The following is a 51,721-nucleotide window of genomic DNA, read 5'->3' as shown; positions in this document are numbered from 1 at the left end:
GTCCCGCGGCGGCGCCTGCCGTGCGCAGCCGGGCGGCGAATTCCTCCGCCGCCGTCATTGCCGCGTCCTGCGGGCGGGGGCCGGTGGTGACGGCGGGATCATAGCGGGCGGAGTTCAATGCCAGGGGGTATACGGGAGCGACTTCACCGGCGGCCACGTCCCCTGGCCCCCACGCCGGGTTCAGGGCGGGGCCCGAGAAGAGGGAATCGTCCACCAGGACCTTGATCTCCCCTGTGGCACCGCCCTTTTGCAGGGCCTCCACGGCCTGGTCCGCCAGCGTTCCCAGGCCTGCGTGGCCCATCACCCGCTCCGGGGCGGACCCTCCGGGTCCAAGAAGGACGTCGCCGGCGCCAACCAGCACCACCTGGCCGGGCGCCGGCCCGGCGACAATTCGGGTGGCGAACGTGTGCTCCGGGCCCAGGACCCGCAGGGCGGCGACGGCCGCCAGCAGCTTCATGTTGGACGCCGGCACCCGGCCTTCCGAACCGCCGCGGTCAAACAGGACCTGGCCGGTGAGCGCATCCTGCACCACGGCGGTGAAAGTTCCGCCGCCGTCGGCCGTCAGCAGCGGTTCCAGCTGGGCACTGACGGCGGACGGGAGCGGGACGGGAGCGGAGCCGTCCGGCGGTGCGAGCCCCGGCACGGGTGAAAGTGCTGTTGGAACCTGCTGCCAGGCGGGCGCAGGCGGAGCGGGGGCTGGTGGTTCGGGACCGAGGAAGCCCGGCGCCACCAGCAGTGCGGCCGGGACGGCGAGGGCCACCAGAAGCGCCGAGAGCAAGACCAACTGCCAGGACCTCCGCACGCCACCGGCGCCGCCCCGCACCGCCTGCCGGGCACGGCCAAGCCACTGATCCGTACTGCTTGTTTTGGTCATGCCCGCGCCGGTCCTCAAGTCCTGAAATTTCCCCACAAGTTCCTGATTCCAGGGCCTCTCGCTATATCCTCGATAATAGTCGGCGGCACTGACAGTCCTTTTTGTTGCCCGTCAGAAGTGCCGCGAACCCCCTGACTTGCCGAGGAGCATTCCATGAAGCATGACGTGACCATCGAGATCCCCAAGGGATCGCGCGTCAAGTACGAAGTCGACCACGAGACCGGCCGCGTCCGCCTGGACCGCGTCCTCTTCACCTCCATGCAGTACCCCACGCACTACGGATACTTCGAGAACACCCTCGGCGAAGACGGCGACCCGTTGGACGCGCTGGTGCTCCTCCAGGACTTCGACCTGCACCCCGGCGTCATCGTTGAATCCCGCCCCATCGGCGTTTTCAACATGACCGACGACGGCGGCGGAGATGCCAAGATCCTCTGCGTCCCCGTGGATGCCCGCTTTGACCACATCCAGGAAGTCACCGACGTCAGCGACTTCCTGATCAAGGAAATCGAGCACTTCTTCACCCGCTACAAGGACCTGGAGCCGGGCAAGTGGGTCAAGGCCGAGGGCTGGGGCGACCGCGCCGCCGCCGAGGCCGAACTGGAAGCCTCCATCAAGCGCTACGTCCCCACGGGCCACTAGGGCGTGTCTCCCTTACCTCGCTTCGCTCGGTCAGGGAACCCTGCCGGCGTGGGCCCACCCACGGGCTAACGCGCGACGGCGGGTGGTGCGGTTCTTCAGGAACCGCACCACCCGCCGTCGTCATTCCTGGAGTTTTTGTCCACTTATGCAGGCTTCACCGCCGTTAAAGCCTGCATAAGTGGACAAAAACTCCCAGGAACTTGTGGAATCGTTGCCCTGTGAGTTCCGAGCCCCTGTTTAGTCCCCCCTGCGGTCCCGTCACAGGCTGGCGGGACCGCGACGTCCTCCGCGCCACCGGGATTCCGTACGCCACCGCCGGACGTTTCCAGCCACCGGCTCCGGCCCCTGACTGGACCGCGCCGTACGCCGCAACCTCGCCCGCCCCTGCCTGCCCGCAAGGGCCCGTGCCCTTCCTGGACGTCATCCTGGGTACCAGGTACGGCGAACTTCCAGGGAGCGAGGACTGCCAGAACCTGTCCATCACCATGCCCGCGGACATTGACCTGTCCAGCCCGGAAAGCGCGCGGCTGCCCGTGCTGGTGTGGATCCATGGCGGTTCCTACACCACCGGCTCCGGTGACCTCGCCATCTTCGATCCTGCGGTGCTGGTGGCCGAGAACCGCGTGGTGGTGGTCTCGGTGACCTACCGGCTGGGGCTGTTCGGCTTCCTGGCAACCCGCTCGGGCCGGCCTGCCAACCTGGGCCTGCTGGACCAGCTCGAGGCTTTCCGCTGGGTGCAGCGCAACATCTCCGCATTTGGCGGCGATCCCGGCCGGGTGACTGCTTTCGGCCAGTCCGCAGGTGGGGACGCGATCGCCCACTTAATGGCGACCCCCGACGCGCCGGCACTGTTCCAGCGCGCCATAATCCAGAGCGCCCCTTTGGGCATCTCCCGGGGCCGGGCAAAAATGAACCATGCCATGGGGATCGCGGCCGAGGCTGTGACCGAAGAGACTCCCGCCATGGAGGTGGTGGAGCGGGAGGACCATGTGGCGCAGGTGGCCCGGAAGTTCGGGATGCTGGCTGCGATGCCGTTCGGAACGCAGTATGGGCACGCGCCGCTGCCGGAGGAAACCGGGATCGAGGCCGCCTGGAACCGCTCCGCGCCCGGCGTCGAGATCCTGATCGGCCACACCTCGGAGGAAGCCAGGCTGTTCCTCCCCCGCAGCCCCTACCTCAGCCGCCTGGACAGTGTTCCCGTCGCCGGCCCCACCCTCCTCCGGGCCATCAACTGGGTGGTCACGGAGACCGTTTATGGCCGGGCAGCCCGTAAGTTCGCACGCCGTCATGTCCAGGCCGGCGGCAGCGCACACCGTTACGTTCTGCACTGGCATGCCCCGGGGAACGTCCTCGGCGCCGCGCACACCATCGATTTGCCGCTGCTCTTCGGAAACCGGAACACGTGGGAGGGAGCAGGACTGGTTGCCGGTGCCGGCTGGGAGGACGTGGACGCCGTGGGGCGGGAACTCCGGACACTGTGGTCACGTTTTGCGCGCGGTGACAGCCTTGGCGAAAAGGGCGGCATCCCGGGCGCCCTGGATTACACCTCGGAGCGGCCTCATCAGCCCCGCCGGCGTCCCCGGGTGGTGGAAACCGTGCTGCGCACAGCGTCCACCAGGATGTCCTGGCGCTGGAAGTAGGCATTATGGCCGGCATCCCCGACAACCAGGAGACGGGCGCCGGGCACCGTGGCGGCAACGTGCTCTGCCCCGCGGCGGATGCGTGGCCTTTCTTCCTCTCCGATCAGCACCACCAGCGGGCTGGTTACTGATTCCAGTCCCTGCTGGAAGGCTTCGACGTCCCGTGGGTCAGCGCTGAGAAACTCGCCCTGGCTTTGTTCGAGGCTCCGCGGGTACCTGGCCGCTTCAATGGCGGTGGCGGTTGAACGGACCCTGAGATAGCGGGCAAAGTCCTTCGGGTTGTCCGCGATCCACTGCTCCGTGAAGGAGTTTCCCACGCCAAGCCAGATCCGCTCGTCCTGGTCGAGGGAGCTGAAGACCTCGAACTTTTCCGGCTGGCCTTCCTGTCCCGGCGGCGGCACCACCAGCGGCCATCCCATCCCGCAGACCACCAGGGCAGCCGCGCTGCCGGGGTGGCGGACGGCCCAGCGCAGCGTGGTCATGCCGCCCATGGACTGCCCCACAATGACCGGGTCTTCCAGGCCCAGGGAGCCTATGAAGTGCTCCAGCTCCGCCTCCCGGTCAACCAGGGGTCCCTGCCGCGGAGAGTTCGATGACCAGCCATGATCGTAGGTGTCGTATGCCAGGACCCGGAAGTCCCGTTCGAGGTCCTGGATGATCGGTTCCCAGCACGCCGCCGCCGAGGCATGGCCATGCAGCAGCACCACCGGCCGGCCGCGGCCGGAGTCCGTGTAGTGGATGTCGTTGCCGAGAAGATCGAGCCAGGGCATGGGGATATTCCTTTCGGGCCTGGTCAGCCGGGGTGGCCCACCACGCCCCAGCCTTGCAGAACCCAGGCGGGGCGTCATCCGCTGTCCAGTACCGGCTGGCGCACGCCGGTACAGGCCAGGGCGGCCGGCGGTAGAGTCTGGTCACGTGAAGACGCTCGGAGTGGACCTGGCCGCGGCTGCCAAAAAGACGGCCGTGGCCGTCATCGAGTGGAGCCGCGGATCAGCCCGGCTGGTGCACCTCGGCCTGGACGTGCAGGACCAGGAGATCGTTTCCCTCTTCGGCGCCAGCGACATGACCGGCGTGGACTGCCCGGTTGGCTGGCCGGACGCCCTCATTCCATTCCTGGCCGGGCACCTGGCCTTCGACGCCGGACCCGTGCTGGAGCACGACGGGATAGAGGGACGGCGGCTGCTGGCCTACCGGGACACGGACCGCTTCGTCACGGGCCGGACGGGTCTGATTCCGCTCAGTGTTTCCGCTGACAGGCTGGCGCATCCCGCCATGCGGTGCGCCGTGATCCAGGCAAAGATCGCAGCGCTCCATGGGCCGCAGCTCAGGGACGGTTCCGGACGCCTTGCGGAGGTCTATCCGGCCGCGTCGCTGAAAATCTGGGGCCTGAACGCCCGGGGCTACAAGGGACGCGGCAGCTCCGAGGCGGAACGGCTTGCCGCGCTCCTCGGCATCCTGAAGGAGCAGGCTCCCTGGCTGGACCTGGACGGCTACGGGGACCGGTTGGCCGCCTCGGACGACATGTTCGACGCCGTCATCGCCTCGCTCACGGCCCGGGCCGTTGCCCTCGGGCTGACGGCCGGTCCTGACGACGCGCACGCCGCAGCCGCCCGCACCGAGGGCTGGATCCATCTGCCGTCCTGCGGCCTCGACGGACTGGTCGACTAGAGGAGTTTTTGTCCAGATATGCAGGCTTTGCCACTGCGGAACCCTGCATATCTGGACAAAAACTCCAAGGGGGGCTAGCCGAGGGTCCAGTTCCGGATCTCCTCCGGGTCCTCACCGTGCGTGCGGGTGTGTTCGCGCGCCCGCATCCGCCGGTCCTGGAGGCTCTGGCGGAGGGATGAATGCCGCTCGGCCAGCCCGGGCACGCGGTCGATGGCGTCGATGGCCAGCTGGAACCGGTCAATACCGTTCAGCATCGCCATGTCGAACGGCGTGGTGGTGGTTCCTTCTTCCTTGTAGCCCCGCACGTGCAGCCCGTCCTGGTTGTTGCGGCGGTAGGCAAGCCGGTGGATGAGCGCGGGATAGCCGTGGTAGGCGAAAATGATGGGCTTGTCCGCTGTGAAGATCCCGTCGAAGTCCCGCGCCGGAAGCCCGTGGGGGTGCTCGCTCTCGTCCTGGAGCCGCATCAGGTCCACCACGTTCACCACCCGGACTTTCAGCCCGGGCGCGCCCTCTTTCAGCAGTTCCGCCGCGGCTACGGTCTCCACGGTGGGGACGTCGCCCGCGCAGGCCATCACGACGTCGGGCTCCTCGCCGGGCACCTCGGACCCCGCGAAGTCCCAGATGCCCAGCCCCCTGCGGCAGTGGTTGGCGGCGTCGGCCGGGCCCAGCCATGTGGGCGAGGGCTGCTTGCCGCTGACCACGATGTTCACGTAGTCCGTGGAGGACAGGCAGTGGGCCATGACGCACAGCAGGGTGTTGGCGTCGGCCGGGAGGTAGACCCGGATGACCTCCGCCTTCTTGTTCACGGCGTGGTCAATGAATCCGGGGTCCTGGTGCGAGAACCCGTTATGGTCCTGCTGCCAGACGTGGGAGGACAGCAGGTAGTTCAGCGAGGGCACCGGCTGACGCCACGGCAGCTGCCGGTGCACCTTCAGCCACTTGGCGTGCTGGTTGAACATGGAGTCGACAATGTGGATGAAGGCCTCGTAGCAGCTGAAGACGCCGTGCCGGCCGGTCAGGAGGTAGCCCTCCAGCCAGCCCTGGCACAGGTGTTCACTGAGCACCTCCATCACCCTGCCGGACCGCGCGAGGTTCTCGTCGACGTCGTCAATCCGGTACTGCCACACCTTGTCGGTGACCTCGTAGACGTTCTGCAGGCGGTTGGACGCGGTCTCGTCCGGGCCAAAGAGCCGGAAATTTTCCATGTTCAGCGAGATGACGTCCCGCATCCACGAGCCGAGTGTGATCATCGGGCTGACGCGGTCCGTCCCGGGCTCCGGGACCTCGACGGCGTGGTCCCGGTACGCGGGCAGCTTCAGCGCCTTGCGGAGCAGGCCGCCGTTGGCATGCGGCGTGGCGCTCATCCTCAAGGAGCCGGTGGGGGCGGCCACGGCGACGTCGGGCCGGAGCCGGCCGTCGCCGTCGAACAATTCCGCAGGCCCATAGGACTGCAGCCACTCTTCCAGCTGCTTCAGATGCTCCCCGTTGGTGCGGACCTCAGAGAGCGGAACCTGGTGGCTCCGCCACGTCCCCTCCACCTGCAGCCCGTCCACCACGCGGGGTCCCGTCCACCCCTTCGGCGAGCGCAGGACGATCATGGGCCAGCGCGGGGCACCGTCCAGCTCGTCCGTTCCGGCCTCCGGCGCACGGCGGGACTCCTGGATGGCGCGGATGCCGGCAAGGCTGCGGTCCAGCGCTTCGGCGAAGTCCCTGTGCGCCTGTTCGGTGTTGTCCGAGTCCTTCACCGTGACGAAATACGGCTCATGGCCGTACCCGCGCAGGAGCTGTTCCAGCTGCCCTTCGGGCATGCGCGCCAAGATGGTGGGGTTGGCGATCTTGTAGCCGTTCAGGTGCAGGATGGGCAGCGCGGCACCGTCCGCGGCAGGGTCCAGGAAGTTGTGGGAGTGCCAGCTGGCGGCGAGCGGGCCGGTTTCGGCTTCCCCGTCGCCAATGACGACGGCGGTGACCAGCTGGGGATTGTCCAGCACCGATCCGTAGGCGTGGGCCAGGGAGTACCCGAGTTCACCACCTTCGCTGATGGAGCCGGGGGTCTCGGGGGCGGCGTGGCTGGGGATGCCGCCCGGGTAGGAAAACTGCCGGAAGAGCTCGGCCATGCCGTCGGCGTCGTTGCCCACGTGCCCATAGATCTCGGAGTAGGTGCCTTCCAGCCAGGCGTTTGCGACGACGGCGGGGCCGCCATGGCCGGGACCTGCCACGAAGAGCATCTCGGCGGAGTCGCGGCGGATGACGCGGTTCAGGTGGGCATAGACGAAATTCAGGCCGGGGGTGGTGCCCCAGTGGCCAAGCAGCCGGGACTTCGTGTGCTCGGCTTTCAGCGGTTCGCGCAGCAGCGGGTTGGAGCGGAGATAGATCTGCCCGACGGACAGGTAGTTGGCGGCGCGCCACCAGCGGTCCACAAGCTCAAGTTCGTCGTGCCCCATGCTGCTGGTCATAACCGTCCTCACGTAGCGTGTTTCCCCGCTGTCGCCATGAGGCAGGTGCGGCCGTTCCCCCATCGCACCAGATGGGCCGGCGCGAGGCAACCCCGCTTGCCCTGGGGCTGCTACCAACCGGTAGTCTTTGGATTCAGATGTTCACGCTGACAATCAACCAGACGGATAGCCGGCGCGATGGCGACCGGGTGCCGCAGCTCCTCAAGGACCTGCGGCATATTCCTGCGCGCCTCGACTTCGACCGGTCGGTGGAGGACGAGGTCCAGGGCATCGTGGACTGTCCGCACCAGGCGGTGGAGGCAGCGATGATCGCGCTGCGGTGCGGTTCCTGGTACGTGGGGATCGGCGTCGGGCCCGTCAACGAGCCGCTGCCCAACCAGATCAAGGACGCCTCAGGCCACGGGCTGGTGTACGCGCGGCGTGCCGTGGACCGGCTCCGCAACAGCAAGGAGCGGGTGCCCGTAGCGGTGGAGGGGCCGCTGGCGGACATAGCCCACGACGCCGAGGCCGTGCTGCGGCTGCTGGGCCATATCGTGCGGGACCGGTCCGGGGCCGAGTGGCGGGTGCTGGACCTGATGACCCCCGGCGTCCGCGGCCAGCAGAAGGCGGTGGCCCAGGAGCTGGGCATCACCACGCAGGCCGTCAGCAAGGCGGTGGCGCGGGCGCAGTGGAATGAGGAGCACGCGGCCCGGCCTGCGGCGGCACGGCTGCTGGCCCTGATCCTTGAGGTGCGCTAGCGGCGGCCTGCCTTAGCGCTGCGTTGCGGCCATCACCGGTTCGCCGTTGAAGTATTCCAGCTGCCAGCCGTCGATGGCATGGTGGTGCGCCAGGTTCAGGACCGCGTTGTCGATGCTGGTCAGGGTGCTCCCCACGGCGCGGCTGAGGCTGACCCGCAGGAGCGTCCCGTGCGCGACGACGAGGAGCCGGCTGCCGCGGAATTCCTCGGCGAGTGCCTCCAGCGCGGCCAGTCCCCGGTCCGCTGCCTCGTCCTCGCTTTCGGCGCCGCGGAAGCCGCCGGGAATGCGCAACGCCTCCAGTTCAGGACCCGCCTGCATGCCCTCGGCCGGGCCAAAGCTGCGCTCCGTCAGTTCCGGGACGCGGCGGACATCGCTGAGGCCCAGCCCGGCCGCGATCAGGTCCGCGGTTTCGGCGGCCCTGCTCAGGGGCGAGGACGCGATCGCGTCCCATTCGTAAGCGGACAGCACAGCGACGGCGTCGCGCGCCTGGGCCCGGCCGACGTCGTTCAAGGGAATGTCGGTGGATCCCTGCAACCGGCGCTGGGCGTTCCAGTCTGTCTGGCCGTGGCGGATGAGGGCGAACGTCGTGAGGGTCATGCTGTCCATTCTGCCTTGTACTGCGTTAGAGCAAGCTGCGCAGCACGTGGGCGGCACCGTCGTCGAACACTGAGTGGGTGACCTCGTCCGCAGCGGCGATGACTTCCTCGGGCGCCTGCCCCATGGCCACGCCCCGCCCGGCCCAGGTGAGCATCTCGATGTCGTTGCGGCCGTCGCCGATGGCCACCGTGAGGTGCTGTTCAATGCCGAGCCTCCCACGGAGGTTCTCCAGCGCACTCGCTTTGGTCACGCCGGCCGCAGCGATGTCCAGCCAGGCCGTCCAGCCCACGGAGTACGTGACTCCGGCGAGGCCGATGTGCTCGATCGCCTCGTTGAACTCTTCCGGGGTATTCTCCGTGCTGAAGACCACCACGCGCACGGCCGTGGCTTCGAGCATGGTGTGGAAATCGACGCCGACAGCCTCGACGCCAAAACTGGGATCCTGGAAGCGCTCGGTGGACAGGAAGTTCCCGTCAGCATCCTCCAACGCGTACTTGGCCGAGGGAAGCCGATCCCGGAGCGCCCGGAGGGCGGGTCCGGGATCGAAGGTGGCTTTGTGGATGACCTCGTAGCCGCCGTCCAGCCCGGGGTGCAGGCGGAGGGTGACACCGCCGTTGCAGCAGACAGCGTAGCCGCGCTCGATCCCGATCTTCTCGATGATGGGCAGTGTGGCGTTGAGGGACCGGCCGGTGGCGATCATGACCTCGTGCCCGGCAGCCACTACTGCCTGCGCCGATTCGCGGACGCCCGGGGACATGTGGCCGTCGTGGTCAACCAGCGTGCCGTCCACGTCCAAGGCGACCATCAGCTTCTGCCCGTTGATGTTTTCGTTGTCTCGCCGGTCATCGTTGCCGGCGACTGAGGTTTCAGTCAGCGTTGTCATTCACATAGTGAACCAGAGGACCCCCGGCGGCGCTAGGACGCAGGCCACAGATATGTTGAACTCCGCATTAACGTTTGTTGGTATGCCGCGACCATGCGCGGGCGCCGACCACTCCCAAGCTTGTTGGCAGATCATGGCTTTCAAGGTTCCGATCTGCGAACTAGCTTCTGATCCGAGGGCGCAGCCCGGCTGCGAGCAACCTACGTTTAAGTCGGCCGGGGTCTTCCAGATCGGCCCAGCTCCAGCGCACAAAGCCGAAGCCCAACCGCCGGATCCGATCCTCGCGGAGCTTTTCCCGGTACACGGCTTCCTCTGCTGAGGCCTTGCCCCGGACAGCGGCCTCGACATACTTGGCCTTTCCGTCGAATTCCCCCACCACCCGCTGCTTGGGCCACCAGCAATCTGCCCTGCCGATAAAGCCCTCCCCGTCATGAAAGGCGTGCTGCAACACGGGCTGTTCGAATCCAAGCAAGTCGAAAGCCGCCCGGCTGTAGGACTCACCAACGGACTCTGCCAGGGGGCTGGCCAGAACCGCCACCCTTTCCGCCCGGCGTCGAGCGGAAGCATAAGGGTGGGCCGCTATGCCATCCGCTATTGCCTGGATGGCAAGAAGACCCGCATCCGACGGCAGCCTTCCCTCGCGGCTAAGTATCCGAGCCAACCCGTCAGCCACCACCAGGGCCTCGGTGAAGCTGGCCGTGACCATAACGTCAACGGTTGTCCGGATCCGGCTTGTGCAGCGGTATTCCCCGTAAGCCACTGGTTCCACATCCGGCTTGAGGCAGTACCGCAGCGGGTACGAGCGCACTCCCCGCGCCTGTTGTGCTGCACTGTCCTCCCCCACGACCATCAGGGGCGACCTCCGCACCCCGCTCCGTCCCGGCAGGGTGGTGGCCAGCTCAACGCAGGGAGGCGTGCGAAGGGTGGGCAATCCACTGGCTAGCGCTGCCGTCTCCCCGCACAGCAGGGCGCCCTTGACGGATCTGGTAATTGCCGCCGTCGACCAGGCGAAACGCTCCGACGGCCGCGCCCTGAGCCAGTCGGCGGTCTGCACATAGAATCCCCGCCTGATACGGACAAGCCTTCCGGCCCGGAACTCGCGGTGGATAGCGTCCGTAGTCCCGCGCTCACGAAGGATGGCAGCGGAATCGATGAGCCCCGGCAAAATCTCCATGGGTCAAGGCTGGCCGGAACAGTATTGGGAGTCAGCAGTGTGGCCGGGCTATGTGGACAAAGCCGCGCGCGGCCCGACACGCCAGAACTTCTCGAACGCGCCAGGTCAGAAGCTTGTTCGCAGAACCTCATCTTGAAGGTTCGGATCCGCGAACGAGCTTAGGAACGGGCAGCCAGCTAGAGGACCGGGAGGACCTCAAGGCCGCCCAGGTACTTCTGCAGCGCCTTGGGCACGTTGACCGAACCGTCCGCGTTCTGGTGGTGCTCCAGCAGCGCAACAATCCAGCGGGTGGTGGCCAGCGTGCCGTTCAGGGTGGCCACAGCGCGCGTGCCCTTGGCTACCCCCTCCTGATTCACCGCTCGTTCGCGGATGTTCAGGCGGCGGGCCTGGAAGGTGGTGCAGTTGGAGGTGGAGGTCAGCTCGCGGTACGCGCCCTGGGTGGGGACCCAGGCCTCGCAGTCGTATTTCCGCGCCGCGGAGGTGCCAAGGTCGCCGGCAGCAGTGTCGATCACCCGGTAGGGCAGCTCGCACTTGGCCAGCATTTCTTCTTCCCACGCCAGCAGCCGCTGGTGCTCGGCGGCCGCTTCCTCAACCGTGGTGTAGATGAACATTTCCACCTTGTTGAACTGGTGGACCCGGATGATGCCGCGGGTGTCCTTGCCGTGCGAGCCGGCTTCGCGGCGGTAGCAGGAGCTCTGGCCCGCGTAGCGGATGGGGCCGGCGGAGAAGTCCAGGATCTCGTCCGCGTGGTACCCGGCCAGCGCAACTTCCGAGGTGCCCACCAGGTAAAGGTCGTCTTCGGCAAGCCGGTAGATCTCGGCGTCGTGCTTTACATCGAAGCCCGTGCCCTGCATGGTCTCCGGGCGCACCAGCGTTGGCGTGATCATGGGGACAAAACCGTTTTCGATGGCCTGGTCCATGGCCATCTGCAGCAGCGCCATTTCCAGCCGGGCACCAACGCCGCGGAGGAAGTAGAAGCGGGCGCCGGAAACCTTCGCGCCGCGCTCCATGTCGATGGCGCCGATCAGTTCGCCGATTTCCAGGTGGTCTTTGGGCTCAAAGTCGGGGAATTCACGCGGCGTGCCCACCGTCTTGACCACCACGTAGTCGTCCTCGCCGCCCTCGGGAACGCCGTTCTCAATGACGTTGGGGATGGTGCGCAGCAGCTCATCCTGCTTGGTCTGCGCGGCGTCGGCCTCGGCGGAGGCGGCCTTGACTGCGTTGGCCAGCTCCTTCACCTCGGCCAGCAGGGCCTTCTTCTCGTCGCCCTTCGCCTGGGCCACCTTCTTGCCGAACGCGTTCTGCTCGGCCCGGAGGTTCTCGAAGCGGATCAGCGCCGCACGGCGGGCGGCATCCGCGGAGATGATCGCGTCCACCACTGACTCGTCCGCGCGGCGGGCACGCTGGCTGGCACGGTATTTATCAGGGTTTTCGCTGAGGTCTTTTACGTCGATCACCACACAAGGGTATCCAATCCCGCGCACGACGGCGGGCGGCAGCGGACGTGCGGGGCCCGCCTGGCTTCCGCCGGGCTACTGTTGAGGCACCATGAGCGACTGGATCCTGTACCTGCTGACCGGGGTGGCCCTTGCGTTCGCCATCTCCAGCTGGTGGGGCGTCCGCAGGCTCAAGGCCCTGCATATCCGCAGTACCGTGGGCGGGGATGCCCAGGATCCGGGCCTCGCGGAACAGCGTGTCGCGGTGATCCTCAACCCCATCAAGGCACAGTCGGACGAAGCGAAACGCCTCATCCAGCGCGGCTGCCTGGCGGCAGGCTGGGAAGATCCCGTCTTTTTCGAGACCACGGCGGAGGACCCCGGCTACTCACAGGTGGCGGCCGCCCTCGCGTACAGGCCCGACGTCGTCCTGGTGGGCGGCGGCGACGGGACCGTCCGCGTGGTGGCCGAGTCCCTCGTGCACACCAACGTGGCTATGGGGCTGATTCCGCTGGGCACCGGCAACCTCCTGGCACGGAACGTGGACCTGGACCTCAACGACCTGCACGCCAACGTCAACACCGCCCTGTTCGGCCGTCAGCGCCATATCGACACCGCCCGGATGGGCATCGAAAACTCACGCACCGGCAGCTCCTCCGAGCACGTGTTCCTGGTGATCGCCGGCATAGGCATGGACGCAGAGATCCTCGCCGACACCAACGACGGCCTGAAAAAAGCGGTGGGCTGGCTGGCATATACCGAGGCAGGCATGCGGCACTTGCCCGGACGCCGGAAGAAGGTTTCGATCTCCCTGGACGGCAGCCCGGAGCAGGTCCGGAACATCCGCAGCGTCTTGTTCGCGAACTGCGGCCTGATCCCGGGCGGCATCGACTTCATTCCGCAGGCCATGATTGACGACGGCATGCTGGACGTGGTGGTCATGAGCCCCCGCAGCGCCATCGGCTGGCTGCTGATGTACGTCAAGATCATGTTCAAGCACAGCGGGAAACTGCCCGTCATGACCGTCTACCGGTCCGGGAGGGTGGTCATCAAATGCCCCGAACCGATGGCCATCCAGCTGGACGGAGACACGGCCGGTGAAGCCACCAGGCTCACCGTCCAGGTGGAGCCGCGGTCCCTGCTGATCCGGGTCAAGGGCCAGGATTAGAGGCTACTCGCTTTTGCGCTTCTTCTCCTCGGCCGCCTTCGCCGCAGCGTGGGCCTCGGACTGCTCACGGATCATGGCCTGCTCTTCTTCAAACCGCAGGCGGTCAGCACGGTCGGCGTCGTCCCCGTCCCAGTCCTGGTTGTCGGCAGTGGGCCGGGGGTTGACGATCATCCCCTGGCCGTCGTTTTCGGTGCCGCTGGCAGTCATGACGCGCTCCCTTCGTTAGGGGCCATCCCCCGTGTGGATCAAGTAAGCATACGCATTGTCCACAACCCGCGGAAGTACTTGGAACGGCATTCACCTACGCTTTGGGCGAAGCGGGGGAACCGCTTTCGGCGGGCTCAGCTGCGGGCGGGAGAATGCCAGCCACCCAGGCCCGTGCTGCCTGGAAGGCCTGGTCAGCAGTGTGCGGCTCTACCGGCGCTGCCTGCATGTCGGCCCGGGGATATGACCCCAGGAAGCGGGTGGCGGGACTGATGCGGTGGATCCCGGCCAGGGCGTCGGCCATCCGTTCGTCGCCCACGTGCCCGTCGGCGTCGATGCTGAAGAAGTAGTCTCCCAGGTACTGTCCGGTGGGCCGGGACTCAATGCGGCTGAGGTTCACCCCGCGGCTGGCGAACTGGTCGAGGATTTCCATCAGGGCGCCGGGCCGGTCTTCAGGGAGAGGGACCACCAGCGTGGTTTTGTCCGCACCTGTGCGTGGGGGCAGGACACCCGGCCGGCTGACCAGGATAAAGCGGGTCACGGCGTCCGGATTGTCACCGATATCCTCAGCCAGAACCGACAGTCCGGGCTGCTCCCGGGCCACCAGCGGAGCGCAGATGGCGGCGTCGTAAAGGCAGTCTTCCCCAAGGAGCCCCAGTGCCGAGGCAGCCGTGGATGGGCCAGGTACGTATTCGGCTGACGGAATGTTCGCATCCATCCACAGGCGGCACTGGGCCCAGGCATGGCCGTGGGTTGATACCCGCCGCACGTCGGCCAGGCGGACTCCGGGCCTTGCGACCAGCACGAAGCTGATGGGCACCAGGACTTCGCGGATGATCCGCAGCTCGCCACCCCCGGCGATCGCGTCGAGGGTGGCGGTGACGCCTCCTTCAACGGAGTTTTCGATCGGGACCATCGCGGCGTGGACTGATCCGTCGCGCACCCAGTCCAGTGCGGCGTTGACGTTCGACGCCGGGACCCGGGCGGCCTGCGCAGCGTCCGGCACCTGCAGCAGGGCTGCCTCGGTGAAGGTACCCTGTGGCCCCAGGAAGGCATAGGTGGAGGAGGACGCGGACATACACATTCCTTTATCGGTAAGCGCCGACGGGAGCCGGCGGCAGAAGCTGCAGCCGGGACATGCCCGGCTCCAGGCGTCCCTGCTAGAGCACCATCGGCTTCAGGCCGTTGTCCGAGACGAGCGGTTTGCCGGCTTCCAGCCACATGTCCATCCCGCCGGAAACGTTGATGGCGGTGTAGCCCTGGCCAGTGAGCCACTGGGCAGCGCGGAACGAGCGCCCGCCGGTGCGGCAGATGACGTAGACATCCTCGTCCGGATCGAGTTCATCCAGCCTCGCCGGGAGCTGGTCCATGGGAATGTGGCGGGCACCATCTGCATGGCCCGCCACCCACTCATAGTCCTCGCGGACGTCAAGGATGACGGCGTCATCGGGGATGTCGCCGACGGGGACGTTGTCGAAATCGCTCATGGAGGGTCCTGCCTTCGCGGATCGGTGTCGGATTAAAGCCTAGTGCTTTCGCCTCCACCTGGCGGCAGGCCAGGTCCACGTTAAGCTTCTGAGTGACCCTAGGAGGAACCGTTGTTCCCTGAGCAGCCCGCACTGGCCACCGCAGGAAGCCGAAGATTCCCGCCCCGGCACTGCCCTGAGCACTGCACCGGCATGGATCCGTGCGGCCTTGACTGAACTCCACGAACTGCCGGCCGTCGCCCTTCGGGACCTCCTGCGGGAGGGGCGCGTGTCAGCAGCGGAGGCCGCGGCGCATTTCCTCGCCCGGATCGAACAGCAGAACCCGCTGCTGGGCGCCTTCATTACGGTAACGGCGGAACAGGCGATGACTGACGCCCGCACCGCCGACTCAGTGCGTTCCAGCATCCCCTCCGGGGAACTGCCTATGCTCCACGGCATGCCCCTGGCGTTCAAGGACCTCACCGACGTGGCAGGCGTGGTGACCACCCACGGCAGCGCGGCCCTGGACCACAAGCCTGCGCCCGCGGACGGTCCATTGGTTGCCCTGCTTAGGGAAGCGGGCGTGACCCCGCTGGGCAAGACCCAGGTTCCCGAATTCGGACTGACGGCCTACAGCGAAAACCGGATCGCGCCGCCGTCGCGCAATCCCCATGCCCTGAGCAGGAGCTCAGGCGGCTCCTCCGGCGGCAGCGCTGCGGCCGTGGCCGCGGGACTGCTGCCTTTCGCCCCGGGCACCGACGGCGGCGGCTCGGTCCGGATCCCCGCAGCCGCCTGCGGGCTGCTGGGGCTCAAACCAGGCCGCGGCGTGGTTCCGGCCGGTGAAAGCGTTGGTGATCCGGCGCGTCTGGTGGTGGCCGGTCCGATTGCCCGGGACTCCGTGGATGCGGCGCTCATGATGGACGCCCTGGCGGCACCTGACGCGGCGGGCAGGCCGGACGGTGGCTACCTTGCAGCGGTGGGCCTGGAGCCCCCGCGGCTGCGGATCGGCATCAGCCTGGACAGCCCGTGGTCCGGCACCTTCCCGTTCGTCCCGGAGCAGGAGGCGCTGGATGCCCTCCGGGTGGGCGGGGACCTGCTGGAGCATGCCGGGCATGCCCTCAGCGAAGCTTCCATCCGGTACGACAACCGGTACCCGGACGCCTTCACCTCGGCATGGACGGCAGCCGTGGGCGCGGCCAGGATCAGCCCCCACCGGGAAGCCCTGCTGGCGCCCCTCACCCGCACCTTCCGGCGCCGCGCCCAGCAGCGGAGCCCGGCCAAGCTCGCCGAGTCCCTGGCGTTCCTGCGCCAGTTCCAGCATGACACCGCGGCGCAGTACGCGCAGTGGGACCTGATGCTCATGCCGTCACTCGCCCAGGCACCGCGCCCTGTGGGCTGGTTTACCGGCGCCATGCACGGCACTGACCGGTGGCCCTCGGCGCAGTGGCCGGGAGATGCTGACGGCGATTACCGCAAACAATGCGAATACGCGCCCTGGTCCTCCATGGTGAACGTCTGCGGACTGCCGGCCATTACGATCCCTGTGCATTGGACCGGCGGGGCCCCAGGTCAGGGGCTGCCGATGGGAATACAGCTTGTGGGACCTCCGGGATCAGAATCCCTCCTGCTGCAGGTGGCGCGCCAGCTGGGGTTCTGACCATGTTGCACGCGGCGCCACTATTGACCTCCTCCTAACGCCGGCTTAATGCGCCTGTAACCCGTGGGGAGCAAACTTGTGGACGTGCCAGGCCGCGGCACCCTTCCGCCAGCCACTGCTCGACGAGGAGTTCCCTTATGAAAGCTGAAAATCCCAGTACGGCTGCCGGCGAGGTGCGCCCTCTATCGGACGGAGCCAGGCCGGACCTCAGCAACGCCACTGTCAGGGAGGACCTGGCCGGGCAGGGCCGCTGCGCCCTGGTCCATCTCCCCACCGGACGGACCTGCCTCCTGCCGCTCCGGCACCATGGAGCGTGCGAGTTCCACCGCCCGCAGGAAGCCGACGACGTCGCCGCCGGCGGGTGACCGCGCTGGAGGGCACCAGCGCCGGAAGCCGGGCCAGGGCCTTGCGCAAAAGTGTCGACTCCACCGCGAATCAGGAGGACGATTAAAGGGCAGTCACTGTGAGGAGGTCTGTGATGTGCTATTCATCCAGCAAGGACTTCGGGTGGGGCATCAGGAAAGAAGCCGAGAGCAAGACCGAGGCAAAGCACGAAACCCCGGCGGAAACTCCGGAGAAGCCGGTCAAGGCGCAGGAATTCACATTCTGGGCATTTCCGGGCTGGCGGAAGACGCGGACGCCGGGCACCCCTTCAGCTGAACGGAGCAAGGAGAGGGTCTGAGGCCGCGCCAAGGTCAACGGAAGGGTCTTCACCGAAGGCCCTTCCGCTGTTCCCAGGCTGGCGGCGGGCCGGAGCGGCGCGCGCCCCGCATTGTGCTGCGGCAAACCCTCCCACTATGGTTGAACCATAAGCATGCTTATTATCCGCACGCGACGAAGGGAACCAGCATGAGTACCGGAAACTACCCATCCGCAGGACAGCCGGAACCGGGAACCGGGAACCATGCCGGCGTCCCCCCGGCACCGGCCCGCACGCCCTCCCCCGTGGACTCCACTGCGGACTCCGCACTGACCCGTCCGGATGAGCACCGGCCGGCCGGCACCGGCACGCCTGCACCACAGCCGCCGTCCGCTGCGGACCAGCCAGGGGTGACCCGGGCAGGGGTGGTGTGGGCAGCCGTCGTAGCGGCCCTGGTGCTCCTGATCCTGTTGATCATCTTCATCCTCCAGAACCAGGACCAGGTGGCAGTGCGGTACTTCGGCCTGGAAGGCCTTGTGCCGCTGGGCATGGCGCTGTTTATTGCCAGCGTGACCGGAGGGGTCCTGGTTGCCATGGCAGGTGGCGCCCGCATCCTCCAACTCCGCAGGAACGCCCACCGCGCACGGCTGCGGCAACGGAAGTAGCGGCGCGCCGCCGGAAGCAGTGCGGCGCCGCCCGGTCCAGTCCTGAAAAGCGAAGCCAGGGTGAGCAGCGGCAGCCGCAGCTCCTCCGCATCGCCGGTGCCATCCGGCGCCGGGACACCGAGGGGGCGGCGGAGGCCATGCCGGCCCACATCGAGCGGGTCTCGGACGCGGAGCTGCTCCGCTAACTGTATTGACCTGGCAGGCGGCAGCGCGGTCAACGGGCCAGGCCGCCAAAAAGCTGTTGACCGGGCCTTTCGGCGATCCTAAGATCTGGACATCGCATGAGCCTGCCCCCTGGTGTTCGCAGGCATTCCTTCCGTCGAGGTGCCCCCGGGCGCCTCTCACTTCCCCTCATATTGCACAGGGCTTAGACCCTTAGCGGAAGCACTGATGATGTCCACAGTCCATGACACCAACCGGGAACTGGAAATACAGCGGGCGCTGCACGGGGTGCGCGCCAGGCTGTCGGGATCCCTGATCGAGCCTGATGATCCGTTGTACGAAGAAGCCCGGCGGGTATGGAACGGCATGATCGATCTCCGGCCACGCGCCGTCGTCCGCGCCGGGGCGATAGCCGACATCGACGCCGTGCTGGACGCCGTCCGGCGAAGCGGCCTGGCGCTGGCCGTCCGTGGCGGCGGGCACAACATTGCCGGACACGGCAGTGTTGACGGCGGGCTGGTGCTGGACCTGGGACCGCTGAGGCACGTCCAGGTGGATGCCGGGAGCAGGCTGGTGACTGTGGAACCCGGAGCCACCCTTGCCGACGTCGACCACGCAACTGCCGCGCACAACCTTGCCGTCCCGCTGGGAGTGATCAGCGGAACAGGCGTGGCGGGGCTCACCCTCGGCGGCGGCGTGGGCTGGCTGACGCGCTCCAACGGCCTGACCCTCGACAACCTGGAATCCATGGAGGTGGTCACCGCTTCGGGAGAGCACCTGCACGCCAGCGGGCAGGAGAATCCGGAGCTGTTCTGGGGGCTGCGCGGCGGCGGCGGAAACTTCGGGGTGGCGTCCTCCTTTACCTTCCGTGCCCGCCCCCTGCCGCCCCAGCCGCTGGGAGGGAACCTGTTCTACCGCCCGGAACACTGGCGCAACGCCCTCCTGGCTTTTGCCGCCTGGACCCGGGACCTGCCGGACGGGATGAACCCGATCACCTCGTTCCTGGTCTTCCCGGCGGAGTTCGGGATGGGCAGCGACCCGTGGATGATCATCGGGTTCGTGTGGGTGGCGGAGGACCAGCAGGCAGGGCTTGCGCTGGTTGACCAGCTCCGGGCCGCCGCCCCTCCTGACGAAGAGGAAGTCGGCCCTACCTCCTGGCTTGACTGGCAGAGCGCCATGGACAGCGTGTTTCCCAAGGGTTCGCGCGGCTACTGGAAGAACGTCTCCTTTTCGCGGCTGGACGCGGAGTCGGTGGATGTCCTGCTGAGTTTCGCCTCCGAGCTGGCATGGGAGGGTACCGGCATTGACATCCACCACATGGAGGGGGCGTTCGGGCGGGTACCGGAGGATGCAACGGCGTTCCCCAACCGTTCTGCCCGCTACTGGCTCAATGTCTACGGCTTCTGGCGGGACCCCTCCGAGGACGAGCGGCTGACCGCGTTCGCCCGGAAAGCCTACGGGCTCATGCGGCCGTTCGCGGAGCACGGCGAGTACGTCAACTTCCTTGGCGCCGAGGTGGGGCCGAGGGGCGTGGACGCCGCCCGCGCAGCGTACGGACCAGAGAAGTTCCGGCGCCTGGCGGCCCTCAAGGACCGCTACGATCCGCACAACCTCTTCCGCCTCAACCACAACATCCCGCCAACGCAGGCGCCCATGTGATGGGGTGAGGAGCCTGGGTGGAATGCACGACGGCGGCACGTACGCAGGCGCGGGCCGCCGGCACAGCGTTCAGGTGGATTAGCGTCAGGCCCGTTTAGAACGTGTACGTCGAACCGCTGGTGGAACTGGCAATCGCAAGGCCGATGATGGCCAGCAGCCAGAACGCGCCGTAGCCCAGGAGGCACAGGTAGCCCAGGACCAGCCCGGCAATGGACATACCCCTGCCGGCCGGTTCGCGTTTGAGCGCCATGTGGCCGGTGATGATTGCTGCAATCTGCGGGAGCAGGAGCCAGCCCATGATCACCGAGGCGATGCCGCACACCATGCTGGCGATGCTCAGCGTCTTCGGCTCCGCCTGCATGCCGTAGTACCCCTGCTGGGCGTACGGGCCGGCTGGCTGGCCATAGGGGGAGGGTTGCTGGTTGTACGGGCTCGGCGACTGGCCATAGGCACCGCCATACTGGCCGGGTTCGCCGTACGCTCCCTGCCCGTAGCTGCCCTGTCCGTAGGGCGGCGCGGACGGCGACTGGCTGCCGTAGGGCGGCGGGAACCGGGGCGGTTCAAGGCCGGACGGCGTGCTGGAGTCGGGCTGGCCGGATTCGGGCCGCTGGCTGGGCTGGTCAGACATGGTTCCCCCTAGGAATCTTGATCCCAGCCTACCCCCGCACAGGGGCGGATCTATTGCCCCCAATAGGGCAATATGTATACCGCAAAGATGACGAACGCCGCCAGCAGTGCCAAGCGTCCGGCGCCGCCGGTACCGTGCTGGCGGGCCTTTGGAGCCGCGCGGTGACCCGCTGGATGGTGGCCTTCCCCGGCCCCGGCGGCCGAAGAGTTGCCCCGGACCACCGGACGCGCTGACGAACCCGACCTGGCGGCGGGAACTCCGGCATTCGTGGGTGGCGCCGCGGGCGGAACCACCGTGCCCGGGCGGACGTGCCGGAACGCCATGATGCCCGGTTCCTGTTCATGGGTGAGGTCCTGGCCGAGCTGCGCGTACAGTCCCGCCACGGTCCGCTGGTCCAGCACCTGCGGCAGGGCCTCGATGGCACCCACCACACGCTGCGTACCGGCCACCGCCACGTCCGAGGCTGTCACCCCAAACAGGTCCGGCTGGGCGGCCATACAGATCAGGGGGCGGACCAGCCGCCGGTACGGAGGCGACACCACGGACGACACCGCGGCGCATTGGGCCAGCGCACCTTCCACAGCCTGCGTCCGTGCGTACCGACCCTGCCAGAGCACCCCGGACAACACCCGGACCTCGCCGGTCCAGTTCTTGCAGTCGACCACCACCACTCCGCCAGGCCCCACGAGGACGTGGTCCAGGTTGGCTTTCGGCCGGCCGGGCCAGTGCACGTCATGAAGCACGTACCAGCCGCGCGGGACCAGCTCGCCCAGCTTCTCCGCCACCATCTTCTCGCTGACAGCATCCGCGTCCCAGGGCTTCGTGGCGCCTTCGGCCTCGTCCAGCCGGCGCTTAAGCCTGGCCACCCTTTCGGCGGCCAGCCTGGACTGCTCGGCTTTCCCGTCTCCTGCCCCCATGGCCGCCCCTGCTTCCCTGCCGGAAGGACGACGGCGGGGGGCCGCCGTCGTGCCTTGCTCTCGGATGAATTCCCCGACTTTTTCGAAAGTAACAGGGCGTGCAGCGGCCGGTATATAAGTACTTTGGTGGGGTCTGTACTCAGGGTGACTACTCGTTTGATGACGATCTTCCGTCACAGGCCGGACACAGTGGCCGCATTCCGGACGGATCGTTTTGACTCAGGTCCCTGTCTGGCATGCTGGTGGCATGGCTAGCCGCGCGGGCACAGTTGCCCAACCCCAGGACCTTGTTGACATCACTGCGCTCCTTGACGCGTATTACGACATCACGCCCGATCTGGGTGATCCCGGCCAGCGCGTGGCGTTCGGCACGTCCGGGCACCGCGGCTCCAGCCTGAAGGCGTCATTCAACGAGCAACACATCGTTGCCATCACCCAGGCCATCGTGGAGTACCGGGCGGGGCAGGGCATCACCGGGCCGCTGTTCCTGGCCAAGGACACGCACGCCCTCAGCGAGCCCGCGCAGAACTCCGCACTCGAGGTCCTGGCCGCCAACGGCGTCCAGGTCCTCGTTGACGCCCGCCACGGCTACACCCCCACACCGGCGCTCAGCCACGCAATCCTCACCTACAACCGGAACGCCGGCGCCGGCGCCCCGCAGGCAGACGGCATCGTTGTCACGCCGAGCCACAACCCGCCGGCAGACGGCGGCTTCAAGTACAACCCGCCGCACGGCGGGCCCGCCGATTCCGATGCCACCGGCTGGATCGCCAACCGCGCCAACGAGCTTCTGGAGAACGGCCTGCGCGGGGTGAAGCGGATTCCGCTGGCCGATGCCCAGGCAGCGGACAGCACCGGCAAGTTCGACTTCCTCAGCAGCTACGTGGACGACCTTCCCTCCGTCCTTAACCTGGATGCCATCCGCAACGCCGGCGTGCGCATCGGCGCCGACCCCATGGGCGGTGCATCCGTGGACTACTGGGGCGAGATCGGCGAGCGCCACCACCTGGATCTCACCGTGGTGAACCCCACCGTGGATCCGCAATGGGCCTTCATGACCCTGGACTGGGACGAGAAGATCCGGATGGACTGCTCCTCCCCGGCCGCCATGGCCTCGCTGATCCAGCGGATGGCTGCCGGTGCGGACGGGACCGCAGCATACGACGTCGCCACCGGCAACGATGCCGACGCGGACCGGCACGGCATCGTCACCCCAGACGGCGGCCTGATGAACCCCAACCACTACCTCGCCGTCGCCATCGATTACCTCTACCGCAACCGCAGCGGCTGGAACCCGGCCTCCGTGGTGGGAAAGACCCTGGTGTCGTCCTCCATCATCGACCGGGTAGCCCAGAGCCTGGGCCGGAAGCTCGTGGAGGTTCCGGTCGGCTTCAAGTGGTTCGTGCCGGGCCTGCTCTCCGGGGAGGGCGCCTTCGGCGGCGAGGAATCGGCCGGCGCTTCCTTCAACAAGCTGGACGGCAGCGTCTGGACCACGGACAAGGACGGCATCCTGCTGGCCCTGCTCGCCTCGGAAATCACGGCGGTCACCGGCAAGTCCCCGTCCCAGCTCTACAAGGGCCTGACGGACCAGTTCGGCGCCCCCGTCTACGCGCGCATTGACGCAGCAGCCACGCGGGAGCAGAAGTCGGCACTCGGCAAGCTGTCGCCGTCGGACGTCACCGCCACAAGCCTGGCCGGGGAACCCATCCTGGCCAAGCTGACCGAGGCGCCCGGCAACGGTGCGTCGATTGGCGGGCTCAAGGTGGTCACCGAGAACGCCTGGTTCGCCGCCCGCCCGTCCGGTACCGAGGACGTCTACAAGATCTACGCCGAGTCCTTCAAGGGCGAGGAGCACCTCAAGCAGGTCCAGGCGGAAGCCAAGGCCCTCGTGGACAGCGTTATCGCCTAGCTGCCCCGGTTTCCGGCAGGCTCCAGAGCTGCAGGATGCGCCGGACGGTGCGGTCACCGTCCGGCGCCATGTCCACCAACGCCACCCGGTCAAGCACCAGGGTGTCGCCCGGGCGCAGGCGGCGGCCGTGCAGGTGGGAGATGTGCGGCCGGTAGCCGGACCCGGTGTGGGCCGGTGTGAGGATCCTGCCACCTGCGCTTTCGACTGCCGTGGCCAACTGCTCGTGCAGGGCCTGCAGGTCCTGCTGCGGCTGGACAAGGCTGACGGGCACGGAGCCGTTCCGGCCGAATCCCGCGTCCTCCCCCACCGTCAGCGCGGCGCCCAGTGCCTTGTCCGCAGGTGGCCCGGCGAGCGCCGCAACCTGTTCGGCAACGGCGTCATCGACGTCGAACCTCAACAGGGTCATGTGCAGGGGCCACTGCGTCCGCGGGAAAACCTGGCCTTCAGCGACCGGCTCCACAAACGCCACGAGGACGAAGTTCCGCATCCGCCCAGTGTGCCACTCCCCCGACTAACCCTGCTCGGTCAAACGCTCTCTCATTTAATGCGGCTTAACCGCCAACGCTCTCTCGCGCATGAGAGAGCGATGGCCGAAAAGGTGCATTAAGTGAGAGAGCGTCCTAGACGGTGCGGACGACGTCCTCGTAGGAGAATTTGGGCTTGGCCTCGCCCCAGGCGTCTGCGGCGGGCTGGCCGATGTTGACCACCAGGAAGCTCTTCTGGCCGCCCGCGGGGAAGAACGCCTCATCGATGGCACCGAAGTCGGCTCCGGTCATGGGGCCCGCGGAGAACCCGAGGGAGCGGACGGCCAGGATGAAGTAGCCGGCCTGCAGGTGCGCGTTGTTGTTGCCCGTGGCGGCGGCGAGTTCCGGGTTGGCGTCGTACATGGCCTTGGGGGCGTTGTAGCCGGGGAGGAAGGTGTCCCACTGGCCCGCCCAGTTGGTGTCGTAGCTGAGGATGGCCACCAGCGGGGCGGAGGCGGTCTTGGCGCGGTTGCCTGCCATGAGTGCGCCAACCAGGTTGGCGCGGGCTTCGTCCGAGCGGACATAGGTGACGCGCAACGGCTGGGAGTTGAAAGCCGTGGGGCCGAACTTGGTGAGCTCGTAGATGGCCTGCGCCTGCTCGTCGGTCACCTCGCCCGTGAACGAGTTGGCGGTGCGGGCCTGCGCGAAAATAGCGTCGACGGCGGCCGGATCGATAACCGCTTCTTCATGGGCAATGGTCATTGGCGTACCTTTCGCTGTGCCTCCCCGTTTGCGTCGGGGCCGGCGTCGTTGCTTTCCATGGTTGCAACTTCAACCAGCAGTGTCCTCTTCCCGTGACGGCCCGTGACATCGGACACAACAGTCCGTGGGCGGGGCGCGGGCGGTATCCTTGTCCCAGTTAATCTCCGCCCTCCGCGGCATCCCCCCGAAAGCCCCCGAAAGGCCTCCGCCCATGAGCATGCTCGGAATCAAATGGAAGCTGCACGGCACAGGCAAGTCCATCAAGCCGGGGCACGTGGTAGCCCCCGATGAGCGCCTGGCCTGGCCACTGACCATCGGCGTGGGTATGCAGCATGTGGTGGCCATGTTCGGCGCCACGTTCCTGGTGCCCATCATCACCGGAATGCCGCCTGCCACCACGCTGTTCTTCTCCGGCATCGGAACGCTGCTCTTCCTGGTGATCACCAAGGGCCGGGTTCCCAGCTACCTCGGCTCAAGTTTCGCGTTCATCGCGCCCATCATGGCGTCCCAGCAGCAGTTCGGCGTGCCGGGAGCCCTGGGCGGCGTGGTCTTGGCCGGCGCGGCCCTGGCCCTGGTGGGTGCCATCGTCCAGAAGTTCGGCGCTGGCTGGATCAACCGGCTGATGCCGCCCATCGTCACCGGCGCCATCGTGGCGCTGATCGGGCTGAACCTCGCACCGGCAGCCAAGCAGAATTTCGACGCCGCCCCCGTCACCGCCGTGGTCACGCTGGCCACCATCATCCTGGTCAGCGTGCTGTTCCGGGGGATCCTGGGCCGCCTCAGCATCCTGGTGGGCGTGGTGGTGGGCTACCTTGTGGCGATGCTGCGCGGCGAGGTGAGCTACGAAAAGATGGAGGCCGCGGCCTGGGTGGGCCTGCCACAGTTCCAGACTCCCGAGTTCCATGTGGGCGTCCTTGGCTTGTTCGTGCCCGTGGTGCTGGTCCTGGTGGCGGAGAACATCGGCCACGTAAAGTCCGTAGCCGCCATGACCGGCCAGAACCTCGACGGCGTGTCCGGGCGGGCGCTGATGGCGGACGGCGCCGCCACCGTCCTGGCCGGCTTCGGCGGCGGCTCCGGCACCACCACCTACGCCGAAAACATCGGCGTCATGGCGGCCACCAAGGTCTATTCGACGGCGGCCTACTGGGTGGCAGGCGTCTTCGCCATCGTCCTGAGCTTCTCCCCCAAGTTCGGCGAGCTCATCGCCACCGTCCCGGCCGGAGTGCTGGGCGGCGCGGCCACCATGCTGTACGGCATGATCGGTATCCTCGGCGTGAAGATCTGGGTTCAGAACAAGGTGAACTTCTCGAACCCGGTGAACCTGACCACCGCCGCCGTGGCCCTCATCATCGGCATCGCGGACTACACCTGGACCATCGGTGACCTGACGTTCACCGGGATCGCACTGGGATCAGCCGCGGCCCTGGTGATCTACCACGGCATGAAGGCCATCGCGAAGGCCCGGGGCACCGCAGCCGAGCCCGAAACCGAGCAGGCGGGGCTGCCTCCCCAGGCCAGGGCAGCGGGGAACGCTGTCGCCAGGCGCGCCCCGAAAAAGCGCTAGGCCTCCTTCAGGGACAAGGGCTCCCCGGGCAGGCCTACCGGATGGACTGCCGGGAGATGCCCGTGCCCGAAGACGGGGCCGGGACGGGGACGTTTGGGAACCAGCGGAGCCTCCGCGGGGTGCCTGACCTGGCGGATCGCCCAGGGTACGAGGTATTCCCGGGCCCACACCAAGTCTTCCGTCCGGGCTTCCTTCCAGTTGCGCGGCGGAAGCGCCTTGGGCTGCAATGGTTCAAGGCTGTGGGGAATGGCCAGGGCCTGCAGCACTCCCAAGGCGATGGTGTGGTGGCCCAGCGGCGAGAAGTGCAGGCGGTCGGGGTCCCACATGCCGGGCCTGGTGAGGTCGCGCAGGCACCACAGGTCAACCATCACAGCGTTGTGCCGGGCCGCCACGACGTGGAGGTTTTCGTTGAGGATTGCCACCTTGCCGCGTATTTGGCCGAAGACCGGGGTTGCGCCCCAGTCGGGGCCGGCGAAGAGGACAACGGTGGCCCCGGAGCGGGTGAGCTGCTCCACGCCGGCGTCAATTTTCTCGGCCAGCTTGTCCGGATCGCTGCGGCGGAACACGATGTCGTTGCCGCCGGCGGACAGCGTCACCAGGTCAGGCTGTGCGGCCAGCGCCGGGCCCACCTGCTGATCCAGGATCTGCTGCAGCCGCAGGCCCCGGATCGCGAGGTTGGCGTAGGCAAAATCAGGCTGTCCCGCGCTGAGCTCCTCGGCGACCCGGTCAGCCCAGCCCCGCAGCCCGCCCTGGTTCTTGGGCTCGGGGTCCCCCACCCCCTCAGTGAAGGAGTCGCCGAGGGCCACATAGCGGTGCCAGGGGTGCTCTCCTAATCCGGGAGCCCGTTCCGCCGGGCGTGCCAAATCCAGGCCAACTGGCCGGCCGGGTGACCGTTCCTGCTTCGGCGTTGTCATGCCGTCCTCCCTTCCGCGGTGTGCGATGGGCCCTTGCCCCGCCCGGCTTTACGCCGGCGGGGCTGTTCCTCCTGCTCCAGCTCGGCTGGGGGCAGCAGGCGGAAGTCCGCGACGCCGTCGGGCGTTCCCTGCCTGAGCCCGGCAGGCTCCCTGCCGGGCTCCCCGGGCCCGGGGTGCTCCCTCCCGGGACCCGGCGCAACAACGTTCAGCGCGGCATCGCGCAGGTCGAGTTCGTGGTGCAGCGCCTGTGTCTGCAGGAACCGCAGTGCCCCCTCGCGGCTGAGGCCGTACTCGTCCATGAGACTGCGCACCGCCAGGTCCACCAGGACAAGGGAGCTTTGCACGACGGCGATGCCTGCTTTGGCCTCGGCGCGTTCGGCCGTCCGCACCACAACACGCAGGGCCCGGGCCACCTGGTGCGCGTAGCTGCGGCTCCGGAGCAGGTCGTCGCTGCTGAAGGCGTGCGGGAGCGCGGCGTAGAGGTTGATGGCGGCGCTCGTCCCGCCCTCGGAGGCGATGGGCATGGACAGGAGTGACTGGACCCCGTGGCCGGCGGCCGCGCTGGCGTACCCGGGCCAGCGCCGGTCCCGGCTGACGTCGGACAGCAGCACGAATTCGCCGGTTCGGAGGGCTTCCAGGGCCGGCCCGTCAGCGAAGGAGCACTGTTCCTGGTTTGCTTCGAGTGCTTTCTCGGTGCTGGCGGCGACAGTGCGTGCCTGTCCCAGGCGGAAGAGTGTGGCCGCCCAGCTGATGCCGCGCTGCTCGCCCTTGATGTCAGCCATGAAGTCACGGGTGACTTCCCAGAGGTACGTTTCGACGTCCTTGCTGTCGAAGACCTGTTCCGGGGGTACTGGAAGGGGTCCCCAGCCGAGCTGCGCTGCGGGTTCAGCCGCCATGATTTACGCCTTGGTTGAAGCGCTCCGGCCTACTGCAAAACCTCTTTCTAAGAATACGTCCCCCGCGCGTTTCAAGGGAGGGGCAGTGCGCGTCAGCCTGCAGGGTTCACCCCGCAGACACGACGCCGTGGACAACGCCCACCGGACATGCCGAAGGCCCCCGCCCGGGGTTCGCAGGGAACCACGGGGCGGAGGCCTCCAAGGGAAGGCGGTCACCGCCCCAATGGAGCGGCACCCAGGCCGTTACCCGGCGTCGAAGCTCTCGCCGCCGTCGTCGTTCGGTGACTTCTCCTCGGGCAGGTCGTTGCCGCTGCCGTCCGGAAGGCCGGCGGCTTCCTGTCCGGACTCGGACGAGACCGGGGCCGAACCCTGCGAGTCGTCGTTGGACTCATCAATCTCGGCGGCGCTGGAGGGAAGGTCGACGTCGCGGGGCACCGGATCCGCCTCCGGATCGGACTGCGGCGCGTTGGTGTCGGCGCTGCCCGTGCCCGGTCCGGAACCATCCACTGGTGCCTGGGATCCGCCCATCTCCTGCTCAGCGGTGGGAGTGCCGTAGCCGCCCGGGTCCGATTCGGGCTGGGCGTGCTGGTTTTCCTGCGTCATGGTTTCCTCCTGTTGTGGGTTCGGATGAAGGTGTTCTGCTGGCGTGGGTGCAGCCCTAGAGGCCCTTGCCGCCGGTTACCGGCAGCACCGCCCCGGAAATGTACGAACCGTCCTCTGAGGCCAGCAGCACATAGGCGGCCGCGAGCTCGGCCGGCTGGCCGGCCCGTTCCAGGGGCGTGTCCTGGCCGAACGTTGGGAGTTTGTCCGGCCATTCCGTTGCGGGGATCAGCGGGGTCCAGATGGGCCCGGGGGCCACAGCGTTGACCCTGATGCCCTTGGGCCCGAGTTCCTGCGCCAGTGCTTTGGTGAACGCCACCTGGGCGGCCTTGGTCATGGCGTAGTCGATCAGCGCCGGGGACGGGTTGAAAGCCTGGATCGATGCGGTGGTGATGATGGACGCGCCCGGCTTCAAATGGGGTACCGCGGCCCGTGCCGTCCACAGCAGCGAGTAGAGGTTGGTTTTGAAGACCCGGTCGAATTCCTCGGTGGGCAGCGACTCCAGGCTTTCGCGGTTCTTCTGGTACGCGGCATTCAGGACCACCACGTCCAGCCGGCCGAATCCGGACGCGGTTTCCTCAACGATGCGCGTGCTGAAGCCCTCTTCCCGGCCGTCTCCCGCAAACAGCAGGACGCGCTGGCCGGCCTTGCGGATCCAATCCGCGGTGTCCTGCGCGTCCTCTTCCTCTTCCGGAAGGTAGGAGATGGCGACGTCGGCGCCCTCACGCGCGAAGGCGATGGCGGCGGCCTTGCCGATTCCGGAATCGCCGCCCGTGATGAGTGCGGCCTTGCCCTGGAGTTTGCCGTGCCCTTCGTAGCTCAGTTCCCCGTGGTCGGGCTTCGGGTCCATCGGCGCCGTGAGCCCGGGCTGCTTCTGCTCCTGCTCCGGGAACGGTCCGGAGTGATAGCCGCCCCGGGGATCCTTTGGCTGGTCCCTCTGCTTGTCTGTGTCGCTCATAGTCCGCCTGCTCACTGTGTCGGTTTTCGAAGAGCTCCGCCGTGCACCTGCTCTTCGAAGCTATCCCGGCCGGAGGAACAAAGTCCACCGATCGGAGCGAATAATCAGTAAACTTATCAAATGTAGGTCGCGGTGCAACGCCTGCCGTGTTTCCCGGCGCCGGAAGAGCCGAAAGGGAGCAGACAGGTGGAGGGAGGAAGGGCAATGTCCGAGGTGGAGGATTACACGGGCAGGACAGGCAGGAACGAAACCCGTGAGGAGCAGCTGGACCGCAACTGGGCCGAACTGCTGCAGGAGATGCGGGTGCTGCAGATGGGCGTCCAGATCCTGGCCGGCTTCCTGCTGACGCTCCCCTTCCAGGAACGCTTTGAGACCCTTGACGATTTCCAGGTTGGCCTCTACCTCACCAACGTGGTGATTGCGGCTCTCACCACCGCGCTCATCCTCCTGCCGGTGAGCGTGCACCGGCGGCTCTTCCGGAAGCGGCTCAAGGAAACACTGGTAGCCAGCGGGGACACCATCGCAAAAATCACCCTCGCCGGAATCGCGCTGTTGAGCGCCGGTACCGCGGCACTGGTTTTCGACGTGACCGCGGGACGTACGGCCGGCCTCACTGCCGGCGGAGCGCTGATGGCAGTGATGGTGGTCCTGCTGGTCTACGTCCCTATCCACCTCAACAGGCGCGCCGCCGCAGGGCAGGGATCGCCCGGCCCGCACGGGGAGTAGCCTGCGCGATAAAGGGCCTGCCTGTGCCCCTAAGCGCCTTCAAGGACCTGGCTTGTTGCCCACGCCAGATACTTGGCCGCGTGTGCGACGGCGTCCTGGGGGCTCGGAGCCACGTCCAGCAGTTGCGCGGCGGCCACCACGCCATGTTCAGCAAGCTCCTCGGGCGTCACCAGGATGCGGCCGGCCACCACGATCACGGGAATTCCGCGCTCCCGTGCCGCGTCCGCCAGCGCGATGGGCGCTTTTCCGGTCAGGGACTGCGAGTCCATGGACCCTTCCCCGGTGATCACCAGGTCCGCGTCGCCCAACTGCCCGGCCAGGCCGGTAAGTCCCGCCACCAAGGCGAAGCCGCCTTCCAGCGTTGCGCCGGTGAAGGCAAGGAACGACGCCGGGAAGCCGCCGGCGGCGCCGGCGCCAGGGACGTTCACGTCCCGGCCGGTGGCCTCACGGAGGATGGATGCCCAGTTGCGGAGGCCGGCGTCGAGCAGTTCCACGGTGTCCGCGTCCGCGCCCTTCTGCGGCGAGAAAACGTGCGCGGCGCCGGACGTTCCAAAGAGCGGATTCCTGACATCCACGGCGATCCTGAAGGTGGTGGCAGCGAGCCGGGGGTCCAGCCCGCTGGTGTCCAGTGCCGCGACGTCGGCAAGTGACCCGCCCCCCAGGGGCACCACGTTTCCGGCCGAGTCGAGCGGCTTGAGGCCCAGTGCGCGCAGGGCGCCGCTGCCGCCGTCCGTCATGGCCGATCCGCCCAGGCCCAGCACTATTTCGGTGGCTCCGGCGTCCAGGGCCGCCGCAATGAGCTGTCCACAGCCGTAACTGTGGGCCCGGAGCGCGTTGGCCGGGGTGGGTTCCATGTCCGCAAGGCCGGAGGCCTGGGCCGTTTCGATGACGGCGGTGACCTTGCCGTCGTCGGCCTTGTTGATGGCCCAGGCGGCTCCGAGGGGGGCCAGGATGGGACCGACCACGGCATTGAGCCGTTCCTCGAAGCCGGCGGCCACTGCCGCCTCCAGTGTTCCCTCGCCGCCGTCAGCGATGGGGAACTGGGTGGCAACGGCCTCCGGGTATACGCGCAGCGCGCCTTCCGCGATGGCAGCAGCGGCTTCAGCCGCCGTCAGGGAACCCTTGAACTTGTCCGGAGCAATAAGAATGCGCATGCGCTCCATCATGCCAGCAGTCGCCGGGAAAGCGCTTGCCGAATCCGTCATCCGGACAGCCTGCCCGCCGTATCGCGGCCTCCCGGCCTACCCTTGGCGCCACTCCTGGCTGGTGATGTGGGATCCGGCCTGCGGCCCCATCTGCAGCATTCCGCCGTCCACCGCCCAGGAGGCGCCGTTGACGTAGCTGGAAGCGGGCGAGGCAAGGAAGGCAATAACGGCAGCAACTTCCCGCGCATCACCGGGCCTGCCCAAGGGGACGCCAGGCCTGTCCTTGGTGGTGGGGTCCTCATCTTCCTGTCCGGTCATCGGCGTGGCGATCTCCCCGGAGCCACACTGTTGGCGGTGATGCCATGCTCGGCAAGCTCAAGGGCCAGCGTCTTCATGAGTCCGCCGAGGCCGTGCTTGGACGCGTCATAGGCGGACGCACCTACTCTCGGCTGGAATTCATGCACGCTGGTGACGGCAATGAGGCGCCCGCCCCTGCCTGCCTTCACCATCCGGCGGGCAGCGGCCTGGAGGCACACAAACGCGCCGTTGAGGTTGGTGTCCAGGGTGCGCATCCAGGTGTCGACGTCGAGGTCCAGGAACCTAGTCCCATCGCCGGTTCCGGCGTTGTTGACGAACACGTCCACTCCGCCCAGCCCGTCCGCCAGTTCGTCGACGACGGCCGCTGCGGCACGCAGGTCAGTCGTATCCAGCTGCCGCACCACGGCCTTGCGGCCCAAACGGCGGATCTCCTCCGCAGTGTCCTCGGCGCCGGCCTTGTCCGAGTGCCAGGTGACGCCGACATCCATTCCTGCGCGGGCAAGGGCGACGGCGGCAGCCTTGCCTATTCCGGAGTCCGATCCGGTCACGATGGCGGTACGTGGAGTGAATCCTGCGGTGTCATGCATGGCGGCAGCCTTTCAGTCGGCCACGCACCGAAAGCGTGGAGCATTCAGTGGTGGCACATTCAGTGGTGGGCACTCGGTGGACGAAGCCTCCAGCAGGAGATAATCCCAGCGGGTCAGGCCGGGCGGCGGAGCTCCGGCGACGGCGGGTACTGGCCGTTCTGCGGCGAGTCCGACTCTTCCGGTACGGCCATCAGCGGGACTGCGAACGTCACCACCGGGCGGCCCTCCGGATCATCGGCGGACCGGATGGTCAAGCTCCTGGTTCCCGGGGGCACGGAAGGGGTGAAGGTCTGCAGGTTCCGGGACTCCACCGTGGCCGAGTCCCGGAAGGAGTACTCGGTACCGAAGTGGTCCTGCAGGATTAGGTGCGGCTCGGGACCGTCGGCGGAGGCCAACTGGATGTTGACCACCAGCCCGGTGGCCCAGACCTCGACCGAAAGGATGGTGAACTCCGTGCGGTGGGTGACGTGCTGGCCGTAGGTTGGCGGCAGCAGCATCCCCCGAAGGCCGCCGGAGGGAATGAATTTGCGCATCGTGGTTCCTGTAGGTTCTGGGGCCGCCGTTGGCGGAACGGCGCCGGCGCGGAAAGCCGGTGCCGGGCTGTACGCGGCGGGAGTGAGGTGGCTTAGGCGTCGTCGCGGCCGGCGTTTTTCGGGCGGAAGAGCGGACCGCTGCGGGCCCTGCCGTCGCTGGGGCCGGCACCCGGGCCGTCCCCGTTCCGGCACCATCCGGCGCCGCCGATACTGTTGCCCTTGCCCTTGTTGCCCTTGACCTGTGCCACGGTAGCCAGCCTTTCCCCCGGAAGCTATAACTAGTAAGACTACTTACCATGTAGCCTCCCGACCCTCCCTTGTGTCAAGGGCTTTGGATCTCTGTTGTGGAACAACTGTGGGGATCACCATCCGGGATCACCAACGGCCGCCGGAAGTCGGCACCGGCTAACCCCGTGGCCGCAGCACCGCGAAATAGCCCGGGACCCGGCTTTGTCCGTCCACCCCGGTCATCGGGTTCGTTTCGATGGCCACCTCACCATCCGCCAGGAGTTCCCAGGCCTCCGGCGGAAAGGCCCGCGAGCGCTCCTCCGGGCCGAAGTGGCCGGGCATGGGCAGTCCGCGGATGGCCCGTTCCAGCGGAGCCGGGATGTTGCGGGTTGTAGCGCCGAGATGGGAGACGTACTGCACCGGGTTGCCCTGGAAATTGGTCTCCGCCAGGAACACCGTGCCGCGGCTGCCGGCCAGCAGCCGCAGGTTGTCGACCATCGCCGACTGGTCCGCCGCGTCCAGGACGTGCAGGACGCCGCGGATGAAGACGTTCGCGTCGCCCTGGACAGCCAGTGCGCCGGCCGCGCCGGCCCCGGTCATGTCCAGGGCCTGGTAACGGACCCTGGCTGCCACGCCGTCGGCCCGGTTGTGCCCATCGGCATGGGCTACGGCGTGGCCGGATACGTCCACGCCCACAGCCTCGGTGAAGACGCCAGCCAATGCCCTGGTGAAACGGCCATGCCCGCAGCCCACGTCAATGACGGGAAGTTCCCGGTCCAGGTATCGGAGCAGGACGTCCCTGTATCCGAGGAATTCATCGTCGGTACCCGGATCCCAAAGAATTTCGGTGCCGGCCCCCCTCCCCCGGATGCCCGCCCAGTACGTGTCCCATGCAACCGGCCGGTCCTTGGGGGCAGAGCGGGACAGCCTGAGGAGCTTGGGGAGCATCAGGTACTTCTGGAGGGCGGAACGCACGGACTTTGCGGCAGGGGATTTTGCTGGGGAGGACACGGAACAAATATAGGTGCCCTGCCTCTTTCGGACGCGACCTGCCGGATTGTTGCAGCCTGCACGTCCGCAATTCCGGCACTTCCCCCGCCGTGCAGGGGTGGGGCAAGCCCATCGCCCGCTTAACCTGCCCCGTTCTCCGAGCCGCCCGCCCGGCGTCGCCATACAATGTACTCAACTGGGAGGGAAGGGGGCACTGTGGCGGCTGAATCGCCGAGTGACCTGCGCGCGCCACGCACCGCCGTCGTGGCAGATCCCGACGGCGGGCGGCTGGAATCGTACGCCAGGACGTTGCGGGACGCCGGCTACAGCGTCCTGTGTGCGGGGAACGCTGACGAACTCGCCGCCTCAGTGGATTCCCGCCAGCCCTCCGTGGTGGTCGTCGATGCTTCGCTCTCCGCCGTGGAGACGGCCGCGCCGGTCCTGGTGGTGGTGGACCTGGACAATCCGGCGGAACTCGCAGCCATGATGCCCTCCGGCGTCCACGACTGCATCGCCAAACCGCCGCCTCCCAGGGAGCTGGTCCACCGCGCCACCGCCCTGATCGACCAGGTGGCCCGCCGCAAGGCCGCGCGGCAGGAAACCGAAACCCTCCGGGAACAGCTCCGGGAGGTATCCGCCGCTGTTCGGGCAACAAACGATCCGGAGGAAATAGCCCGCCACGTGGTGGCCGGCTTCGGCCGGACGTTCAAGGCTGACCATGTCTGGCTGGCCACGTTCGAGGACAGCCGGGTGCCCCGCATCAATGCTTCCTGGAGCAGGCCGGGGCTGGAACCCCTCCCCGAACAGGCGCTTCCGGATGAACAGTACTCGCGGCAGACGGCGGACCGGCTGTGGGCCGGTGCCGAGACAATGTCCACCGCCGGGACGGAGGAGCCGGCGGCGGGTGATGCCCCTGCACCGGGAATCGCCAACGCGGTCTCCTCGCTGGCGGTGCCCATGGGCGAGGGAAGTTCATCGCTGGGCATCATCTGGATTGCGATGCTTGACGGACCGCGGACATGGTCCGGTACCGAACTCGGGCTCATGCAGCACGTGGCCGGCAATGCGGCGCACGGACTCATCCAGAGCCACCTGATCAGCAGCCAGCAGCAGGTGGTGAAGCAGCTGCAGCAGCTCGACAAGGCCAAAACCGATTTCCTGGCCACGGTGAACCATGAGCTGCGGACGCCGCTGACGTCCATCATGGCGTACCTGGACATGATCCAGGAGAGCACCGAGCAGCCTGTCTCCCCCGAGGTCCACCAGATGCTGGACATCGTGGTCCGCAACACGGAACGGCTCCGGATACTGATCGAGGACATGCTGAGCGTCTCCCGCAATGGCCTTGATGACAGCCTGATGCACCTCACCCCTGTGCGGCTGGGACAAACCCTGGACCTGGTCGCGGCAGCACTCAGGCCCCTGGCCACGCAGCAAAACGTCACCATCGCCGTGGACCCGGTTCCGGAGGACCCGGAGATCCTCGCCGATGAGGTGCAGCTGCAACAGGTCTTCACGAATCTGGTCTCCAACGCCATCAAGTTCACCCCGAGCGGTGGTCGGATCGAGGTGGGCAGCGAGTCGCACGCGGCCTCGGACGGCTCCCGCTGGGCCACCGTCAGCGTCGCGGACACCGGCATCGGCATTTCGAGCGACGAGATCGACCACGTCTTCACCCGTTTCTACCGCGCCTCCAACGCCATGACCGGTGCCATTCCCGGAACCGGCCTGGGGCTGGCGATCACCAAGGACATCGTGTCCCGCCACGGCGGCCGGATCGACGTGTCCTCCACCCTGGGCAGCGGCACCACGGTCACCGTCAGCCTGCCCCTTGATACCCGCAGCCAGGAAAACTGAGCACAATGCAGGAACACGATGTTTGCGGATAACGACCCGCGGCTCTCCCAGCTCCTGGAAGGCATTGTGCGGCTGGCGTCCGGCGACCTCACTTCCCGGATCGAGGTGTCCCCCGCGCGCGACGAGCTCGACGCGATCATCATGGGCACCAACCTGCTGGCCGAGGACCTGCAGATCATTTACGAGGAGCTTGAGCAGCGCGTGCAGGTGCGGACCCAGCTCCTGCATGAAGCCCACCTGGAAATGCAGAAGATGGCCATGCAGGACCCGCTCACGGGCCTGGCAAACCGCTCCGCCCTGATCGACGCACTCAAGGATGCGCTGGAGCCGGACGCCGCGACCCCTGCCGGGGAGGGCCCGGCCCTCCTGCTGATGGACCTGGACGCCTTCAAATCCATCAACGACAGCCTGGGCCACACCGCCGGCGACCATGTCCTGGTGAGCGTGGGCGAAAGGATCCGCAGCGCCGTCCGCGAGTCCGACGTCGTTGCCCGCCTGGGTGGTGACGAGTTCGCCATCGTGCTGCCTGCGGCGTCCCCGGACCAGGCAGGCATCGTGGGGCACCGCATCCTGGCGGCCCTGGGCCAGCCGGTGGAGCTCTCGGGCCGCAGCGTGCGCTGCGGCGCGAGCATCGGGCTCAGCGCCGGCGGCGCCGGCAAGACCCCCGAGGACATGCTGATGGAAGCCGACGTCGCCATGTACGCCTCGAAGGCCGAAGGCCAAAACCGGCTGCACCGCTTCGAACCCGGGCTCCTGCTGGTCCGCAGGCTCCGCAGCCAGCTGGTGGAGGACCTGCGTGCCACCCTCAAGGACGGAGGCCTCACGCTCCACTACCAGCCCGTGGTGGAGCTCGCCACGGGATGGATCGAAGGCGTGGAGGCCCTGGTCCGCTGGAACCACCCGACCCGCGGCTTCATCATGCCCGATGAGTTCATTCCCCTCGCCGAAGAGGCCGGCCTGATCTCCGAGCTGGGGCTGTGGGTGCTCCGGGCCGCGGTGCACCAGCTGCGCGACTGGATCAACGCGTCGCTGGTGGACAGCCGGTTCTCCGTCCGGATCAATATCTCGGCCACAGACCTGCAGAGCCTGCAGTTCATCGAGGACGTCAGGAACGTCCTGAAGGAAACCGGCGTCAGGCCGGAACAGGTGGTCCTGGAGCTCACGGAAGTGGCAATCGTCAGAGGGAACGAGCTGGACCGCTACTCGCTGGGCGGTTTGCGGGGCCTGGGCGTGGGAATCGAGATCGATGACTTCGGCACCGGTTACTCGTCCATCAGTTATCTGCGCCGGCTGCCCGTAGACCGGGTCAAGGTGGACCGGTCGCTCATCACCGGGCTGGGCACCGACCCCACGCAGCCGGCACTGGTGGCAGCGGTCCTGCAGCTCATCCGGGCCTGCGGGCTGGAAGCCGTGTGGGAAGGCGTGGAAACCGCAGAGCAGGCCGAGCTGCTGCGCGGACTGGGCTGCCTCAGCGCACAGGGCTATTTCTTCAGCAGGCCGGTCCCGCCTGAACAAATTCCGGAATTGTTGGCGGGCCAGGCGGAAAGCGCAGCCCGGCAAGGGTAAAGTACTGCGCTTTTGTTTCCCGCGATATACGATCATCGTGCGGTGTCTGGTTTTCGTCGCCGCGAAAATCAGGTTTCAGCATGGACACCGGAATTAAAAGGCGTTTGGAAATTGAACAACATCGGGGCCAATGGGTCATTACTTCGTCAACTGGGGGCGTAGCTAATGTCGGTTCGAATACAGGCATGGGGAATTATTGCCGCTGTACTGGCGGATACGGATCCGTCCGGAGCGGCTGTCCGGCAGCGGCTGAGCAACAGCCTGGATGAGAATCCGGGAGTGCCGGAACGGGCGCTGCTCGAGTATCTCCTGGATACGCGGCGCAGTGACGCCAATACCGTGGAAACGCTGGAGAGCGCCCGGGAAATGCGGCTTACCCCCGCAGTCCCGCCGAAAGTGGCGGAGCAAATCGACGCGATCCGCAGCATGTCGCGCATCAGCGCGCTGCTCGAAAACCAGATGCTGATGACCGCCTTCCAGCCAATCTACGGGCTGGAGGAAAAGAGCGTGGTGGGAGTCGAGGCATTGTCCCGCTTCGTCAGCGATGACGGAGCTGCCGCGGAACTGTGGTTTGCCGAGGCCGCCGCCGTCGGTTTGGGCGCGAACCTGGAATTTGCCGCCCTGGGATCTGCCGCCGCTGCGGCGAAGTCGCTTCCCGGAAACCTGTTCGTGTCCCTCAACATTTCGCCCGCCTCCTGCCTGGACCCCCGGCTGCCTGAATTGTTCGATCACATTGATCTCCCCATCAACCGCGTGGTGCTCGAAATGACGGAGACCGTCAAGGATGAGGAGTACCCGCAGTTCATTTCCGCCATCAATCCGCTGCGGGACAGGGGACTGAGGATCGCTGTGGACGACACCCACTCCGGGGCGGGAGCGCTGAGCCGGATGGTGCACCTGCGGCCGGACTTCCTGAAGATGGGCCGGAATGTGATCGGCGATGTGGACAAGGACGGCATCCAGCGCGCCCTGGCCGCCTGCCTGGTGGATTTCGCGGAACAGATCGGCACCACGCTGGTGGCTGAGGGCGTCGAGACTGTAGGCGAACTCAAGGTCCTGACCGAACTCGGAATCAGCGCCGGGCAGGGCTACCTGCTGGGCCGGCCCTCTGTCCGGCCCAAGGACTGGGCCGGCTGGAACGGCCGCCTGGACGTGGACGGGCTCAACCGCCACCTTGCCGTACGGGAGCAGGCCGGGGAGTCTCAGGTCGCCAGCGAACAGCACTGACCCGGCCGGCGGCGGGGCCGGGGCCCTCCGGACAACATCCGAAGGACCGCCCGCCCAAGGGTGCTATTCGCTGTGGCCCTGGTCGCCGCTCATCTGGTCTTCCGCAGGCGGCGTCTCGCCCGGAGGCACTCCACCGCCCGGTTCCAGCCCCGTGATGTTGCCTTCGGCGGGATCCGGATTCGACGAGCCGGCAGAGTCTTTCGCACCTTGCCCGGCGTCGCCCGGCTGGCCGGCAGCGGGCTGGCCAGCGCCTTCCCCGGCGTCGGCGGGCGGGGTCTTGCCCGGCTGGTCCGGGTTCGCCGGATCATTTTCGGGATGGTAGCTGCTCATGGTGCTTGCGTCCTTCCTGCCCGGCCGCGGTTCCTTGCCCCGGCTCTGGACTAATTGTAAGCATGCTGATAATTCTGGAAGGGTAATGCTCCGGGCATCCGCTGGGGTGCCCGGCACGCGAGGTCGGAAGGAGCAGTCACATGGGTATCGGCGACAGCATCGGCAAGGCAGCAGAAAACGCCATGGAGGATCTGGCGGGGACAACAAAACCCACAGAGGCAGCGCATGTTCCTGAGCCCACCGACCCGAACGACGACGTGGAAGTCCACTCCTCCATCAGTGAGGGCTCCAATGCCATGGAGGCGGAGAAGCAAAAAGCCCCGGGCCCCGCAACCGAGGCAGCTCCGGGCCCTGCCTCGGAATCCCCCTTTGGCGGGGACCTGGAATCGGACGAGGCGGACGACGACGGCGGGCTGGCTGGCGACGCGTCCGCACCGGCGGATGGATCGCCTGCGTCCCAACGCGGCCTCCCCGGGCCAGGCGGCCTTCCGGAGTCCAACCCGGACGAGTTGCGGGCCGACCCTTCCGAAGGCGACCAGGACCCGTCCACCAGCACGGGCCGCGGCTAGGAGCCGCCCGGGATCCGGGGAGCAGCCGCCGGCACAGTCAGCCGTGCGGCCATTCCCCGCGCTCACGCAGCACCTCGCGGAGCAGGTCCGCGCGGTCCGTGACCAGCCCGTCCACGCCCAACTCCAGGAGCCGGCGCATCTCGTCCGGGTCGTTGATGGTCCAGACATGCACCACGAGGCCCAGGGAGTGCGCGCGCCGGACAAAGCCCGGCGTCACCACGCGCACCCTGCCATAGCGCACCGGAACCTGCAGCGCGTGGACTCCGCGAAGGTTCCAGCGCATGCTCCACCTGAAGACCGGACCGGGGAGCAGGCGGCCCAGCACAGTGAATAAACCCACCGACACAACACCGGCCGACGCCGCCACGGGCTGGCTCAGCAACTTCAGCACCGCCCGCCGCCGGCGGTCCGAGAAACTGGTCAGCAGTACCCTGTGGTGCACCTGGTGCTCTTCGATTCCCGCTGCGATACTGCGGACCGAGTTCCAGTCCTTGACGTCCACGTTGAGCCGGACCCCGGGCAACTCCGCAAGCAGCTCGTCCCACCGCGGGATAGGCTCGCGCCCGCCGATCCGCGCCTTGGCCACCGCATGGGCGGGGAGCTCGGACACCCGGCCGCTGCCGTCGGTCACCCGGTCCAGCGTTTCATCGTGGAAGAGGAGCACCACGCCGTCGGCTGTGGTGTGGACGTCGGTCTCAAGGTAGCGGTAGCCGAGGTCGACGGCGGCGCGGAACGCGGCCATGGAGTTTTCCAGGCCGTCCCGGGAAAAGCCGCGATGGGCCATGGCGATGGGCATCGGGGACCCGTCCGCGGCGGCATGGTCGAAGAACGGGAGGGTCACACTGCGAGCGTACTCCAGGAGCGGCGGCCCCCGGTCAGGCAGCGTCAGCCCTCGTACGCAACGGCGTCTTCCTGGAGGACGATGTCCACGCCGTCGCTGCAGTGCAGCAGCGTCCGGCCGCGTCCGCCGTCGAAATCGATCCACACCGCGGAGTGGTCGGCAGTGACTGCATCAACCAGGCCACCGGCTTCGAATCCCGGGGCGAGGAGCACGCGGACACGGTCGCCCGGCGTGAGCTTTTTCCAGTGCGGTGCGGGCGTTGCCTGGCGCGGAGGCGCGTCGGCGGTTCCAAGCTTCACTTTTCTTGCCATTGCTACCCCTTGAGCCTGTTACCCCTTGAGCCTGTTACCCGGAGCCGGGATGGAGGGGTTGGGCCCTCCATCGCCAACGTTAGGGAGCGAAGATGAACGCAAGGTGAGCGCCAGCTGTGAAAACGGCGCTGCGTCCAGCGGGCCGGGGAGGAAGTCCGGCGCCGGGAATCAGGAAATCTGTACGCCCAGCGAGGCCAGCCGGGACTCCAAAACCTGGGCCACGCCGTCGTCGTCAAAATGTGGTGCCTGCTGTCCGGCCGCGCGGATCGCTTCCGGGTGCCCGCTGGCCATGGCGTAGCCGTGCCCGGCCCAGCGGAGCATCTCGATGTCGTTGGGCATGTCCCCGAATGCCACCACGTCCTCGGCGCCGATGCCCAGGGCGGCGGCGTATTCGGCCAGGGTGACGGCTTTGTTGACCCCGGGCAGGGCGAGCTCGAGCATCGACACCCCCGGCGAGGAATGGGTGGCGGAGGCGAGATGTTCGACGGCGGGGGCCACCTCGGCGAGGAAGTCGTCGGCAGTGCCTTCGCGGACGATGGCCAGGAACTTCACCACGGCGTCGTCCGTTACCAGCGTTTCGGCCAGCGGCGCCGGCGTGAATTCGGAGAGCAGCTCACTGGAGCCGTTTTCGATGAAGCCGGGTTCAAGGTGGAACCCCCCGAGCGTTTCGGCGGCGAACAGCGCGGCGGGACGCAGCCGTTTGATGACGCGGCGTACTTCCAGGACAGCGTCGAGGGTCAGCGTCCGGGCGGAGACCAGCTTTTCGGCCTCAAGGTCCCAGACCACGGCTCCGTTGGAGCAGATGACGGTTCCGGTGTGGCCCAGCTGGTCCTGCAGGGGGTGCAGCCAGCGCGGCGGGCGTCCGGTGACGAAAACGAGTTGGACGCCGGCATCCCGGCAGGCGTGGAAGGCCCGGACGGTGCGGTCGCTGATTTTGCCATCGTGGCCGAGGATCGTTCCGTCTATATCGCTTGCTACCAACCGCATCCTGCCAGTCTACGTTGCGGGATGCGCCGGAAAACCCTGCGGGGACCGGTTTAAGGCGCTCCCCACGGTGAGCGCGATCGAATCGAACCGTGATAGTAGGGTGCGGGGTGACACATGCGCGCAGGCTTGTAGGTGAAGGGGGAACCGTGATCTCAGCGCTCAACCAACTCGTCGATTACATCGACGGTCACCTCACTGAGGAGATCGACGTTGATGACCTGGCGGTCAGTCTCGGCATGACGGAGTACCACCTCCGCCGCATGTTCTCATCACTGGCCGGCATGCCGCTCTCCGAGTACGTCCGCCGGCGCCGCATGACGGTGGCGGCAACGGACGTTCTCGAAGGCGGCGAGCTGCTGGCAATCGCGGTGCGGTATGGCTACGGCTCTACCGAGGCTTTCAGCCGGGCATTCCGGTCAGTGCACGGCGCCGGACCCAGCGACGTGCGCCGGGACGGCGGGCCCCTTCGCACGCAACCGCAGCTCAGGTTCCGCCTGACCGTAGAAGGGAACACCCCGATGGACACTCGCATCGCAGATCGGCCGGCATTCCGGCTCATCGGCCGTTCGGCCCGTGTGCCGCTTATCCACCACGGCCCGAACCCGCACATCCAAGCGCACATCGCCTCACTGCCGGCGGCAGAGCACGCCCGGCTCAAAGCACTGGGCAACACCGAGCCCGAGGGCCTGCTCCAGGTGAGCGCCGACGTCGACCCGGACTACGCGGAAGGCAGCGAGCTAACCTACCTCCATGGCGTCGCCGTCACCCCCACGACGCCGGTGCCCGGGGAGCTCGACGTGATCGAAGTCCCCGCAGGCACCTGGGCGGTGTTCCGCGCAGAAGGGGCGTACCCCGCGGTTCTGCAGTCCACGTGGGCATCCACAGCCACCGACTGGTTCCCGTCGAACCCGTGGCGGCTGCGCCCTGGCCCCTCGATGGTGGCAGTCCTGGATCGCAGCGCCGACTTCAGCACAGCAAGCTGCGAATTGTGGCTCCCGGTAGAACGTGCCTGACGGATCAGCCCTGCTCTCCGGGTGCGCTGGAAACTCGGTACAGGCAGGCCCGGATTCACTTTGTGTCTTTTGCCGCTCCCGGGCCGGCCCGCCGGGACCCTCCGCCCAGCCGGGCGGTCACCTTCGCTGCGGCGGCGGCGCAGGCCTCCCCCAATGCCTGCAGCCTGTCCTGGGACACCCGGAACCGGGGTGCGGGGATCAGGACGGCGGCCACCACCTCGCCCCGGTGGTCGAAGACGGGTGCTGCCAGTCCCACTTCATCGATGGAGGTTTCGCCGTAGTTGACGGCCCAGCCGCGCCGGATGTCGTCTTTGAGCCGGACCAGGTAGGCGTCCAGGCTGGAGTCGTCCAGGCCCGGGTAGCTGATGGCCCCGCTGCTGAGCAGGGATCGGACCCGGGGTTCAGGTTCGCGAGCCAGGAAGACCTGCACCGAGGCGCTGAGGGCGTCGTTGTACCGTGCCCCCAGCGGGGTGGTGTGCTTAATCTGGTGGTGGCTGGCAATCTGCTCCACGCAGATGGATTCATCGCCGCTCCACACCATCAGTGCGCTTGTTTCGCCGGTCTGCTCCGAGAGTTCGCGGAGTACGGGATAGGCAACGCGGCGCTCCTCAAGCTCGGCGAGGAGCGGCCCGGCCACGGCAATCAGCCCCAGCCCGAGCCGGAACCGCCGCGTTTCGGCGTCCCGCTCCACCAGGTGCTCCTGCTCGAAGGTGGCCAGGATCCGTGAGACCGTGCTCTTGTGCAGCCCCACGCGGTTGGCGATCTCGGTGACGCCAAGCAGGGGCTCGTCCGCCGAGAAAGTCCGGAGGACCGCAATCGCGTTGACGATGACGGAAGCGCCCTTACTGTCGCCGTTGCCTGTGGTCTCGGGTTCTGTTGCACTCATGGTGTTACCCATCATTCCCTAAGGGAGGGCCGGAAGCGGCGCCATGGGGATGACGCCGCTTCCGGGTGTTCGTTGGGCCTGGGGTAGCCCGTTGGGGCGTTATGCGCTGATGATGTTGTACTCGGGTCCGAACGGGAACTTGGTGATGTTCTCCGCGCCGTCCTCGCCCACCACCAGGATGTCGTGCTCACGGTAGCCGCCGGCACCCGGCTGGCCCTCGAGGACGGTGATCATCGGTTCCATGGAGACCACCATGCCCGGTTCCAGCACCGTGTCGATGTCCTCGCGGAGCTCGAGTCCGGCTTCACGGCCGTAGTAGTGGCTCAGGACGCCGAAGGAGTGCCCGTAGCCGAAGGTGCGGTTGGCCAGGAGCCCGTAGCCCACGTAGATCTCGTTGAGCTCGGCGGCGATGTCCTTGCAGACGGCGCCGGGCTTGATGAGTTCCAGGCCGCGCTTGTGGACTTCCACGTTGATGTTCCACAGCTCCAGTGAACGGGCATCCGGTTCGCCGTAGAACAGGGTGCGCTCAAGGGCTGTGTAGTAGCCGGAGGTCATGGGGAAGCAGTTCAGGGACAGGATGTCGTGTTCCTGGATCTTGCGGGTGGTGGCCCAGTTGTGGGCGCCGTCGGTGTTGATGCCGGACTGGAACCACACCCAGGTGTCGCGGATTTCGGAGTCGGGGAAGGTCCTGGCGATTTCGTGGACCATGGCCTCGGTGCCGATCAGCGCGACCTCGTACTCGGTGATCCCGGCGGTGATGGCGTTGCGGATGGCTTCGCCGCCCAGGTCGCCGATGCGGGCGCCGTGCTTGATGACCTCGATTTCCTCGGCGGACTTGATCATGCGCTGGCGCATGGCTGCCTGGGCCACGTCCACCAGGGTGGCGGACGGGAAGGCTGCCTGGATCTTGTTGCGGTTGTCCAGCGGCAGCGAGTCGTCCTCGACGCCGAGGCGGCGCGGGTTGATGCCGCGGGTCCGCAGGACTTCCTGGATGGCGAAGATGTAGTTGTCGCGGCGCCAGTCCGTGTAGACGATGTTGTCGCCGTAGCTGCGGCGCCAAGGCATTCCGGCGTCGATATTGGCGGTGACGGTGACGGTGTCTTCCTTGGTGACCACCATGCCGTAAGAGCGGCCGAAGGTGGTGAAGAGGAAATCGGAGTAGTACTTGATGGAGTGGTAGCTGGTGAGGACCACGGCGTCCAGGTCCTTCTCCGCCATGATGCGGCGCAGGCCGGCCAGGCGGCGCTCGAACTCGGTGTCGGAGAACGTGAGGCTTACCTTCTCGCCGTTCTTGAGGATCTTGGTGCGCTCGAGTTCGGCGACAGTGGTGGCGTTTTCGGTGGTGATGGTCATCGTGACGATGCCTTTCTCTCGTGCATTTGTTGAGGTGCAGCTGGTTTGGTTTTGGGAGGGAAGCTATTCGTGCCGCAGGGGCTCTTTGCAGGTTTCCCTGGAGAGCGACACGGCAATGAGGGAGACGACGGCGGCAGCCACCAGGTACCAGGCCGGAGCCAGGTCGCTGGCGGTTGCGGCGATGAGGAGTGTCGCCATGAACGGGGCGGTGCCGCCGAACAGGGCGTTGGAAAGGTTGAAGCTGACCGCAAAGCCGCTGTAGCGCACCCGGGTGGGGAACATTTCCGCCAGGAAGCTGGGGAGCGTGCCGTCGTTGAGGGTGAGCATGGCGCCCAGCAGGATCTGGACCAGGACGATGACCAGGAAGTTGCCGGTGCCGAGCAGTGCGAAGGCGGGAACGGTCAGGACAATAAAGGCAACCGATGCGCTGATCAGCACTTTCTTGCGCCCGTACCGGTCCGAGAGCATGCCGGTGAGGAAGATGAAGCCGATGTAGGTGACCAGCGCGATGGTGGTGGCAAGGAATGATTCGGTTTCGCCCAGGCCCAGTTCCGAGGACAGGTAGGTGGGCATGTAGCTGAGGATCACGTAGAAGCCGACGGCGTTGAGCAGCACGGCGCCGACGGCCTGCAGCAGCTGCCGCCAGTGGTTGCGGAAGAGGCTGGAGACAGGGGCCTTGACGGCGTTGTCCTCGGCGGCCAGCTCGCGGAACACGGGGGTGTCCTCGAGCTTGGTCCGGATGTACCGGCCGATCAGGCCCATGGGTGCTGCCAGCAGGAAAGGCAGCCGCCAGCCCCAGCTCTGCATCGCCTCGGTGGAGAGCAGGGTGGTCAGCAGTCCGGCCATGAGTGAACCCAGGAGCAGGCCGGCGGCGGTGCTCGCGGGGACGACGGCGGCGTACAGGCCACGCCGGTTGGCGGGGGCATACTCCACCAGGAAGGCCGAGGCTCCCGCGTATTCACCGGAGGCGGAGAAGCCCTGGACCACCCTGATGATCAGGAGCAGGACGGGCGCCCAGATGCCGATCGTGTCGTAGCCCGGAATCAGGGCTATGCAGAACGTGGCTCCGGACATGATGAGGATTGACAGGGAGAGGGCTGTCCGCCGGCCCACCCTGTCGCCGATGTGGCCCCAGATGAATCCGCCGAGCGGGCGGACCAGGAACGAGATGGCAAAGAGGGCGAAGGTCAGCAGCAGCCCGGTCTGCGGATCGGATTCCGGGAAGAAGACCGTTGCGATGGTGACGGCCAGGTAGCCGTAGACGGCGTAGTCGAACCATTCAACGAAGTTGCCGATGAAGCTGGCAGCGATGACCCGGCGCCGCGTTTCCTTGCTGACGGCACTGTCGGCAGGTGCGGGACGCGGATCGCTCACGATGCTGCCCGGGGAGGAAGTTTCGTTACTCATGTATCCACCAAAGTGTTGTGGTTGCATTCAGCGCAACGCTGTTGCAACAGACTAGGGCGTGATGGCCGCCACAGTCAATGGTTCTGTGGCGGGGATTTAGTTAGTCGAGATGAAAGGATGAGCAGAACCGGGGGTCGCCGCCAGCATCTGGGCGTCACGGACAGGCATGGAGACGTAGGATCAGGAGTTGCTCGAGATGCAATAGAGTTGCGGACGGACTGCACACCGACCCCAGCCGCTTGGCGTTGGGGCACGTAGCCCGGGGCCGGTCTATTGACACCCCCTTTGGGGGCTGACATATTTCGAGTAAGCGCTATACGCACCGTGTTGTGCATTACGCAATCACAGGGGGGCTGGGCGGAGGGCCTCGAGCGGAACGGCCACCCTTTCGGGTGCCCGCCACCCACCCTTTTGGGTAGCCGCCCGGTGGCGCCGCAGCTTCTAGACTTGATAGTCGGGCGGGGATCTTTGTCCGGCCAACGAAAGGAACACAGGAATCATGGTTCATAAAGTCAAGGCAGTCATCGCCAGGGAAAAGAACGCTCCGGTGTCAGTGGAGACCATCCTGGTGCCGGATCCCGGTCCGGGCGAGGCCCTGGTGGACATTTTGACGTGCGGCGTATGCCATACGGACCTGCACTACAAGCAGGGCGCCATCAACGATGACTTCCCCTTCCTGCTGGGCCATGAAGCCACCGGTGTGGTCAGCGCCGTAGGTGACGGTGTCACCGCGGTCGCCCCGGGCGACCGCGTGATCCTGAACTGGCGAGCCGTGTGCGGTGAATGCCGCGCGTGCGCCAAGGGACAGCCGCAGTACTGTTTCAATACCGCCAACGCCACCCAGAAGATGACCCTGGAAGACGGCACGGAACTCTCCCCCGCCCTGGGCATCGGGGCTTTTGCCGAGAAAACCCTCGTCGCTGCAGGGCAGTGCACCAAGGTGGACCCCGAGGCTGATGCTGCCGCCGTCGGCCTGCTGGGCTGCGGCATCATGGCCGGCATCGGCGCCGCCATCAACACCGGCGACGTTAAGCGCGGCGAGTCCGTCGCGGTGATCGGCTGCGGCGGTGTGGGCATCGCCGCGATCGCCGGCGCCAAGCTCGCCGGCGCCACCACGATCATCGCCGTGGATATCGATGCCAACAAGGTGGACATGGCCAAATCCCTTGGCGCCACGCACGGCATCGACTCCAGCAAAGAGGACCCCATCGAGGCCATCCGCGCCCTCACCGGAGGCAACGGAGCGGACGTGGTGATTGACGCCGTCGGCCGTCCTGAAACCTACAAGCAGGCGTTCTACGCCCGCGACCTCGCCGGCCGCGTAGTGCTAGTGGGCGTCCCCACCCCGGACATGCAGCTTGAGCTGCCGCTGCTGGACGTCTTCGGCCGTGGCGGCTCGCTCAAGTCCTCCTGGTACGGCGACTGCCTGCCCTCCCGCGACTTCCCCATGCTGGTGGCGCACTACAAACAGGGCAACCTGGACCTGGACGCGTTCGTGACCGAACGGATCACCATCGACCAGGTGGAGGAGGCCTTCGACAAGATGCACGAGGGCAAGGTCCTGCGTTCGGTGGTGGAACTCTAATGGTCGCCATCGAGAACCTGGTCACTTCGGGCACATTTTCGCTCGACGGCGGCACCTGGGACGTGGACAACAACGTCTGGATCGTAGGCAATGACGAGGAGTGCGTGATTATCGACTCCCCGCACGACGCCGCCGCGATCATCAACCAGGTCCGGGGCCGGAAGGTCCTTGCCATCCTCCAGACCCACGCGCACAACGACCATATTGGCGCTGCGCGTGAGGTTGCCGACGCCGTGGACGCCCCCATCTACCTGAACCCCGAGGACCTGGTCCTCTGGCAGCAGGTCTACCCGGACGCGAGCCCGGACCGGGAACTGGCCGACGGCGACGTGTTCGAGGTGGGCGGTGCAACACTGAAGGCCATCCACACCCCCGGCCATTCCCCGGGCTCCACCTGCTTCTACCTGGAAAGCGAGGGAACGGTCTTCACCGGGGACACGCTGTTCAACGGCGGCCCGGGTGCCACCGGCCGGTCCTACAGCGACTACCCCACCATCCTGGCCTCCATCCGGGAACGCCTGCTCACCCTCCCGCCCGAGACTGTGGTCCGCACCGGCCACGGGGACAACACCACCATCGCGGCGGAAACGGAAACGCTGGCGAAGGTTTCGCAGTAGCTGGCGGCGGGTCCAAGAGAATCGCGCGGGGCGCGCCGGGAATGCCCGGCGCGCCTTCGCGGCGCCAGAGGCAACCGCGCCTTCATGGCGCCAAGGCCAACACACAGTACAAACACCACGCATGCCGCTAAGGAAGTTGGAACAATGAAGTTCGGTAAGCAGCCCGCCCCCGTTGCGGACATCGACGAGGACAACCTCGAAGTCCATAAGCCCAAGGCCGAGGCGGCCGGTGTAAAGGCCGTGATGGTGGCGCTGGAACGCGCGGTGGCGCAGGCCGGGGTGGCCCGCACCGCGCACTCGCTGCTGCGGCTGAACCAGCGGGGCGGTTTCGACTGCCCGGGCTGCGCGTGGCCGGAGTCGGACAAGAAGCGCAAGACCGCGGAGTTCTGCGAGAACGGCGCCAAGGCGGTGGCGGAGGAGAACACCCTCCGGACCGTGGGCGCCGAGTTCTGGGCGAAGCACTCGATCGCCGAGCTCTCGACGAAGACCGAGTACTGGCTGGGCAACCAGGGCCGGCTGAGTGAACCCGTAGTGATCCGGGCAGGCGAAACCCACTATTCGCCGATCTCCTGGGGTGATGCCTTCGACCTGATCGGCGAGCATGTGCGGGCCACCACGGCCGATCGCTGCGTCTTCTACACTTCCGGGCGCACCGCGAACGAGACGGCGTTCATGTACCAGCTGTTCGCGCGGGCGCTGGGCACCAACAATCTGCCGGACTGCTCCAACATGTGCCACGAATCCTCGGGCTCTGCGCTGAACCCGACCATCGGGATCGGCAAGGGCACCGTGTCCCTGGACGACATCCATGATTCCGAGCTGATCTTCGTGGTGGGGCAGAACCCCGGGACCAACCATCCGCGGATGCTGTCCGCGCTGAAGGAATGCAAGGACAAGGGCGGCAAGGTGGTGGCGGTCAACCCGCTGCCCGAGGCCGGGCTGTTCAATTTCAGGGACCCGCAGACCGTCTCCGGTGTGGTGGGCGGCGGCACCCCGCTTGCCGACGAGTACCTGCAGATCAAGGTGGGCGGTGACCTGGCACTGTTCCAGGCCCTTGGCCACCTGCTCCTGGCGGAGGAAGAGCGGAACCCGGGCACCGTCGTCGACCATTCCTTCATCGAGGCGCAGACAGACGGGTTCGCCGCTTACCGCGAGGCCCGCGGCAGCCTGGACTGGGCCGAAACCGAGAAGGCCACCGGGCTGTCCCGGGATCAGATCGAGACCGTGGCCGGGATGCTCATCAAGTCCAAAGCCACCATCTTCTGCTGGGCCCTGGGCGTCACCCAGCAGCCGCACTCAGTGGACACCATCAAGGAGATGGTCAACGTCCTGCTGCTGCAGGGCAACTTCGGCAAGCCCGGCGCCGGCGCCTGCCCGGTCCGCGGACACTCCAACGTCCAGGGCGACCGGACCATGGGCATTTGGGAAAAACCCAAGGAATGGCTGCTGGAAGCGCTGGACACCGAGTTCGGGATCACCTCTCCGCGCCACCACGGGCATGACGCCGTGGAAGCGATGGAGGCGTTCGAACGCAACGAGGTGGACGTGTTCGTGTCCATGGGCGGCAACTTCTCCCTGGCCTGCTCCGACACAGAAACCCTGGAAGCCGGCATGCAGCGGATCGGCCTGACCGTGCACATCTCCACCAAGCCCAACCGCTCCCACATCGTGCACGGGCGCACCTCGCTGATCCTGCCCACCCTGGGCCGGACGGACAAGGACGACAAACACCCCAACGGCGCACAGTTCCTCTCCGTGGAGGACTCAATGTCCGTGGTCCACTCCACCCAGGGCAGGCTCACGCCGGTCTCCGAGCACCTGCTCGCCGAACCCGTCATCGTGGCACGGATGGCCGAGGCGGCGTTCGGCCCGGACCACCCCGTGGACTGGAAGGCCATGGCCGAGGACTACGACGTGATCCGCGACCACATCGCCCGCGTGCTGCCCGGCTTCGAGGAGTTTAACGCCAGGATCCGGACCAAGAACGGGTTCGTCCTGCCCAACCCGCCGCGCGATACCCGGTCCTTCAAAACCGACATCGGCCGGGGCCGGTTCACCGTGAGCCCGCTGGAATACCTCACCCCGCCTGACGGGCACCTGGTGCTCCAGACCATCCGCAGCCACGACCAGTACAACACCACCTTCTACGGCCAGGACGACCGCTACCGGGGCATCTCCGGCGGCCGCCGCGTGATCCTGGTGCACCCCGAGGACCTGGTGGAGCTGGGCTTCAAGGACCGCGACCTGGTGGACGTGGTCAGCACCTTCCGTGGCCACGACCGGCAGGCCGACAAGTTCCGCCTGATCACCTACCCCACCGCCAAGGGCTGCGCCGCCGCGTACTTCCCCGAAGCAAACGCCCTCGTCCACAAGGAAAACGTGGCCCGGGAATCCAACACACCAGGTTTCAAGGCCATGTTCGTCCGGTTCGTGCCGCACCTCGCAGAAACCACTGACGTTGAAGCTGAGGGAGAGCTGGAGAAAGCAGCGGCAGGATAGTTTCTTCCGGTGCTTCCCTAGGCAGGACGACGACGGCGACATGCGGCAGGTGCCGGTTGTCGCCGTCGCTGTTGCGTCCTCTTTCGTTCTCCGTGCCTACACGGGGTTGTTGCCGTCGGGCTTGGCCTCGGGATCCAGGTCTTTGCCGTAGCCGCTGGCCGAGGCGAGCCCTCCCACCTGCTGACCGGCGTTAGTCTGTCCGGGCGTCAAGCCGCTGTCCGGTGCCTCTTGGGGCTGTTCCCCGGATTCGGGCGCGACATCCTGGCGCAGGTGCTCGTCTGAAGGAACGTTCTTGGAAACTTCTTCGTCAGCCATTCCTTCAGCCAAGCACCAGCGGCCACCGAGGGCAAGGGGGGGCAAGGGCGGTCCGGTGCCAGCAAGGCGGCACTGGACCAGGTGACACCCAGGGCCGCGGGAGTTGGCCCGGCCGGGTCCTGCTTTGAATATTCCGGCACTATCCCTTCGTCCAATCAGGCGGGTGGGTCGTGCAGGAACCGGGCCAGGCCCTCTTCTGCCGGGGACAATCCGATGTAGGCGAAGTCGGTAAACCCAACGGTCGATCCGCTGAGGCGCATCGGCTCCGGCATCAGTTCATCCGGCCAGTGGGGCGGTTCCCAGTCCTGGTGTTCGCTTTTGTAGTGCCGGCCGGTGGGTGAGGTCCAGCCGGGTGGTTCGTTCTTGGTGGCCGGTGTTGGTGTCCACCCGGTGGAGTGCCGAAGTTTGTGATGCTTTGGGCAGGGTTGTCCGAGGTTGCTGATCCCGGTGGTCCCGCCGTGCTGCCAGGCCAGGAGGTGGTCTGCCTCGTTATC

At 67.1% G+C, this 51,721-nt stretch carries 51 protein-coding genes and 2 pseudogenes; 21 read left to right on the top strand and 32 right to left on the bottom strand.

What is annotated here, in order from left to right; translation table 11 throughout:
- A partial coding sequence (locus ACKAE7_RS08020; protein WP_408978885.1) for a D-alanyl-D-alanine carboxypeptidase occupies nt 1–874 on the bottom strand: 874 nt, incomplete at its 3' end.
- A 153-nt stretch (nt 875–1,027) separates the two neighbouring features.
- On the opposite strand from ACKAE7_RS08020, the gene ACKAE7_RS08015 reads away from it, so the two are divergent.
- Nucleotides 1,028–1,516, top strand: a complete 489-nt coding sequence (locus ACKAE7_RS08015) for an inorganic diphosphatase (protein WP_104185712.1) — start codon at nt 1,028–1,030, stop codon at nt 1,514–1,516.
- 218 nt (nt 1,517–1,734) lie between these two features.
- Nucleotides 1,735–3,156 (top strand): carboxylesterase family protein, encoded by a 1,422-nt coding sequence (locus tag ACKAE7_RS08010; RefSeq protein WP_408978884.1) that lies wholly within the window; start codon nt 1,735–1,737, stop codon nt 3,154–3,156.
- Here ACKAE7_RS08010 and ACKAE7_RS08005 read toward each other — a convergent pair.
- The gene (locus tag ACKAE7_RS08005) at nt 3,078–3,926 is read right to left on the bottom strand and encodes an alpha/beta fold hydrolase (RefSeq protein ID WP_408978883.1); all 849 of its coding nucleotides are present in this window, start codon (nt 3,924–3,926) and stop codon (nt 3,078–3,080) included. The two genes, ACKAE7_RS08010 and ACKAE7_RS08005, sit on opposite strands and share 79 nt — an antisense overlap.
- Before the next feature lie 145 nt (nt 3,927–4,071).
- Here ACKAE7_RS08005 and ACKAE7_RS08000 point away from each other — a divergent pair, with 145 nt between their 5' ends.
- Entirely contained in the window at nt 4,072–4,824 is a 753-nt protein-coding gene (locus tag ACKAE7_RS08000; protein WP_408978882.1) for a DUF429 domain-containing protein, read from the top strand.
- A gap of 74 nt (nt 4,825–4,898) precedes the next feature.
- Here the strand turns inward: ACKAE7_RS08000 and ACKAE7_RS07995 are convergent, their stop codons facing one another.
- Nucleotides 4,899–7,277, bottom strand: a complete 2,379-nt coding sequence (locus ACKAE7_RS07995) for a phosphoketolase (protein ID WP_408978881.1) — start codon at nt 7,275–7,277, stop codon at nt 4,899–4,901.
- A 137-nt stretch (nt 7,278–7,414) separates the two neighbouring features.
- On the opposite strand from ACKAE7_RS07995, the gene ACKAE7_RS07990 reads away from it, so the two are divergent.
- Nucleotides 7,415–8,014: a hypothetical protein gene (locus ACKAE7_RS07990; RefSeq protein ID WP_066273089.1), complete on the top strand. Its 600-nt coding sequence runs from the start codon at nt 7,415–7,417 to the stop codon at nt 8,012–8,014.
- Between the two features lie 12 nt (nt 8,015–8,026).
- Here ACKAE7_RS07990 and ACKAE7_RS07985 read toward each other — a convergent pair whose 3' ends face one another.
- The 4 genes from ACKAE7_RS07985 to serS all read right to left on the bottom strand — a co-directional run bounded on the left by ACKAE7_RS07985 (nt 8,027) and on the right by serS (nt 12,125).
- A complete protein-coding gene (locus tag ACKAE7_RS07985) occupies nt 8,027–8,611 on the bottom strand; it encodes a histidine phosphatase family protein (protein ID WP_104185716.1) in 585 nt (194 codons plus the stop codon).
- Nucleotides 8,612–8,636: 25 nt separating this feature from the next.
- Entirely contained in the window at nt 8,637–9,494 is an 858-nt protein-coding gene (locus ACKAE7_RS07980; RefSeq protein WP_408978880.1) for an HAD family hydrolase, read from the bottom strand.
- 160 nt (nt 9,495–9,654) lie between these two features.
- Nucleotides 9,655–10,668 (bottom strand): hypothetical protein, encoded by a 1,014-nt coding sequence (locus tag ACKAE7_RS07975; RefSeq protein WP_191034968.1) that lies wholly within the window; start codon nt 10,666–10,668, stop codon nt 9,655–9,657.
- 176 nt (nt 10,669–10,844) lie between these two features.
- Nucleotides 10,845–12,125 (bottom strand): serine--tRNA ligase, encoded by a 1,281-nt coding sequence (gene serS, locus ACKAE7_RS07970; protein WP_408978879.1) that lies wholly within the window; start codon nt 12,123–12,125, stop codon nt 10,845–10,847.
- 91 nt (nt 12,126–12,216) lie between these two features.
- Between serS and ACKAE7_RS07965 the strand changes: the two genes are divergently transcribed.
- Complete coding sequence (locus ACKAE7_RS07965; protein WP_188809917.1) at nt 12,217–13,272, top strand: diacylglycerol kinase family protein; 1,056 nt, start codon at nt 12,217–12,219, stop codon at nt 13,270–13,272.
- Nucleotides 13,273–13,275: 3 nt separating this feature from the next.
- On the opposite strand, the gene ACKAE7_RS07960 is transcribed toward ACKAE7_RS07965, so the two are convergent.
- From ACKAE7_RS07960 to ACKAE7_RS07950, 3 genes are all read right to left on the bottom strand, one after another.
- Nucleotides 13,276–13,479 carry a hypothetical protein gene (locus ACKAE7_RS07960; protein WP_059319417.1) on the bottom strand — a complete coding sequence of 68 codons (204 nt, stop codon included), beginning with the start codon at nt 13,477–13,479 and terminating at the stop codon, nt 13,276–13,278.
- A gap of 94 nt (nt 13,480–13,573) precedes the next feature.
- On the bottom strand, nt 13,574–14,554 hold the full coding sequence (pheA, locus tag ACKAE7_RS07955) for a prephenate dehydratase (protein WP_408978878.1): 981 nt from the start codon (nt 14,552–14,554) through the stop codon (nt 13,574–13,576).
- A gap of 82 nt (nt 14,555–14,636) precedes the next feature.
- Nucleotides 14,637–14,963 carry a rhodanese-like domain-containing protein gene (locus ACKAE7_RS07950; protein WP_188809914.1) on the bottom strand — a complete coding sequence of 109 codons (327 nt, stop codon included), beginning with the start codon at nt 14,961–14,963 and terminating at the stop codon, nt 14,637–14,639.
- Between the two features lie 208 nt (nt 14,964–15,171).
- On the opposite strand from ACKAE7_RS07950, the gene ACKAE7_RS07945 reads away from it, so the two are divergent.
- The 5 genes from ACKAE7_RS07945 (at nt 15,172) to ACKAE7_RS07925 (ending at nt 19,725) form a co-directional block, all read left to right on the top strand.
- Complete coding sequence (locus ACKAE7_RS07945) at nt 15,172–16,599, top strand: amidase (RefSeq protein WP_408978877.1); 1,428 nt, start codon at nt 15,172–15,174, stop codon at nt 16,597–16,599.
- 137 nt (nt 16,600–16,736) lie between these two features.
- Nucleotides 16,737–16,964 carry a hypothetical protein gene (locus ACKAE7_RS07940; RefSeq protein WP_408978876.1) on the top strand — a complete coding sequence of 76 codons (228 nt, stop codon included), beginning with the start codon at nt 16,737–16,739 and terminating at the stop codon, nt 16,962–16,964.
- Nucleotides 16,965–17,077: 113 nt separating this feature from the next.
- Nucleotides 17,078–17,281, top strand: a complete 204-nt coding sequence (locus tag ACKAE7_RS07935; RefSeq protein ID WP_408978875.1) for a hypothetical protein — start codon at nt 17,078–17,080, stop codon at nt 17,279–17,281.
- A gap of 167 nt (nt 17,282–17,448) precedes the next feature.
- Nucleotides 17,449–17,904: a lipopolysaccharide assembly LapA domain-containing protein gene (locus ACKAE7_RS07930; RefSeq protein WP_408978874.1), complete on the top strand. Its 456-nt coding sequence runs from the start codon at nt 17,449–17,451 to the stop codon at nt 17,902–17,904.
- Between the two features lie 393 nt (nt 17,905–18,297).
- A complete protein-coding gene (locus tag ACKAE7_RS07925; RefSeq protein ID WP_408978887.1) occupies nt 18,298–19,725 on the top strand; it encodes an FAD-binding oxidoreductase in 1,428 nt (475 codons plus the stop codon).
- Nucleotides 19,726–19,819: 94 nt separating this feature from the next.
- On the opposite strand, the gene ACKAE7_RS07920 is transcribed toward ACKAE7_RS07925, so the two are convergent.
- Nucleotides 19,820–20,353, bottom strand: coding sequence for a DUF4190 domain-containing protein (locus ACKAE7_RS07920; protein ID WP_408978873.1), 534 nt, complete (start codon nt 20,351–20,353; stop codon nt 19,820–19,822).
- A gap of 50 nt (nt 20,354–20,403) precedes the next feature.
- Nucleotides 20,404–21,270, bottom strand: coding sequence for an NERD domain-containing protein (locus tag ACKAE7_RS07915; RefSeq protein WP_408978872.1), 867 nt, complete (start codon nt 21,268–21,270; stop codon nt 20,404–20,406).
- A 247-nt stretch (nt 21,271–21,517) separates the two neighbouring features.
- On the opposite strand from ACKAE7_RS07915, the gene pgm reads away from it, so the two are divergent.
- On the top strand, nt 21,518–23,179 hold the full coding sequence (gene pgm, locus ACKAE7_RS07910) for a phosphoglucomutase (alpha-D-glucose-1,6-bisphosphate-dependent) (RefSeq protein ID WP_188809904.1): 1,662 nt from the start codon (nt 21,518–21,520) through the stop codon (nt 23,177–23,179).
- Here the strand turns inward: pgm and ACKAE7_RS07905 are convergent.
- The gene (locus ACKAE7_RS07905; protein WP_408978871.1) at nt 23,169–23,666 is read right to left on the bottom strand and encodes a 2'-5' RNA ligase family protein; all 498 of its coding nucleotides are present in this window, start codon (nt 23,664–23,666) and stop codon (nt 23,169–23,171) included. The genes pgm and ACKAE7_RS07905 overlap by 11 nt on opposite strands.
- 133 nt (nt 23,667–23,799) lie before the next feature.
- Nucleotides 23,800–24,405: a malonic semialdehyde reductase gene (locus ACKAE7_RS07900; protein ID WP_408978870.1), complete on the bottom strand. Its 606-nt coding sequence runs from the start codon at nt 24,403–24,405 to the stop codon at nt 23,800–23,802.
- A gap of 211 nt (nt 24,406–24,616) precedes the next feature.
- Here ACKAE7_RS07900 and ACKAE7_RS07895 point away from each other — a divergent pair, with 211 nt between their 5' ends.
- Entirely contained in the window at nt 24,617–25,969 is a 1,353-nt protein-coding gene (locus ACKAE7_RS07895) for a uracil-xanthine permease family protein (protein WP_408978869.1), read from the top strand.
- On the opposite strand, the gene ACKAE7_RS07890 is transcribed toward ACKAE7_RS07895, so the two are convergent.
- The 4 genes from ACKAE7_RS07890 to ACKAE7_RS07875 all read right to left on the bottom strand — a co-directional run bounded on the left by ACKAE7_RS07890 (nt 25,966) and on the right by ACKAE7_RS07875 (nt 29,337).
- Nucleotides 25,966–26,883, bottom strand: a complete 918-nt coding sequence (locus ACKAE7_RS07890) for an SGNH/GDSL hydrolase family protein (RefSeq protein ID WP_408978868.1) — start codon at nt 26,881–26,883, stop codon at nt 25,966–25,968. The two genes, ACKAE7_RS07895 and ACKAE7_RS07890, sit on opposite strands and share 4 nt — an antisense overlap.
- Nucleotides 26,880–27,779 carry a GAF domain-containing protein gene (locus ACKAE7_RS07885; protein ID WP_188809894.1) on the bottom strand — a complete coding sequence of 300 codons (900 nt, stop codon included), beginning with the start codon at nt 27,777–27,779 and terminating at the stop codon, nt 26,880–26,882. The genes ACKAE7_RS07890 and ACKAE7_RS07885 overlap by 4 nt, the downstream gene beginning before the upstream one ends.
- A 243-nt stretch (nt 27,780–28,022) precedes the next feature.
- The gene (locus ACKAE7_RS07880; protein WP_188809892.1) at nt 28,023–28,382 is read right to left on the bottom strand and encodes a hypothetical protein; all 360 of its coding nucleotides are present in this window, start codon (nt 28,380–28,382) and stop codon (nt 28,023–28,025) included.
- 55 nt (nt 28,383–28,437) lie between these two features.
- Nucleotides 28,438–29,337 carry an SDR family oxidoreductase gene (locus tag ACKAE7_RS07875; protein WP_188809890.1) on the bottom strand — a complete coding sequence of 300 codons (900 nt, stop codon included), beginning with the start codon at nt 29,335–29,337 and terminating at the stop codon, nt 28,438–28,440.
- A 204-nt stretch (nt 29,338–29,541) separates the two neighbouring features.
- Between ACKAE7_RS07875 and ACKAE7_RS07870 the strand changes: the two genes are divergently transcribed.
- Nucleotides 29,542–30,063 carry a DUF6328 family protein gene (locus ACKAE7_RS07870; RefSeq protein WP_188809888.1) on the top strand — a complete coding sequence of 174 codons (522 nt, stop codon included), beginning with the start codon at nt 29,542–29,544 and terminating at the stop codon, nt 30,061–30,063.
- Nucleotides 30,064–30,092: 29 nt separating this feature from the next.
- On the opposite strand, the gene ACKAE7_RS07865 is transcribed toward ACKAE7_RS07870, so the two are convergent.
- The 5 genes and pseudogenes from ACKAE7_RS07865 to ACKAE7_RS07845 form a co-directional block, all read right to left on the bottom strand.
- Nucleotides 30,093–31,217: a glycerate kinase gene (locus ACKAE7_RS07865; protein ID WP_191034974.1), complete on the bottom strand. Its 1,125-nt coding sequence runs from the start codon at nt 31,215–31,217 to the stop codon at nt 30,093–30,095.
- An 87-nt stretch (nt 31,218–31,304) separates the two neighbouring features.
- Nucleotides 31,305–32,113, bottom strand: a pseudogene (locus ACKAE7_RS07860) (SDR family oxidoreductase).
- 113 nt (nt 32,114–32,226) lie between these two features.
- Entirely contained in the window at nt 32,227–32,646 is a 420-nt protein-coding gene (locus ACKAE7_RS07855) for a hypothetical protein (protein WP_408978867.1), read from the bottom strand.
- A gap of 92 nt (nt 32,647–32,738) precedes the next feature.
- Nucleotides 32,739–32,894: a hypothetical protein gene (locus ACKAE7_RS07850; protein WP_191034977.1), complete on the bottom strand. Its 156-nt coding sequence runs from the start codon at nt 32,892–32,894 to the stop codon at nt 32,739–32,741.
- Nucleotides 32,895–33,051: 157 nt separating this feature from the next.
- On the bottom strand, nt 33,052–33,822 hold the full coding sequence (locus tag ACKAE7_RS07845) for a class I SAM-dependent methyltransferase (protein WP_408978886.1): 771 nt from the start codon (nt 33,820–33,822) through the stop codon (nt 33,052–33,054).
- Nucleotides 33,823–34,050: 228 nt separating this feature from the next.
- Here ACKAE7_RS07845 and ACKAE7_RS07840 point away from each other — a divergent pair, with 228 nt between their 5' ends.
- The 3 genes from ACKAE7_RS07840 to ACKAE7_RS07830 all read left to right on the top strand — a co-directional run bounded on the left by ACKAE7_RS07840 (nt 34,051) and on the right by ACKAE7_RS07830 (nt 38,514).
- Nucleotides 34,051–35,721, top strand: a complete 1,671-nt coding sequence (locus tag ACKAE7_RS07840; protein ID WP_188809879.1) for an ATP-binding protein — start codon at nt 34,051–34,053, stop codon at nt 35,719–35,721.
- A gap of 18 nt (nt 35,722–35,739) precedes the next feature.
- Complete coding sequence (locus ACKAE7_RS07835) at nt 35,740–37,287, top strand: putative bifunctional diguanylate cyclase/phosphodiesterase (protein ID WP_408978866.1); 1,548 nt, start codon at nt 35,740–35,742, stop codon at nt 37,285–37,287.
- Nucleotides 37,288–37,452: 165 nt separating this feature from the next.
- Entirely contained in the window at nt 37,453–38,514 is a 1,062-nt protein-coding gene (locus ACKAE7_RS07830; RefSeq protein ID WP_408978865.1) for an EAL domain-containing protein, read from the top strand.
- Between the two features lie 63 nt (nt 38,515–38,577).
- On the opposite strand, the gene ACKAE7_RS07825 is transcribed toward ACKAE7_RS07830, so the two are convergent.
- Nucleotides 38,578–38,844, bottom strand: coding sequence for a DUF6480 family protein (locus tag ACKAE7_RS07825; RefSeq protein WP_188809875.1), 267 nt, complete (start codon nt 38,842–38,844; stop codon nt 38,578–38,580).
- A 140-nt stretch (nt 38,845–38,984) separates the two neighbouring features.
- Between ACKAE7_RS07825 and ACKAE7_RS07820 the strand changes: the two genes are divergently transcribed.
- Complete coding sequence (locus ACKAE7_RS07820; RefSeq protein ID WP_408978864.1) at nt 38,985–39,413, top strand: hypothetical protein; 429 nt, start codon at nt 38,985–38,987, stop codon at nt 39,411–39,413.
- A gap of 37 nt (nt 39,414–39,450) precedes the next feature.
- Here ACKAE7_RS07820 and ACKAE7_RS07815 read toward each other — a convergent pair whose 3' ends face one another.
- From ACKAE7_RS07815 to ACKAE7_RS07805, 3 genes are all read right to left on the bottom strand, one after another.
- Complete coding sequence (locus ACKAE7_RS07815; RefSeq protein ID WP_408978863.1) at nt 39,451–40,254, bottom strand: glycerophosphodiester phosphodiesterase; 804 nt, start codon at nt 40,252–40,254, stop codon at nt 39,451–39,453.
- Between the two features lie 44 nt (nt 40,255–40,298).
- Nucleotides 40,299–40,565, bottom strand: coding sequence for a hypothetical protein (locus ACKAE7_RS07810; RefSeq protein ID WP_188728813.1), 267 nt, complete (start codon nt 40,563–40,565; stop codon nt 40,299–40,301).
- Nucleotides 40,566–40,733: 168 nt separating this feature from the next.
- Complete coding sequence (locus ACKAE7_RS07805) at nt 40,734–41,552, bottom strand: HAD family hydrolase (protein WP_191034981.1); 819 nt, start codon at nt 41,550–41,552, stop codon at nt 40,734–40,736.
- A 146-nt stretch (nt 41,553–41,698) separates the two neighbouring features.
- Between ACKAE7_RS07805 and ACKAE7_RS07800 the strand changes: the two genes are divergently transcribed.
- The gene (locus ACKAE7_RS07800) at nt 41,699–42,565 is read left to right on the top strand and encodes a GyrI-like domain-containing protein (protein WP_408978862.1); all 867 of its coding nucleotides are present in this window, start codon (nt 41,699–41,701) and stop codon (nt 42,563–42,565) included.
- Between the two features lie 55 nt (nt 42,566–42,620).
- Here ACKAE7_RS07800 and ACKAE7_RS07795 read toward each other — a convergent pair whose 3' ends face one another.
- From ACKAE7_RS07795 to ACKAE7_RS07785, 3 genes are all read right to left on the bottom strand, one after another.
- Nucleotides 42,621–43,451: an IclR family transcriptional regulator gene (locus tag ACKAE7_RS07795; RefSeq protein WP_190612799.1), complete on the bottom strand. Its 831-nt coding sequence runs from the start codon at nt 43,449–43,451 to the stop codon at nt 42,621–42,623.
- 99 nt (nt 43,452–43,550) lie between these two features.
- Nucleotides 43,551–44,804, bottom strand: a complete 1,254-nt coding sequence (locus tag ACKAE7_RS07790; protein WP_188809863.1) for an aminopeptidase P family protein — start codon at nt 44,802–44,804, stop codon at nt 43,551–43,553.
- A 63-nt stretch (nt 44,805–44,867) separates the two neighbouring features.
- On the bottom strand, nt 44,868–46,211 hold the full coding sequence (locus tag ACKAE7_RS07785; RefSeq protein WP_188809861.1) for an MFS transporter: 1,344 nt from the start codon (nt 46,209–46,211) through the stop codon (nt 44,868–44,870).
- Between the two features lie 499 nt (nt 46,212–46,710).
- Between ACKAE7_RS07785 and ACKAE7_RS07780 the strand changes: the two genes are divergently transcribed.
- The 3 genes from ACKAE7_RS07780 to ACKAE7_RS07770 all read left to right on the top strand — a co-directional run bounded on the left by ACKAE7_RS07780 (nt 46,711) and on the right by ACKAE7_RS07770 (nt 50,912).
- Nucleotides 46,711–47,796, top strand: a complete 1,086-nt coding sequence (locus ACKAE7_RS07780) for an S-(hydroxymethyl)mycothiol dehydrogenase (protein ID WP_408978861.1) — start codon at nt 46,711–46,713, stop codon at nt 47,794–47,796.
- The gene (locus ACKAE7_RS07775; protein WP_191034985.1) at nt 47,796–48,413 is read left to right on the top strand and encodes an MBL fold metallo-hydrolase; all 618 of its coding nucleotides are present in this window, start codon (nt 47,796–47,798) and stop codon (nt 48,411–48,413) included. The genes ACKAE7_RS07780 and ACKAE7_RS07775 overlap by 1 nt, the downstream gene beginning before the upstream one ends.
- 144 nt (nt 48,414–48,557) lie before the next feature.
- Entirely contained in the window at nt 48,558–50,912 is a 2,355-nt protein-coding gene (locus ACKAE7_RS07770) for an FdhF/YdeP family oxidoreductase (protein WP_408978860.1), read from the top strand.
- A 96-nt stretch (nt 50,913–51,008) separates the two neighbouring features.
- On the opposite strand, the gene ACKAE7_RS07765 is transcribed toward ACKAE7_RS07770, so the two are convergent.
- Together ACKAE7_RS07765 and ACKAE7_RS07760 are read right to left on the bottom strand one after the other, a co-directional pair.
- Nucleotides 51,009–51,227, bottom strand: coding sequence for a hypothetical protein (locus ACKAE7_RS07765; protein WP_191034987.1), 219 nt, complete (start codon nt 51,225–51,227; stop codon nt 51,009–51,011).
- 155 nt (nt 51,228–51,382) lie between these two features.
- A pseudogene (locus tag ACKAE7_RS07760) lies at nt 51,383–51,721 on the bottom strand (endonuclease); the annotation flags it as partial.

It is taken from the genome of Pseudarthrobacter sp. NKDBFgelt (genome assembly GCF_046097905.1).
Lineage (GTDB): Bacteria > Actinomycetota > Actinomycetes > Actinomycetales > Micrococcaceae > Arthrobacter > Arthrobacter polychromogenes.
The sequence above is the reverse complement of the archived record's forward strand: the minus strand, read 5'-3'. Positions and strand labels throughout refer to the sequence as shown.

Coding starts and splice junctions, on each gene's coding strand:
- ACKAE7_RS08015 (WP_104185712.1), top strand. CDS start 1,028: ATGAAGCATGACGTGACCATCGAGATCCCCAAGGGATCGCGCGTCAAG.
- ACKAE7_RS08005 (WP_408978883.1), bottom strand. CDS start 3,926: ATGCCCTGGCTCGATCTTCTCGGCAACGACATCCACTACACGGACTCC.
- ACKAE7_RS07995 (WP_408978881.1), bottom strand. CDS start 7,277: ATGACCAGCAGCATGGGGCACGACGAACTTGAGCTTGTGGACCGCTGG.
- ACKAE7_RS07990 (WP_066273089.1), top strand. CDS start 7,415: ATGTTCACGCTGACAATCAACCAGACGGATAGCCGGCGCGATGGCGAC.
- ACKAE7_RS07985 (WP_104185716.1), bottom strand. CDS start 8,611: ATGACCCTCACGACGTTCGCCCTCATCCGCCACGGCCAGACAGACTGG.
- ACKAE7_RS07980 (WP_408978880.1), bottom strand. CDS start 9,494: ATGACAACGCTGACTGAAACCTCAGTCGCCGGCAACGATGACCGGCGA.
- ACKAE7_RS07975 (WP_191034968.1), bottom strand. CDS start 10,668: ATGGAGATTTTGCCGGGGCTCATCGATTCCGCTGCCATCCTTCGTGAG.
- ACKAE7_RS07965 (WP_188809917.1), top strand. CDS start 12,217: ATGAGCGACTGGATCCTGTACCTGCTGACCGGGGTGGCCCTTGCGTTC.
- ACKAE7_RS07960 (WP_059319417.1), bottom strand. CDS start 13,479: ATGACTGCCAGCGGCACCGAAAACGACGGCCAGGGGATGATCGTCAAC.
- pheA (WP_408978878.1), bottom strand. CDS start 14,554: ATGTCCGCGTCCTCCTCCACCTATGCCTTCCTGGGGCCACAGGGTACC.
- ACKAE7_RS07950 (WP_188809914.1), bottom strand. CDS start 14,963: ATGAGCGATTTCGACAACGTCCCCGTCGGCGACATCCCCGATGACGCC.
- ACKAE7_RS07940 (WP_408978876.1), top strand. CDS start 16,737: ATGAAAGCTGAAAATCCCAGTACGGCTGCCGGCGAGGTGCGCCCTCTA.
- ACKAE7_RS07935 (WP_408978875.1), top strand. CDS start 17,078: ATGTGCTATTCATCCAGCAAGGACTTCGGGTGGGGCATCAGGAAAGAA.
- ACKAE7_RS07930 (WP_408978874.1), top strand. CDS start 17,449: ATGAGTACCGGAAACTACCCATCCGCAGGACAGCCGGAACCGGGAACC.
- ACKAE7_RS07925 (WP_408978887.1), top strand. CDS start 18,298: ATGTCCACAGTCCATGACACCAACCGGGAACTGGAAATACAGCGGGCG.
- ACKAE7_RS07920 (WP_408978873.1), bottom strand. CDS start 20,353: ATGTCTGACCAGCCCAGCCAGCGGCCCGAATCCGGCCAGCCCGACTCC.
- ACKAE7_RS07915 (WP_408978872.1), bottom strand. CDS start 21,270: ATGGGGGCAGGAGACGGGAAAGCCGAGCAGTCCAGGCTGGCCGCCGAA.
- pgm (WP_188809904.1), top strand. CDS start 21,518: ATGGCTAGCCGCGCGGGCACAGTTGCCCAACCCCAGGACCTTGTTGAC.
- ACKAE7_RS07905 (WP_408978871.1), bottom strand. CDS start 23,666: ATGCGGAACTTCGTCCTCGTGGCGTTTGTGGAGCCGGTCGCTGAAGGC.
- ACKAE7_RS07900 (WP_408978870.1), bottom strand. CDS start 24,405: ATGACCATTGCCCATGAAGAAGCGGTTATCGATCCGGCCGCCGTCGAC.
- ACKAE7_RS07895 (WP_408978869.1), top strand. CDS start 24,617: ATGAGCATGCTCGGAATCAAATGGAAGCTGCACGGCACAGGCAAGTCC.
- ACKAE7_RS07890 (WP_408978868.1), bottom strand. CDS start 26,883: ATGACAACGCCGAAGCAGGAACGGTCACCCGGCCGGCCAGTTGGCCTG.
- ACKAE7_RS07885 (WP_188809894.1), bottom strand. CDS start 27,779: ATGGCGGCTGAACCCGCAGCGCAGCTCGGCTGGGGACCCCTTCCAGTA.
- ACKAE7_RS07880 (WP_188809892.1), bottom strand. CDS start 28,382: ATGACGCAGGAAAACCAGCACGCCCAGCCCGAATCGGACCCGGGCGGC.
- ACKAE7_RS07875 (WP_188809890.1), bottom strand. CDS start 29,337: ATGAGCGACACAGACAAGCAGAGGGACCAGCCAAAGGATCCCCGGGGC.
- ACKAE7_RS07870 (WP_188809888.1), top strand. CDS start 29,542: ATGTCCGAGGTGGAGGATTACACGGGCAGGACAGGCAGGAACGAAACC.
- ACKAE7_RS07865 (WP_191034974.1), bottom strand. CDS start 31,217: ATGCGCATTCTTATTGCTCCGGACAAGTTCAAGGGTTCCCTGACGGCG.
- ACKAE7_RS07855 (WP_408978867.1), bottom strand. CDS start 32,646: ATGCGCAAATTCATTCCCTCCGGCGGCCTTCGGGGGATGCTGCTGCCG.
- ACKAE7_RS07845 (WP_408978886.1), bottom strand. CDS start 33,822: ATGCTCCCCAAGCTCCTCAGGCTGTCCCGCTCTGCCCCCAAGGACCGG.
- ACKAE7_RS07840 (WP_188809879.1), top strand. CDS start 34,051: ATGTACTCAACTGGGAGGGAAGGGGGCACTGTGGCGGCTGAATCGCCG.
- ACKAE7_RS07835 (WP_408978866.1), top strand. CDS start 35,740: ATGTTTGCGGATAACGACCCGCGGCTCTCCCAGCTCCTGGAAGGCATT.
- ACKAE7_RS07830 (WP_408978865.1), top strand. CDS start 37,453: ATGTCGGTTCGAATACAGGCATGGGGAATTATTGCCGCTGTACTGGCG.
- ACKAE7_RS07825 (WP_188809875.1), bottom strand. CDS start 38,844: ATGAGCAGCTACCATCCCGAAAATGATCCGGCGAACCCGGACCAGCCG.
- ACKAE7_RS07820 (WP_408978864.1), top strand. CDS start 38,985: ATGGGTATCGGCGACAGCATCGGCAAGGCAGCAGAAAACGCCATGGAG.
- ACKAE7_RS07810 (WP_188728813.1), bottom strand. CDS start 40,565: ATGGCAAGAAAAGTGAAGCTTGGAACCGCCGACGCGCCTCCGCGCCAG.
- ACKAE7_RS07805 (WP_191034981.1), bottom strand. CDS start 41,552: ATGCGGTTGGTAGCAAGCGATATAGACGGAACGATCCTCGGCCACGAT.
- ACKAE7_RS07795 (WP_190612799.1), bottom strand. CDS start 43,451: ATGAGTGCAACAGAACCCGAGACCACAGGCAACGGCGACAGTAAGGGC.
- ACKAE7_RS07790 (WP_188809863.1), bottom strand. CDS start 44,804: ATGACCATCACCACCGAAAACGCCACCACTGTCGCCGAACTCGAGCGC.
- ACKAE7_RS07785 (WP_188809861.1), bottom strand. CDS start 46,211: ATGAGTAACGAAACTTCCTCCCCGGGCAGCATCGTGAGCGATCCGCGT.
- ACKAE7_RS07780 (WP_408978861.1), top strand. CDS start 46,711: ATGGTTCATAAAGTCAAGGCAGTCATCGCCAGGGAAAAGAACGCTCCG.
- ACKAE7_RS07775 (WP_191034985.1), top strand. CDS start 47,796: ATGGTCGCCATCGAGAACCTGGTCACTTCGGGCACATTTTCGCTCGAC.
- ACKAE7_RS07770 (WP_408978860.1), top strand. CDS start 48,558: ATGAAGTTCGGTAAGCAGCCCGCCCCCGTTGCGGACATCGACGAGGAC.
- ACKAE7_RS07765 (WP_191034987.1), bottom strand. CDS start 51,227: ATGGCTGACGAAGAAGTTTCCAAGAACGTTCCTTCAGACGAGCACCTG.